Origin of the sequence: Pseudophaeobacter sp. 1A09344 (genome assembly GCF_041008745.1) — a bacterium.
Classification (GTDB): Bacteria; Pseudomonadota; Alphaproteobacteria; order Rhodobacterales; family Rhodobacteraceae; genus Phycobacter; species Phycobacter gallaeciensis_A.
The window spans coordinates 1-54,504 of record NZ_JAXGFS010000012.1; the positions used below are offsets into that span (position 1 = coordinate 1).

Sequence of the window (54,504 nt, forward strand, 5' to 3'; positions counted from 1 at the left end):
GCTCTTCCGCATCGTTTGTCTCCTCGTTTGGAGAACAGGCTAACTTCAAACCGCGGACTTTTCAGGGGAGCAGGTCAAAGGCTTTGAACAAAAAAGGCCTGAATCTGGTTCACGACAACGATGTCCCGTTCGGTGTAGATTGGACGCTAGACATCGCGGCTTTAAGGGAGACTGAAAGGACGCAATTTGTCGCCCTTGATGTAGGGGCTAATACTGGTCAGACACTTCAAGCCTTAGCCAACCGGTTTCACAACAGACAGATATTCTGCTTCGAGCCTGTGAAGAATACCTTTGCCGCATTGCAGACCAAAGCGGCAGGTTATGAGGGCGTCGAGGTCTTTCACACGGCAATGAGTGATAAGGTCGGCACTATTGAAATGCTAGCCGAGGGAACAAGCGGGCTGAACAGGGTCTTGGAGGCGGATGTACCTGGCGGCTCCCAACAGCAAATCGAAACGGTGCATGCCACCACTGTAGATCAGTTCTTGGCGGAGCGGCAGTTGTCCAGGATCGGTTTGCTAAAGATTGACGTAGAGGGTTATGAGATGAACGTTCTCCGCGGTGCGCAGCGTGCTATTGCCAGCCGCAGCATTGATTTCATCCTGTGTGAATGCGAATTTCAGGACCGACCCGGCGAACCGCACGGCGACTTCTTTGAAATATTTTCTCACCTTACCCAGCAAGGCTTGCGATTGGTCTCAGTATACACGGGCGGAGTGGATCAAAATGGCTGGCGCTTCGGCGACGTTCTATTCAGGCTTGAACAATCTGAAAATGGAGCATTCATGAATGCTCCGCGCAGCATTTTGGCCAAACGCTGATGTCGCATTTTGTTCTCTGAGCAGTTGATAACGACCTTCAACGCTCCGCGTCGGCGTATCCGATGACAAATTGATTTGGACAGCCGCAAAAATTCAAAGAAAAATCGGTTTAAGTTTCCAGATAGGTACAGCCGTCTTGCCAACGGCAGAATATATGGCGCTCGAGGGTCATCTGATCACGACTTGAACAGCCGCAAAGTCCGCATCCCTGCCGTTCGAAGGTGGTCGGCGGCTGCGCCTGCGGCGAAGGTCAGCTCTTCCTTGCGCGCCTGCGCCATGGATCGCTCGCCATGTCGCCAGATCCGCCGACTTTGCAAAGGTCGCTATCTGCGCAAACCAGTCAAAGCCACATGCGCCCGCCCCAAAGGGGACGAGATCACCACATCACCGCCTCAGAATAACCCGACCCGCGTTTCGAAGTTGGAGATGATCAACTCGGCTGCGTCCGTCGCAGCGCCCGATGATACGGTGTATTTCAGCGCCACCTCTTCAAACCGGAAGGCTGCGAAGATCTCGCGGATCTCCGGCCGATCGTTGATCGACAGAATGCAATTGCCGCGGATCCCGGCCATCTGGTCGGCCATCGCCTGGAAGTGATCGCGCTCAAACATGCCCTTGCCGCCTCAATCAAGCTTGACTCAGGTGGCCTGTATTGCACTGTTGTGTACAAGCTTATGTTGTTGATAGGTTAGAAACATGGCTAAAGACCCGAAGGAACTATACGATATCCCAGTCGAACTTTCCTGCCCGCACTGCAGCGATGGCATCAAGCAACCATTGCGACGGGTACAAGACGGAACTTTTGAGTGCGCGTGCCCGTCCTGCCGACGCGACATCCAGTTTCATGACGAACAAATCATCCGAGCGCTCCTCGAACATGGCAATAAACTTGATGCGCTGCGCTGAACGTTGGGAAAGTGGTAGAGTAAGTTACCTTCCGCAGGATGTATCAGTAACGCACACAATCAAATAGCATTTTACGTAACCACAAATCGCCGACCTGTCGGCCAACTACTTCATCTTCCAAAACACCTAACTGCGGCGCGCGTCTGCGACAGACACCGGAGGTCTGGTAAACGCCGTTCCATAAACAGAATAAGGCCCCGCCAGATGGCGGGCCTTGTCTTTTCGTGATCGCCCTACTTTACGCCGAGTTCCGCCAGCTTACCGACCACCAACCGGCGCAACACCGCCTCACTGGGCCGCAGCCGCGCGATCGCGTCAGGCACGGACTCGCGGGCATAGGTGACGGCCTGCTCGACCAGCACATCCTTTCCGGCGCCGGGGCCGTCCTCGATCGCGGCGCGGGCGCCGCTCATCAGGGCGCTGTGCAGGGCCTCGCGGTGGCGGGCCTCAATCTCAAGGCCGAAGCGTTGTTTGGCCACCTGTGCGACGCCACCGATCAGCACTGTAAGAAGCAAGCTCAGGCCACTGATCAGCGCGGGCTGAAGCTGTTGCAGAATGTCATTCCAGTTCATGGGTTAGTCCTCTGTTTGGGATTGGGGAAAGCGGTCGGCGGATTAGTTCGCCAGCCAGGGCAAGAACTGCGCAAGGAAGGCGCGGATCCCGGTGGTTTCGATTGTGGGTTTGGGCTTCGGGGACTTGACCGGAGGCAGGTCCAGCAGGGCCGAGTGCAGGGCGGCATGCGATTTCGGGCCGGGCAGACCGTCCACCTTGAGACCGGCAGCGCGCTGAAAGGCGCTCAGATCCGTTGCGCCATATCCCAAAAGCACCAGCTGGGCGCGTAGGGTCCAGCGCTTGCGCTCGGACAGATGATTGTACCCGCCGTTGATCCGGCGCGTGACGGCCCGGATATCACCCCGGTCGGCCAGCGGGTTCAGGCCGCGTTCGGACCAGTACCAGAGCGGCCCCAGCCCCTCCCAGGGATCGAGGTTCACCGCATCCGGGTCAGCCTCAAAATCCGGCGCAGTGGGATCGAGGCGGCGCACCCAGGCGGTGAAGGCGCGGTAATTGGCGCGCCCGGTGATCTGCATGCCGGTGCGGCCCCGGAACCTGTAGCCATCGCCATCCCGTTCCGGCGTGTTGCCGAGATCTGTGCGGATGTCATAGCGCGCCTGCGCCGGTGTCGGACCCCAGATTTCCCGGTCATAGCGGAAGGCGCCATTTTCCAGCAGCACCTGCCCCAGCAGGAAGGCCAGCCGGTGCGGTTGGCTCAGGCCCAGATCGTATCCGTAACGGTTCAGGGCCAGCAGGAAGGACTGCGCATTGCGCGCCTGGTTGCTGCCCGGCGCGATCGGGCCGGTGATCTTCTGCAGGGTTTCAAAGGTGAGAATGTCAGGCATGGAAAGCCTCCAATGCAAAAGCCCCGCGCAAGGGCATCCTTGACGGGGCGGTTTCAGGGTTCGGGGGATCAGGTCAGGGTTTGGCGCGGGTCAGCCATTTGGCCAGCAACACCTCGGCGCCACGCGGGCCGATGTAAGCCGCCAGCGCCACAATGCCGGTGCTGACCGTGGCACTGGCGCCAAGGTAGCTGGCGATCGCTTCCCCGATGATGGCCATGCCAAAGGCCACCGGGATTTCCCAGAGAAGCTCCGGGCCGAAGAAGCGGCGCTGCCCTTTGCGCACCTCGCCGGAATGCCACATCAGGCGACCGATCGCGGCGCCCACCAGCGTTGTTGCCGCGCCGCCGATCAGATTGGACAGCCAGTCCACCAGGCCAGGTTCCGTCATCTCACCAACCATTCTTCTACATCCGCGCTCACATCGCGCATCTTGATCCAGCGCGCGCCGGTGGGCTGCCCCTTGAGGAGCCGCAGTTTTCCCATGAGCCCCACCGTGTCCCATTCCGGTCGGTCAGCGCGCGGCGTGTAGTCCTGTGAAGGGTCATAATCCGGGTTCAGCTTGCGGCGCTGCTGCGTGACGCGCTCAGCATCGGCCGGAACCGTGACGCCATCCGGCACCTCGTCAGCTGCGTAGCTGTGCTCGACGTCCCGGGTGGTCTGGCGCTGCACCTCTGCCATGCGCTGCTCCCGGTGGACCGCCTGAACCTCGATTTTGTTCTGCGACCCATCCGCCAAGGTCTCGGACGTCGCGACCATAATCGGCTGGCCTGCTTCGTCCACCAGCGGGAACTCATCGAAGAGCGGCACCTGTACGGTTTCAGTCACGGTTCTTTTGACCGCAACGCCATCGACCACCTCGATCACCTCGCGGGTGCGCTCCTGCGTTTCGCTCGCCTGTTCCTGAACCGTCTCGGTTTCAGTGACAACCTCGGTCCAACTCAGTGCCTCGTAATCTTCCCAGACGTAGGCCCCGAAGGCGTCCTTGAGATACTTGCCCTTCCAGCGATCAATATCTCCGTCACCGATCACGGATGGGTTGGCAGAGATGACACCGATCGGATCTTCACCGGGCAGTGCCAGCCGGATCTTGTCACCATCCAGAACAACAGAGAGACCCCGCCGATCCTCATGGCCCGGGTTGCCATCTGCCCATTCAAAGTATTCCGCATAGTCGGCACCGCCGCCTGTGAACGAGCCGTCTGCGAAGCCATTTCCGTCTCCCCTAAAGAGGAACTCCAAGTCAGAAATCCCACCAGACAACATGCGCATGAAGTCGTAAGAAGATGACGCTACCCGGTCGGCGCGCAGATCACAGACCCTGGAACTGAAGCTGGCGTTTGTGTTTACAAATCGCGAGCTAACCTGATTGGCGCCGTCTTCTACGTCTAGCCGGTATACAGGTACAACTCCGACACCAACGTTTCCACTTGCGTCAAGCGTAATACTGTCAATACCACCTGCCCGGCCTGTCATTGTATCGACGCCGTGGTGGTATACCCACCCGCCCGCGTCTCCGTCAGATGTGTCGGAAAACAGCAGTTTACAGATTGACGTGTCGTTCCCGGCGACTGTGATGCCCGAGCCAGAACCGCTGGCGTCACCTCCGGGGTGCGTCAAGATGGTCGTAATGGAGTCCCTTGGGTAGACGCCTGCACGACTGCCGCCAAGCCTTGCAACAACCAGCGGGTCGTCTGGGGAGGTATCGCCAATCCCCACTGCACCGACGCCCGTCATCGTAACGCCGACCGTCGCCCCACTAGAATTATAAAAGGACTTGGTCCCGTTCGTGGACAGGAGGATACTCCTGATCCCCGCCACCCTCAAATCAACCGGGTGGTTCGAGGTGGTCCCGATATTCAGATCTGATGCGCTTGCCCCCAGCACCGCCAAGACCCCGGAGACGGCGTTTATCAGATCCAGCTGCGGCGCCTCCAGCGCGGTAAACTTCCCCGCTGCAGGGGTATCCAGCCCCACGGTTGTGGCGTTCAGCGCACCGCCAATGATGGTGCTGTTTGTCTTCAAAAAATCGATCAGCGCGATCAGCTCCGCCCGGTGGGTGGTGGCAAAGTGCTGGAACAGCGCTGACATCTTGGTGTCAAAGTCCGCCTCCGCCGCCGATCGCTGCGGGATCGGCGGGAAGTCGGAGAACTCCGGATAGCTCATGGCCTCTTTGTCCTATTTCAGTGTTTTCATGATCAGGGGGAATGTGCTTTCGCCCGCCACATCCAGCGGCTGGCCGTGGTCATCGAGGAACCCCAGCCCCTCGATCCCGTAAGTTGGCCCTGTGCCCGAGGCGTAGAAGGCCGTCGCAAGACCATCGATCTCGGCCATGATGTCCATCACGCGCGGCGCCTGGATCGTCGGCACCAACAAGGCCACCTCGATCTTGCGGGTGGAGCCGCGCTTCACCAGGATCTCATCGCCAAAATCGTCATAGCCCTTGCGGCTGTGACTGACGAAGGAGATGCGCGGCAGGTTCATCACCTGCCCCAGCAGATGGTTCCGGCCGAGAACGATATGGCCAACCTTGGCCGTAGCCCCAACCGCCGCGATGGTGATGTCGATGCGGTGGCCGATGTAGCCGGGAAAGCCGTTCAAAACCTTCTGGCGGGTGTAGACAATGCCGCCGAAGAACCAGGTATAGACGCTGACCACATGGCCGGTGTCGACCATCATGAAGGTCTCATCATAGATCCGGACTGCTCCGTCCCGGACCTCGATCCGCACCGACCCGGCGGTGAGACCAAAGAGCGCGATGGCATCGCAATCCTGCGTCGGGGTGATCGAGTAGGTGATCTGGTCTGGATGCGACGCCGTGTTGGAGCGCCGCTGATCGAAGGCAGACCAGCGGTTGGTGGCCCGCAGGTCGAACCACCAGCTGCCATCATCCGTCAGGGGATCATTGCCCAGGTTGCCATCCTGCATGCTCTGGTAGATCCGGTGCGAGGTGAGCGAGATCACCAGATCATTTTTGGCGTAGGTGGTGCCCGCCGCCCATTCCGGATGATCATCCTCGGGGATATTGGAGGCTGTCAGCTCGGCATCGGTGACGGCCATCGGCGCGATGATGTTGAAGTCCATCAGACCCGCACCTCCGGCTGCCCGGCTTCATCCCAGTCCTCCAGGAACTGCGCGATCTTGCGCACGAACAGCTCCATGCTCTGCCCCTGCACCCCGACCTGTTTGGCCAGGGCGTTGACGCTCTGCACCACGAAGCGGTTATCCAGCATCGCCACGGACTCCGCATGGCTGTGAATGCGGGAAGCGCCGGTGCGCTCGATCTCCCAGCCGCGCTCCCCGACGATGCGCAGACCGCCTGCATGGGCGCCGCCTGCAGCGAACTGCGGAATGCCGCCCAGCCCCCGGATCTGCGCCCGCAGGCGCTCCAGCCGGTCGTTCCTGCCGCTGATCCGCTCATTGTAGTCCCCGATCTTTGCTTCCAGACCATCGGCGCCCCGGAAGGCCGCATTGAAGGCCGCAAGCCCCGCGCCGCCGCTGGTGTAATCCGCGCGATAAGCAATCGTGCCATCCTCCCGCTGACGCAGGATGGCGTCCTCGCCCTCCCCGCGCAGCAGCTTGATCCCGGTGGAGGCCTGCAGATCCTCGATCTGGCCGATCAGCTCGGCGCCCCCTGCCCGCTTATCCTCTGTGCGGTCTGCCAGCCCGGCGCCACGTATCTGCAGGGAGGCAACCTTGGACTGTGCCTGCCGCTCTGCCGTGTCCAGCCGCACCGCCGCGCGCAGATCCCCCAGCATGGCGCGCAGGTTTTCCATCGGCTGCAGCAGATCCCCAGTGGCCGAGGTGAGATCGCTGAAGACGGTATCCGCCGTCAGGCGGACCGCGCCGCCAAAGCTGAGGCGCCCGGCCTGCCCCCGCGCCCCGATCAGATCCTGCAGGCGCGTCAGCCGCTCCACGGTATCGCCGCCCTCCCGGGTCAGCGCCACGTTCACCCGGCGCGACAGGTTGGCGCTGCGGGTCAGCACCATGGCGCGGGTGTCCGGATCAAGATCCCGGCCCAGCTGCAGCATCAGCTTGCGGCGCAGTTCCTCGGTATTGGTCAGAACCAGCTTGCGGGTCTGCCGGTCCAGATCCTCGCGCAGCACCAGGTCAAGGCTGGCCACATGCTGCGACAGGGCATGGGTGGCAATCCAGCGGTCCGCCGCCGTCAGATCATCGCGGCGGATGATGAAGTCCAGCGTGGTGCGGATCCCGCTGTCTGCCTGCTCCACCATCCGGCGCAGCCAGCGCGGCGCATCATCCGCCAGCGTGACCGCCACATCCAGCGCGCCGACCAGGTCGTCATAGCTGAAGGCCTCGGCCTGGCTGATGGCATCCTCCAGCGCCCCGAGGGAAGTTTCAAATGCGCTGACGGTGCCATCCCAATCCGCGGCCAGATCCTGCACGCCCTGGCTCAGATCCGCGATCTGATCGCCGGTCAGCCCTTCAAGCTGCAGGAAGCTGCCAAGCGAGGCCAGAACCTCGATCTGCTGCTCGTAAAGACCTGCCAGAACCTCATCATTGCCGCTTTCCAGATCCGCCACCCCAGCCGCAAACCGCAGCTGACCCTGCACCTCTGCCGCAATCCGCCGGTATTCCAGCGCAGATCCCGCACCGGCCCGGGCCGATTGCAGATAGGACCGCGCCAGCTCCGGCAGGCTTTCCGCTGCCGAGAGATCCCCGCTGCGCACAGCTGCCAGCGCACCGTCCAGCCGCGCCCGCTGCGCCGCCTCGGCCTGCGCCGCGCTGGCGCCGGTCAGATCGCCAGTGATCAGACCATCAACCAGATCGCGGAGCCCACTGCCCGCACGCCGCCAGCTTTCCGCCGTGGCGCGTTCTTCCGATACCCGGGCGCGGGCCGCATCGATCTGCGCGCCAAGCTCGCCGCCGATCTCCCCCACCATGCCCGCCAGCTCGGCGGAATAGGCGCTGACCTGCGGCAACACTTCGGCCATGACACCGGACATCTGCAGAAGGCCAGCGTAAAGCTCGCGCCCGTGTTCCGTGGTGGTATCGATCCCCTCGACCAGTTCGCGGAAGCCGTCCCGGCTTGCAGGCATGGCCACACCGAGATCCCCGAACTCTTCGCGCAGGCGCCGCAGGATCACCTCCGTGCGCTCGCCCTCGGAGTAGAAGGCCCCGAAGTAGGCCGAGACAGATCCCGCCATGGCCTCGACGCCGCCAAAGAGATCAACCAGGTGCGAGGCCGCATCGCCGCCCTTCAGAGAGGCATCAAAAAGACCATGGCCGAGGAGATCCGCCGCATCGTTGACTGCAGTGAGGCTGCCCGACAGCCGCCCCAGCGTATCAAGCGCGGTTTCTCCGGCGCGGCTGAAGTCATCCGTGCCCAGCACCAGCTCGGCCATTTCCGCGCCGGTCTCTTCAATGCGCGCCCGCAGTTCCTCCTGGATCTTCTCCTGGCTCTTGCCATTGGTCCAGAGCGTGAAGCCTTCGCTGGTAAAGCCCTCCAGCGCCTTGGTGCCAAGGTTCAGCGAAGCCGCCATATCCTTCACACCGTCGGTGAGCCCGGTGACGCTCTGATCCAGCGCCGCCTCGAAGTCTGCCTCCAGCGGCTTGTAGTCGGTGCGGTTCGAGCGCAGGAAGCCGCCCTTGTAGAAGTCGATCGAGGAGCCTTCAAAGCCATCGGCGCCAAAGCGCCCCCGGATCCCCGAGCCTGCGTATTTGCGGCTGAGACCCTTGGCGAGGAGCGCAATGCCACCCAGCACGAGACCCGCCGCAGGTAGCGCCGCCCCAAGCGCGCCCCAGCCACTGGAGGCGCCGCTGACCAGCCCGCCGAGGTTGGCAAAGCTGGAGCCAAGGCCGCCGCCAGTCAGAACACCGCCAAGGCCGGAGCCGATCCCGGCGGCAATACCGCCCCCGCCAACAAGACTGCCGACATTGCTCAAGATCCCCAGCGGGTTCACACCACCGCCGCCACCGCCCAGCACGGCAGTTCCTGCGCTGGCCGCGCTGCCGGATCCCGTGACCGACAGCCCCAGTGCAATCTTCAGCGTGTTCTGCGCAAAGGAGGACGCCAGATCCGCCAGCCCGCGTTTTGCGGCCTGTTTGATCCCATCCCAGAGGCCCTCAAAATCCCGCAGGCCATTCGCCACCCAGTCCCCGAAGGAGCGCGCCACGCCATCCACCGCAGAGGACAGCGGACCGTTCAGTTCATCGGACAGGTCCTTTGCCTTTTTCCTGGTCTTATCCAGCTTGTCCTTGGTGCCACCGCCGGATCCATCATCCAGCGTATCGTTCAGATCCTCGAGGCTGTCCTTCAACGCATCGGCGCTGTCATCGCCCGCATCCAGTTCCGCATTGGCGCTGTCCATCTGCAGCGTCAGGGTCTTGAGCGCAGCCGTTGCCTTACCCCAGCCCTCGCGCACCAGCCCCTTGGCCTCTTTCTTCAGCGCCGCGCTGCTGTTTGCAGCCCGCACCGCCAGCGCATCGTACCTCGCAACGCCTTCAAAGGCCCGGCCAGAGGCTTCATTCAGCGCATCAAAGGCCCCCGACATGCCCGGGATGTTCTTCACCCGGACCGCAAGCCCCGACAGGAAGGCGGACCAGTTTTCCGAGATCGTGCCCATCATGCGCAGAAAGCCTGCCTTGACGGTCTCCCAGACAGCACCAAGCGCCGGGCCGATCGATCTGGCACTGGTCTTGATCCCCAGCCAGACGCCCGAAGCCAGATCGCCAAGCGCCTGCAGCGCCATGCCCCAGCCACCGGTCGCTGTGACCAGCTGGTGGAACTTCATGGCCAGATACCCCGCGCCCACAACCAGCGCGCCGATCCCGGTGGTGATCACCGCACCGCGCAAGAGCACCAGCCCCCGCGACAGGCCTTTGATCGCAACACTGCCAAGCGCCGCGCGCGTCGTGGTGGCCCCGAGCGCCATCTCCAGCGCCACCGCGGACTTTGCAGCCGCGAGGAACCGCACCGGCGCCAGCGCCACGGTGGAGAGCATCCCCGCCATCGCCACCCCCAGCGGCGCGGTCAGCTTCAGAGTGAGGCCCAGCCCCACCGCCAGCGGTCCCAGCGCCGCCGCTCCCGCCGCGCCAAGCGCAATCACCCGCTTGGTGCCCTCGCCCAGCCCGTTGAACCATTCCGCAACCGAGGCCGCGCCATCGCTCACCGTCTGCATCGCAGGCACCAGCGCGATGGTCAGCTGATTGGCCAGACCCCGTCCGGCCAGGCCCATTCGCGACATCGCATCATTGGCCGTCTCCAGCCGGTCCGCATCCACTTCGGAGATCGCCACGCCAAAGCGGCCCACATCCTCAGCCGCAAGCTTCAGGGTGGCGCTGTCAATGCGGGTGAAGATCAGCCCGGCCCGGCTGCCGAAGAGATCCGAGGCCACCGCCGCGCGCTCTGCCTCCGGCACATACTCCGCCAGCGCGCCCTGGATCCGGGCCAGACGCTCATCGAGCGGCAGGCGCTGCAGATCGGAGGCGTTCAGATGCAACCGCTTCAGCGCCTTGGCCGCAGCGCCCGATCCGCCCGCCGCCTGGCTCAGCCGCTTGGTCAGCTGGATCGTTGCCTGCTGCACTTCTCCGATCGACACGCCGGACAGATCCGCCGCCCGATCCAGCACCTGCATGGATTTGACCGTGGTGCCGAGGGATTGCGCCATCTTGGCCTGCGCATCCACCATCTGCAGGCTGGATTTGACCGCCACCGCAGCGGCGCCCGCCAGTGGCAGGGTCAGGCCCAGCGACATACGCCGCCCGGCCTTCTCCATATTGGCGCCCATCCGCAGCATGCGCCGCTCGGTCTTGCCCATAGTCGACTGGGCCCGCTTGGCGCCGCTTTCAAAGGCAGCCGAATCCATGGACAGAACGCCCCGAAGAGCGCCGATAATTGCGGCCATCTCATGCCCCTCTCTGATTGTGGAAGTGCAGGCTCATCAGCGAGGCGCGCAGCTGCTCCACAGCCTGCGCATCGCTTTTCTTGTCCCGCGTGTTTTTGCTGGATGTCTCATTCCCCGCCTTGGTGAAGTCGGGGATGGTCTTCGGGCTGTGGAATGCATGGCTGATCAGAACCGCCAGCTCCTGCTGCAGCACCCGCCGCGCCTGGACCTGGTCGTTCTTGCCATCGATCACCGCCCGGGTGATCTGATCGTATTCCCGCAGGGTGACGGCGCCAAAGTCATCGTGGTGCAGACCGAGCCTGCACCACGACCGGTAAAGCGCCTGCCAGTCTACGCCCCTGCGGCCTGCCCGTTTCCCTCGCTGTTTCCCTCTGCGTCCTCATCGGGATCAGCGTCCGGATCTGCCTCGGCAGGGAAAGCAACCGCGATGGCCTCGCCAAGAGAGGTCAGCACCTTGCGCACGCCGCCAGCCCCATCGACCAGGGCAACAGCCTCGTCCCGCTCGCCGCCCGCGCCATCGTTCATCACGGCGGCCAGCACCGAGACCACAAAAGACGCGCCGCCCTTGCCGCTGATCAGATGATCCACCAGCGCATCAAAGGGCTTGCCGTCATTTTCCGCTTCCATCCGCATCAGAGCGGCGGTCGAGAACTTCAGCTTGTGGGTGGTCTTGCCCACTTTCATCTTCGCGTGATTGATCATACCGCTGCCGTCCCTTCTACCCAGTCAACCGCGCCGGTGGTGCGCAGCTTGAGATCCGTCATCAGATCGCCATCCTGGTCGGTGGTGGGGATCGTCGGAACCACATAGGCCTTGTAGGCAAAAAGATCGCCCGTGCTCTGCCCCTCGCCCGCAGGCAGCTTTGCCCGGAAGAACACCGGTTTGCCTGCTGCGTTATAGGCCGCCGCCTGCTTGTAAAGCTCGGTCGAGTAAAAGCAGTTGAGGGTGATCTCACCGCCATCCTTGAGGCCAAGGCCCCATTCCTTGAACCGGCCCGGACTGTCCAGCGACGTCCGGTCCCGGTATTCCTGGTCAACCTCCGGGATCCCGATCGTCTTGCAGCCCTTGATCACCGCAAAGTTCGCGTCCACCCCGTCGACGGACCATTCCATGTCAACGAGATCGCCCGGAATGACATTCTCTGCCATTGGCTTCTTCCTTCCATCATTTGTTGATTGAGCCGGTCACCCGGCCAGCGGTCAGGCGCGGTAGCGCACCTGAATGTCCAGCATCTGAAGCCGGATCACATCGCCGCCGGAGGGGTTCGTCCCATCCCGGCGGGATATCTCTTTGCAGCGGATCACAGACCCGCCGCGATAGTCAGTCAGGGTCTGCGAGACCTGCCGACCAAGCGCGAAGACCTGATCCGCATCACCCGAGTAGACATTCACCTGAATGCGCGCGGTCTCGACATCGGCGCGGCTCTTCAGCGAATAAGCCGTGGCATTGCTGATCCGCTGGATGGTGATGCGCGGGAACGCCTCACCGGCGTCAAAATCATCGAACCCGCCCCAGAGCGTCGGATGGCCAAGCGGCTCCAGCGCCGCATAGATATCGGCTTCCATCATGTGCCCGCCCGCGCGGCCTTGCGCCGCGCGCGCTCCACGGTCTTTTCGATCTCGGCCCAGGTCTCACGCTTCAGAGTCTCCAGCATTTGGGCCTTGTTGGCATCCCAGGCGGGCCGCATGAAGGGCCGCGCGGGCATCGCACCGACAAATCTGCCGGTCGAAGCCTGCACCCGTGGCCCGGTGCCGAACTCGTAAAGGTGGCCGTGTGGTGCATCGCTGCCATCCGGCTGCACCGGCCCCACATAAAGCACCACCTTGCTGCGCCCCCGGTCCCCGCGCGCCTCCCGGGCCTGCCGGGCCGTCAGCTTGCTGGTGACCTTCACCGTGAAGGGCGACAACGCATCGGCCATCGCTGCCACCGGCTGCAGCGCCTTCTTCATCGCCCGCCGCTGCACGCCCTTGGCCGTGCCCCGCGCAAGCTGACCCAGCGCCCGCTCGATGTCACCGGCGCCTTCGATCTTCATCTTGACTGACATGTCAGAGATCCTTGCCTCGTCGAAAAATTCTCAAAAACCTCAAACCGTTAATCTCTCCGCAACTGGCACATTGTTAGGAGATCGATAGTCCCAAGGCCGCTGCAGTCCGCGACGTCATCCCCTCACTTCACCCGTCGCGGGCTGCACGACATTGGCCATGCCCCGCGTCAGCTGCCCCGGCACCCATTCGATGAGATGTCAGGGATCCTTGTCTCATCAAAAAAACTGCTCAAACGCTCATTCCGTTAATCTATGAGTAATCCGAACAGTGTTAGATTAGGATCGGACCGAGAAGTTGCAGCCCGCGGCGCTCTTTCTATCTCGACACAAACGTCGCGGGCAGCACGCTTTGGAACCCACCCCCCTGAAGCTACCGGATCTTCCAGGCGGTGATTTCGATCCACCGCCGCCGCCCGATTTCCTTGCTCCCGGTGATTTCCCAATCCGCGCCCTCAAAGCGCAGCCGGTTCGCCCCGAGGATCGCCGCAGCCCGCGCGGAATAGCGCACCGTAAAACGCGCCTCCGCCTTCTGCTCGACCGCTCCGGCCCGCCAGCGCTCCCCGTCCGACAACGCCTGATAGCTGGCGGCAACCGGGAACAGCTCATTCCATCCGTCCTTGGTCTTGTTGCCCGTCGGGGATTTGGCGGTGACCGCCTCAAGGAAGGTCACCGTTCGATCCAGCCGCCGCCCCATCAGGCCACCTCGCAGGGGCGCTGATAACGGGCCTGTTTCATCAGAAGACGCACTCCAAAAGACAGGCGCGGTGCCTCATCCCCCTCGATCGAGATCCCGGCCTCAAACCATTCTTTCGCCAAAAGGAAGATCGCCTGCCGCGCCCGGTTCAAGACATTGGCATCGGCGCCGCCAACCCGGGCCTGCACCCGCAGCAACTCGCCTGATACGCCATGCCCGGCCCAGCTGGCCCCAAGCACCAGCTGCGGTTCATCATGGGCCTGCTGAACCCATGCGCCATCCAGCGGCTGATCGATCCAGCCGCCCGCGCCATCATCCACCGCAAGCGCCAGCAGCTCCTGCACCGGCAAAACCGGGAACCACCAGCGCCGCCAGGCCCCGCGCACCACGACAAATTCAACAGCGCGCGGTGTCAGCGGGCGACCGGTGGCCGTGGCGACAACGGCTTCCGCCGATTGCAGCGCCAGCTGCAGCGCACCGTCATCGTCCAAATCCTCCGCAGCAATGTGAACCGACCGCTTGAAGTCGGCCAGATCCACACCTGCCGGGATATCCCCGGCCTCGATCACCCGCATCAGACCGGCCCCTTACGACTTGGCGCCCTGTTTCGGCGGCGCGCCGGCGGTCTTTTCCGCCTCGCCACCAGCTACCGGATCTGCGGGTTGCGCAGGGGCGGTAATGGCCTCGGCTTCGCGTTCCATCAACGCGGCTTCGCGCGCCGCCAGCTCATCCTCGCGGGCCTGCAGTTCAGCGGCGCGCACCGCCAGATCCTGCGCGTCGGCCTCCAGGTCAGCCGCTTCACGCTCAGCGGGCTTGGGGCGATCCGGGTCATAGGGCATGCAGGTGCCCTTCGGCCAGTTGGCGATCACCGCCGGTTCGAACCCGGCAACGTCGCCCTTCACGTAACGGCCATGGGTCTTGAGGAATTCCACGATTTCTTTTGCCATGTCAGCAATCCTTGATGTCTGGAGAAAGAGAAAAGCCCCGGCGATCACCGCCAGGGCCGAAGCTGCATCCGCTTTGGAGCGGCCTTAGAGGGTCCAGCCTGCGCCGTTCAGACCCGCGATCGCCGCGTCATGGGCGGGCGCCATGTCGTGCTCTGCAATGGCGCGCATCAGGGTCAGATCGTTCTGATAGGCCGAGACTGTATCGCCCGCCTGGTTGACGTAGGAGGCTTCGGTGCTGGAGGCCAAGGTGATCTGCTGAGAGTCACCGATCATGATTTCGCTGAAGTCGGCAAAATAGATTTCGGTCTCATCACCGCCAACGCCAAGGTTATCGGGAACCTGCGAGGTGGTGCGGATAGGCGCGCCGTGCAGGGTGCCATTGTCATCGATCGACGGGAAGACTTTGAAGCCATTGGCCCAGCGAAGGCTTGCGAGGAAGTTCTTGGCGCTGGCCCGCATGATCCAGCCCGGATTGATAAGGCCGACATCGGCATCCTCCACCTTGCTGACGATCGCGCGGATCGCAGCCTCTACCGTCGCCGCATCCTTCACCGCGATGGTGGCCCAGTTGGCAACCGGCGCCCACTGGCGCAGGCCCTTCGGCAGATTACCGGTGCCGTCAAAGCGCAGGAAGGCCAGGTCGTTCTTCAGGCCCATTTCCTTGATGATATCATCCCGCACCATCAGCGCGATCGAGGCGCTGGTATGACGCAGGAGGGAATTGCCGATCGGCACCAGCGAGGTCAGCTTGCGGAACTTCTCCTCGACCTTGTCAAAGGTCGGCTCGCTTTCCACGATGGCCGCGTTTTCCCCGGCATAGGCCGCGCTGGAGGGTGTCGCCTGCCGCGCATTGCGCAGCTCGCCTGCGGGCATGTCATGCACCCGGGCGCCCGATGCGCGCACCGTCACCTTCGGGCGCAGCAGCTCGATCACCGCCTGCCCCTGCGGACGCGGCAGCGTCACGCCACCGGCGCTTTCGCTGGCCCCCGACAGGGCCGCAGAGATGGCGCTGTGCCCGTCCTGCTCCAGCCGCTCCACCGCCTTGTCACGGTCACCCTTGGCGTTGATCAGGGCATGGGCCATGAACCCGACCTCAATCCCCTCCTGCCCCGCGGCCTTGGCCTGTGCGGGCGCAGGCGCGCCGGTCCCCGCGCCCGGATTGCTGCCGCCGGTGCTGAGCTCCGAGGTCGCGGTATGGGCCTTTGCCTGCTCCACGGCTTCAGCGCGCTGAACGCGGGTCTGCAGCCCTTTGAACTCCGCTTCGGCAGCGTCAAATTCGGCCTGTGCCGCCTCGATCGCGCTGGCCTCTGCATCACCCGCAGCTTCCAGATCCTCGATCGCCTGGGCGGTGGTTTCCATCTTTCCCGCTGCCGCTTTCAGCATGCGGCGCAGATCATTGATATCCATGGTGCTTGTCTCCTTTGTCACATGGAACAGGCTGCAATCGCGCAGCCCAAAGACCCCGCCGCCTGCGCTGCGAGGTGATCACCGGCAAACCTGCCAATGAGAATTCAGAGTGAGGCTTGCGCCCGTGCGGCTCGGGCCTTGGCCAGGTAGGCGCCTGACCGGCGCCGGGTCTGTGATTGCGGCTGCGGCGCGTAAGCTTCCGCGATGCGGGTCAGGAACTCCGCAAGGGTTTCCTGACCATCGGCCAGACCGCGATCAATCGCGTCCTGCCCCCAGAACACATCGCCCCCATCCGCATCGCTGTCCGTCCGGCTCATCCGCCCCGGCACATCGCCCGCAGCAATGCCGCGCCCCTCGGCAACATCCGCCAGGAACTCCGCTTCCATTTGGTCCAGCCGGATCTGCGACAGGCGCTGCCCCTCTTCGCTGGACAGATCCGGTCGCTTGGCACCGGCATGGGCCGAGGTCTGGATAAAGACCTGATCGCCGCCCGATCCGGGCTGCATCGGCTGCGCGCCGGTCAGCATCGTGCCCACCGAACCGACCCAGCCCCCGGGCGTCAGGGTGATATCGCTGCATTGGCTGGCCAGCCAATAGCCCGCCGAAGCCGCCAGCGGGTTCACCAACGCATGCATCGGTTTCACCAGCACCGCCGCGCGGATCGCCTCGACCGCCGCCTGGACGCCGACCACAGAGCCGCCGGGCGTATCAAACAGCAAGGCTGCCGCCTGCACCTCATCGCTGGTCGTGATCGCAGCCATTGTTTCCGCAAGCCCGTGATAGGTGGACCAACCGAAAAAGCGTTCCAGAACCGCAGAATTGGGCGTCAGAATGCCGCTGACCGGAACATAGGCAATGCCGCGGTGAATGGCGAAGCGCTGGCCCCGTTCAAACGTGATCCCCTCACCCGCCGCCTGGATCGACGGCAGCGCCGCAACCTCCTGCCCCGGCAGATCAAGGCCCAGCATCGGCAGGCCGATTTCGGAAATCGCCAGCGGCGCAGCGCCCATCAGGGCGGCAACGGTTGTGCAGCTCATGTGTCTTTCCCTTTCGTGTCCTTGCTATCGTCCCGCGTCATGTTCGGCGCCGGGTTCATCTTGTCCCCGCCCTTGGTCGGAGGCAGGCCAAGCTTCGCGCGCCCCTCGTCTGGCGTGTAGACCGGCCCGCCAACCGCCTTTGTGACGGCCTCAATCTGATCCTTGATCGTCGGTTGCAGCAGCGCGCCGAAGTCATGGCGCAGGAACAGCCCACGCTCCCGCTCGCCCCGCGTCAGGATCGACAGCGCCAGCGTCTGCTCCGCCAGGCCAGACCAGTGCAGAAGGCAATCCGTCAGATAGTCGATCGCCTGCTGTTCCCCGTTCGCCTTCACGCCATATTCCAGCATCTGAAGCTTTGACGGCGGCATGCGGTAGATCGCGGCCAGCTGTTCCCGATCGAACTTGCGGCTGGCCAGCAGCTCCTGGTCCGCAGCCGTCAGGTCCAGGCTCTTGATGTCATCATCCGGCCCCAGGACCGGGATCCCATCGGACTGCGGATTGGTCAGATGCTCCTTCAAGCGCCGCGCATTGCGGCTGCGCGCCTCGTCATCCTCATAGTGATCGCCCAGCTTCATGAAGGCCTTTGCATGGGCGCCCGAGACCGACCGCGCCGCCGATTCCTGCCCGGCGAAGGCAAGGCCAACCGACTCCGCCGCAACCTGCAGCGGGGACCGGCCTGCCCAGCCATCCAGCGCCAGGTAGCGCAGATGCACCATCGACCGGCTGGCTGCGCGCCGCTGCACACCGGCCCCATCGGTGAAGTCATAGAACCGCGACCGGCCAGCCCGCAGCGGGGTGCAGGCGGTCTGGTCGATCAGCTCGATCATCTCCAGCTCCCCGCCCCCATCGCGCGGCCCATAGGCAAAGCTGTTGCCCCGCAAAGCCCAGGCATAGACCAGGGCAAAGCGCATGATTTTCGCAGGCACACCGTCCGAAGCCTCGACATTCAGCAGATAGGCCGCCGGGTGATCGCGCACCCGAACCTCCTGCCCGTCGCCTTTGCGTTCCCAGATCTTCAGCGGCACCTTGGAGAGATCCCCGGCGATATTGTTGCAGCAGGCAAAGACCGTGCCGTGCTGCTCGCCCCGCTGCGGCGTCACGCGCGGCAGCCGCTTGTTCACCGGGCCGCCCCCACTGCCCCAGCCGATTTCCGTCAACCAGGGCTGTGGGCTGGCCGTGCTAGAGGTCTCCGCCGCCGCAGCCATGACAGGCGGTTCAACGCGCTGCACAACGGTCTCATCCGAACCGCGCGCAATATCCCATCCAAAGAACCTCATACGACCTCGACTTCCCGCGCCTTGCGTTTCTCTTCCCCCACCTCGGCGCGCCCCAGCGCCATGATGGCGGCAACCGCCGCATCAATGCGGCCCGTTGATTTCTTCTTGTTCGGCTTCACGTTCTCGGCGGCGTCCTCGTCCCGGTGGACGTTGCCGACCTGCCAGCCCAGCACTGGATTGCCCCCGTGCCGGATCTTGTTCTGGGCGACCTTCTCTTCAAACCGCTTCATCGGGTTCGACATCGAGGCATAGCCCTGCCGATGCTCGACCATCGGGAACCGCCGCTTGTCCAGCTTGTCCGCCAGGTACTTCATGCCCCAGGGATCATAAGCGACCTCCTGCAGATCAAACGCCTTGCGGATCCACTCCAGCCGGTTGACCAGCTGGTCCTCATCGATCGTCCCGCCCTTGTGAACCTCCAGCCAGCCCTGATCGCGCCAGCCGACATATTCGCGCTTTTCCGTCTGCGCCCGCTGGATGAACCCCTTCGGCCCCTCCGGAATGAAGGTGTAGGTGATCAGGTAGATCAGCCCATCCACCGGCACCGCCACCACGATGGCCGTGGTGTCCACCTTGTTCGACAGATCCAGCCCCACCCAGGCCTTGCGCCCATAGAGCATGGCCGGATCAAACGGCGCGCAGGCCATGCCCTGGTCCCAGACATCCCGGGCGATCCATGTCTCCGCGCCCTCGGTCCAGAGGTTCAGGTGGAACCGCTTGAAGTTTGGCATCCGACCCGCAATGGCCAGCGCCTTTTTCAGCGTGTCCTGCATCGCCTCGACCTTCTTGCTCACCCCAAGGTTCGGATTGCCCATGGCCCAGAACTTCGGATCTGCCGGATCACAATCGGCCGGCGGTTCCGCGATGAACCCGAAAAAGCTGTCATCCTCGACCGCGCCGCGCAGAACGCTTTCGCCATAATCGCGCAGCTCGCCGCACAAGGACGCCCGGTCCTGCCCGGCGGTGGTGATCACCCAATCGATCGGCTGATCCCGCGCGATCATCGATTCCACGATCGTGTCCGCCAGTTCCCGATCGGTCCAGCGGTGCATTTCGTCCCGCGCCAGAAAGCTCGGATTGATCCCGTCCGACGAATTGCCATCCCGGCTGAGACAGGCAATCAGCCCATCCGTGCGCGGCGTCTCGATCGAGGTCCGCCACACCTTCATCACCTGCCCGAGAAACGGCGATCGCTTGATCATCCGTTTCATTTCCTTGAACAGCAGCCCCGCCTGATCCTTCGTCGTGGCCGCGCAATAGCCCTGCGGCGCGGCCTCGCCATCAAACAGCTGCGTGTAGAGCATCGGCACGCCCGTGTCGGTCGTCTTGCCGTTCTTCTTGCCCACCTGGTGATAGGTGGACCGGAACCGGCGCAGGCCGGTTTCCGCATGTTTCCAGCCAAAGACCGACCCGTGCCGGAACTCCTGCCAGGGTTCCAGCTTCAGCGGCCTACCCGCCATCGGCCCCGTGGTGTGCTGCAGCATCCCGCCCCAGCGGATGATCCGGCTGGCCGCCTCGCAGTCAAAGACCAGCCCGCGATCGGCGCCCGTCTCCAGATCCATCAGGTGCCGCTCGCAAGCCATCCGCACCAGGTCACCGGCGACGATATCGCCCTCGACCACGCCAACGGCATAGCGGGAAACCGGGTGATCAATCGGTTCCATTCAGTTGCGCCATAACCTGATCAAACAGATCCCCCTGACCACCGGCGCCGAGGCGCGCCTCATCGACCGGCGACAGACCGAACAACGCCGCGTCCCGGCGCATGCCCGCCATAGCCTCTTGCTGGATCCCCCAGGCCGCCCGCTTCTTCTGCTGGATCCCGTTGCGGGTCTTGGTCTCGTAATAGAGTCCCTCGACCGCCAAGCAGGCAGAAGCCGCAATGAAGTTCGCAACGCAAACGCAATAGCTCGCGAACTGGTATTCATAGAGCGGCTCCAGCCTGTCTTTCTTCACCAGCTCCGGCGCCAGCTCGTCCCAGACCTTGCGGGCCTCATCCTCCAAAAACTCCGGCGCCTCCGGCACATGCTTCTGAATGTCGCCTTTCATGGGAACCACGTTCTGCAGGTTCGGTTTCTTCCCCTTCATCCCGTTTTCTCCATCATCAAAGGGTGGGCTTTTTTCTCCAAATTCGCGCTTGTGAAAACAAAGGTTCCCCCGCCGGTTTAGGGCAGATTGGCCTTAGTTTTCAGATACCCCCCGGGGGGTGTGAAAGACTTCGCGCGCCGTCTTTCGGCTGTGGCAGCGATGGCAAAGCGCCTGCCAGTTCGACCGATCCCAGAACACTCTGCGATCGCCCTTGTGCGGCTGGATGTGATCCACATCCGTTGCCGGTTCGATCGCGCCCAGCTCAGCGCAATCCCTGCAAAGCGGATGCCTGCGCAGGAAAGCCTTTGCCGCAGCTTTCCACTTGGCCGAGGCGTAGAGCCTGCGCCCCGCAATGGCCGCCTCAGAGGTCTGCGCCTTGGCCCGCCGCTCCTTCAGCTTGGCCTGCCGCACCGCCTCGTGTTCCTCACAATGCGGCAGTCCGGGCACAGCGAACTCTTCGCAGCCCGACGCCGCGCAGATCTTCAGCCGCGCCACAACATCACCTCACATTTCGGGAAGCACCAACGCAAAAGCGCCCGCCGGTTTCCCGTGGGCGCATTTCGTGATGATGCATATCTACTGGCATGCAGTTGAGGTAACGGTCAAGCCCCTTTGTGCAGCGTGTGGATCCTGCCGGTTCGAACCGGGCCAGCCATCCGATCCAAAACACCAGCCAGAGCAGCACGTACCGCCTTCACTGTCTCGCCATAAACAGACCAACCATGCGCCTCCAGAACCTCGCGCAAGCTCCTGTCTTCAATGCAGACCATATCGACCAGCCGCCGGTTTGTGATCGAGACCCTAGAGCCGCGCTTTGACGGACGCACCCGCCGGACCTCAATCGCAGACCCGGTCCCGATGCGCCGCCGCAGCAGATCAATTTTATCGCGATCCCGCAGAACTGCGTCGATAAACTCACCGCCCTGGCCGTTGCCACCTGTCCGCAGCGCCTCCACAGATGAACACCGCACCCCGGCAGTCGCATGACGCTCTACAAGATCGCGATAGTGGCGCCCCATTGCGATTTGCCCAAGCGTGAAGGGCGCCGGCTTCTTCTTTCGCGCCGCCGCTGCCGCCATCACATCGAACACATCCGCATTGCGAAGGGCCGAGCGGCCCCGATATCCGACCGGCTGCGCCTCATAATCATCCGCGCCAACCGGGCAAAGCCGCATAGGTTCAAACACCTGAAAGGCCCCGCGCGCAGGCGCCTCTGGGATCGCGTCACCACATTGGCGCGGAACAGCGCCCCGCGCCTTGATCGCCGCGATCCGCTCGGCCTCCCTTTGGAGACGGGCGACACCGGACGGCGAGACAATCACAACCTGTTCCGTCACTGCACCCCCTCCGAGACCAGACGAACAATCTGCCGACATTTCTCTGCAGCTCGGGCGCGACCCGCGCGGAGCCTCTCATCCTCATCGCTCGGGCTGCGCCCCCTGCCCTCGTTCTCTTCGATCATCGCGATCCGGCGCCGGGCATCCGCTGCCCGCTCCCGGATAAACCGCATATCGTGACCTTTGGGCCAGGCACGGCTTCGACGCACATGCACCAGGAGTTCCGGCCCAAAGTCCTCTGCCATGGCTGCCCGACCCAGCTCACCGGCGAACACAGCCCGCAAGAGAGGCGATGCGTCATCGGTGGGAGGCTGGATGTCCGCCGCCCATTTCAGGATCTTGGCCGCGATCGGGAACCGATCCTTGTTCTTCCCGCCTGCCAGGTTGCCGACATGCTCAGCCAGGGCCTGCAGGTTCAGCTCTGTCATATAGGCCAGCTTTCCCCGCACTTCTTCCAGCATCACATCAAACTGCGCCACCGTCATGCCCGAAGGCTTGACCAGCCCCAAACGAACCAGCCGATCAATCAGATGCACCTGCACCCGCTTTTCGCCCGCCGCCTGCTCCTTCATGTCCATCTCTAAACCTCATTTCTCAGCAATTCCGAGTTATCCACAGCCACCGGCCTCAGACCGTCCGGCGACTGGCCTTCTGTTTTGTTATGTCTCTGTCTCTATCCCTGTCGTGCAGGACAGTCTGAGACTGTCCGAGACTGTCTTGAACTGTCCGCCGGACAGTCTCGGACAGTGTTGAGACAGTTATCGGAGGGAGCCGTTGCGCGCCTGACCGAGGTCGAACATATGCGTCGACCAGGACCGCATCGCGCGTTCAATCCAGCTGGCATTGCGGTATTCGCAGCCCTCCTGGACCAGCCATTCGTCCATCCAGCGAATGGCCGCATCGTTCTTTGCAAGCTCGGCATGGTAGCCCGCCACGGTGATCCTGAGCCGCTGCAACCGCTTGGCCGCGTTCGCGGCCTCGTGCTTGGCGCGGTTGTCTTCCTTTCGAGACAGCGCCTCGGTCAGCGTGCGCAACACCATGGGGTGCATCAACCGCACCTCACCACCCTCGCAGATACAGGGCGTCCACTTGTGCAGCGGGCCATAGTCCAGCTTACACAGCGCCCGGAAGTGACCCGGATCGACCATCAGCAACTTGGCCAGCGTTTCCAGATCCTGCGGAACCGTGCCCACCGGCGTCTGGTCATAGGCGATGTTGATCAGGTCAAAATAGAGCGCGCGGCACTCGGGCGTGCCCTTCAAGCGCATGTCGGAGTTCAGCCAGCGCCGCCGCTCCCATGCCATGAAGTAATGGCTATCAAGCCGGTCCTCGGCCCCCAGAGGGTACTCAGGAAGCTCATCGGCTTCGACCATGCGGAATGCACGCTCCTGGTTCATTCCATTACACTCCCGATAAAAAGCCCCACAGGAGTTACGCAGACAGCAGCCATCATCTTGACTCCCGTTGTGCGTCGCTATTTGACTCACCCATACGTTGAGTGATTTTAGCCAGTGGAGAGTTTGATGCCTGAACGACAGATTGCACAGCTGAAACAGCGCCTTGAATATCTCCAAGCACAGAATGACGAGTTTGAAACGGCCTTAAACGTTGTACGGCCCCTCCTTGCCGGAAGGGTATCTCACGCAGAGCGCCAGCTACTTCGGCGGGCAATGGCAAAGAAAAAATCACCGCTTCGAACGCAGATCTGGCGCTTTCTTCTGGGGGAGGAAGAGACGCTGAAGCAGGATCGTTTGGATCTGGGCAGATAGCTGCCAAAAGATGCGCCCCAACACCTTGCGCGGCGTCATACTCGTCATGGAACCGGACGCAGATTTCGGCAATCCATTCAAAAAATGGCTCCAATCCTGCAGGCCGAGGGGAAGAGTTTCTGGTCATGCCGCCTCCCCGCTCAATACGCTCAGCTCATCATCAAAAGCACCGATCATCTGCGGGCCATTGTCCACTGCATGGCTGCACGCCATCTTCCGGTACCGCCCGCTCCAGCCGCGATACCGGCAGACCTGAGAGCAGGAATGGACTGAGGCCCCGGTGAACGTGGCCATGTCCCGCAGGGTGCATTCCCCCGCAGTGTCCTCGATCAACCACCAAATCTGATAGGCGATCCGCGCAATGCGAGGCGAAGGGATCTGGGCCATCACGCCGCCCTCCTCATTTCATCCTGGAAAAACCCCGGCGCGCCGGGATCCGTCAGCATCACCAGCAAAGCGATATGGCTGGTCGGCGCAGTAACCGCGCCCCACCAGTTCAGCGCCGTCTGGAAGCTGACATCACAAAACAGCGCCACCTCCCGCGGGCTGTTGAACCGCTCGCGGAAATAGGCAGACCACAGGTCCGCCGCAGTGGATTTCAGCGCGTAGGGGTCAAACCGATTTGACCAAGACGCTGTATCGCCGGACGTGCCACGCTGCTCGCATGGCACATCATTGCTCACAATCAAGGTTAGACGCGGGCGGCTCATGCAGCGGCCTCGGTCTTTGTCGGAACCACCTTCAGGAACGAGAACAGCGAGCGTGGCGGTTCGGCCACCTCCTGTTCCCGCGCCATCTGGCACAACGCATCATACCAAGCAGAAGGCATTACCCCCTCCTGCATGTGCGTATGCACGGTGGTTGGTCGCTTGTTCAGGCGGAGCGCAACAGCGCGATAGCCACCCAAGGATCGGATAAGGTCACGTGTGGTCATGCCACAAGCGATAGTGCGATTATTTCGTATTATCAAGCATGCAACACAATGATGATGCGATTTTATCGTATTTCAGCGATAGCAGTTACATGGACTACCTAGAAATCGAACGCATCTGCCGTCGCGGGGACACTTCCCCTGAAGCCATCCACAAACGGCTTGTAGCAGCCCGCCAGATGACAGGGCTAACCCAGAAAGAACTCGCAGCAAACGCGGGCATCAAATACACGACCTTCCGCTCGCAGGAACAATCTGGCGCACCATCTGTACGACTAATGTCTTATTATCTCGCTGCATTCCAGGTTGACTTTAACTTCATCCTGGGCGGCGATCCTGCACGGCTGCCAGCCGACGTTCTTCAAGAGATAAAGAAGCACCTCGACTGACCCGCCACCAAAGAATTGGGGCAAACACCCAATTCAGGTTCACCCGCATTGGAACAAGGATGGCGGCTATAGCCCGTGGCAGCATACGATTCCCTCACAATGTTCACGTTTTAGTCCTGCAAAAGGATGGATTTCAACCCAAAGATATGCGTTTGAATTACGGCTTTTTCGTACTTTTTAATTGACCGGCACGATTTTTTCGTATCTCAATGACCCATCAACCGATGGAGGATTGAATGCAAGATTTTAAGAACACCGTGCTGCGGGACGCCCGCCGGATCGTGGGATCCCCGGCAGACTACATTGACGACCCTGACCAGTTCGCCGCGGCCTGGGCGGCCATGAAAGCCGGGCGCGGCCAAGGATTCGATCCCGCTCGCCTGCACCCCCAGCACCTTGTGGACCGGCCCGGCCCCGCGCCGGAACCGACAGAGCAGATCCTGGCCCGCGCGGGCCAGAAAGCCCGCGCTGTGATCGAGGCCAATAGCCTGCCGATCCGCCGCCGCCATGTGGCCTGACCCGGCCCGGTCTGTCGCTCCTCCTGCTGTCACTCACGGCAAACATCGAACGACACAGGCAACTCAGCGCGGCCCACCCGTGCCCCCCCACTGACACAACCAAATAAGCGGCGCGGGCTGGAGGATTGCCTGCGCCGCTGATCAACAGAGTTTCCGCGCCCGGTCCCCGAAGGCGCGGATCAGCGCGGGCGGCGCAATCCTCCAAATCTAGTCACCCGCGCATCAACGACGAGGCCCCAATGCAAAACGCCGCATCTCCACACCAACAACAGATCTATTCAGACATGCAGGAGCTGGCGAATACGCCCCTCTTCAGACGCGCCGCCCTGTTCAGGAAGGCAGGCGGCACCCTGACCCCGCCACATGAGGACTGCCGCTGGGATTACGATGCAAGCCACTGGTGGGCCTCTTTGCACGGCATGACGGCACATGGCGCCAGCCGGACCGATGCTATCCGCGGATGGCTACGCGCGGCCCGGCAAGGTTTTCGGGCCGACCCGTCCCGCCGCGCAACAGATGACCGCCCGGACTGCCCCTACAATGGGCAGGCTGCGCTTTGAACAGAACTACAGAAGCAGAAAGCTGTACACCACTTGCCGCTGTACAGCCGAAAAGCACAAGGCCAACCTCGGGAACACAGCCCTTTGGCCTACGGGCGTTGTGGCTGCATTTCGCCAATGATCTGGAAGTCAGGCGACTGGCAAAACTCCACCTGCGGATCCAGCGCAAACAGGATGCCCTGAACCAGCTCGTCAATGAACGACAAAAAATCATGAACCGATGCATCCGCCGTATGCGCCGCGCCAATGGCAAGAACTAATGCATGCCGGATCCGCACGAACCACACGCAAAAGAATGACCCGGAGGAAAACAGATGGCTAACCTCACACCCTTAGCTGTCGGGGAAAAGTCAGCTGCAAAACTTCTGGACATGAAGGTGCCCGAGTTCCTCTCGCTCGTGGCGGATGGCGTGTTGCCCGGCCCTCGTAAGGTTGGACCTTTTCAACGATGGGACACGGAAGAGCTCCGAGCCGTGATGCGCGGCGACCTCGTTGACGGTTTTGAGGATGTGAAATGGTGAGGAAGAAGTTCACTGCGACCAAAACGGTCAAAGGTCGGAAATATCAATATTTCCGCAAGGATGGGCAGTATGTGCGCCTGCCAGACGATCCGAACAGCGAAGAATATGATCGGGAATATTGGCGCCTGATGCGCGGCGGCGGCAGCCTGTCCCAGAAGTTCACCTTCGAAAAGCTGATCCTGAGCTACAAGCAATCGCCCAAATGGGATCGCCTGGCCCCGCGCACCAGGGCGGATTACTCCAAGGTGCTTGAATATTTATCAGACACCGTGGGGAGCAAGAACCCGACCAAGATGCGCCGATCGACCATTATCGAGGCGCAGATGGCAAACCGGCACCGGGCGCGCTTCGCAAACTACATTCCCCATATGCTGTCCATCCTGTTCGAGCATGCCATTGACCTGGACTGGCAACGGGACAATCCCGCAAAGGGCATTGCCAAGATCCAAACTGGCGAAGGGCACAAGCCCTGGCCTGCCTCGGCAATTGCGCTCTACCGCGAACATGCAGACGGCCTTGCGCTGCTGATCTTTGAATTGGCGCTGGGAACAGGGCAGCGCGCCTCGGACCTAACCCGCATGGAATGGAGCCATATTGAGGATGACGGGATCTGGTTGACCCAGGGCAAGACCAAAGCCCGGCTTTGGATCCCCTTTACTGCGCGCCTCGCAGCCGCTCTGGCAGCGACCCAGCGCAACAGCGCGCGCCATATCCTTGCCAGCGATACCGGGCAGCCGCTGAAGTATGACCAGCTGCAAAAGAAGGTGATGGCCGTTCGGAAATCTGCCGGGTTGACCGCATATTCGCTGCACGGTTTGCGTTACAGCGCTGCCGGTGAACTTGCAGAAGCAGGCTGCACGGACCAGCAAATCGCCGCGATCACAGGCCACAAAAGCCTGTCGATGGTGCAAAAGTATTCGAAAGGCGCGAGTCAGAAACGCCTGGCGAAAGAGGCACAAAGCCTCCGGGAACAGAGCAAAAACAGATCGTGAACGTGGGAAACTTTTTGGGAAACCCTGAAATTCAGCCTGCGGAGCAGGCTAGTCAGATGGCAGCTAACTATTTGATTTAGTGGCGGGGAGACAGGGATTCGAACCCTGGGAACGCTCTCACGTTCAACGGTTTTCAAGACCGCCGCATTCGACCACTCTGCCACCTCCCCGGTCCGCTGGCGGTTTAGGCCGCGCCAGCACATCGTGCAAGGGAAAATCGTGCCATCTTTTTCGAACAAGGAGCTGCGCCCAATGTAAACGCACGCGAAATAATGCCAATTGCCATGCTTTTGTGCCGCCCGCTTGGGGACAGGGTTTTCATGCAAGAAGACGCAGGCTATCATTTGAAAAATCAAACGATGACCGGGAACCCGGCAAGCAGCGCATCGCCGCTTTGAGCACAGGCAAGGGAAGAACCATGACACAGGCCAGAACTCGGGCCACGCCAATCGGAAAAACCGGCGCGCGGATCTGCGCGTCTGCTTTATGTCTGCTGATGCTGACCGCCTGTGAAGACGGCGCCGGGCTGCCGTTCCTGCAGCCCAAAGCCTCTGCGACCGACACAGCGCCGACATCCGCCAGCAGCACCAAACTGGTGGAGCGCGACGTGGAATCGCCGGATGTGTTTCAGGTGACCGAGGCCGGGCTTTGGGACGGGCGTCCCTCCCTTGGTGGTGTCTGGGTGGCCCACCCCGATGCGCAGGATCCGGAACGGGTCATCATCCGCAACAGCGCCAATGGAAAATTCGTAATCGGCGCCCTGTTCCGCCGCGAGCGTGAAATTCCCGGACCGCGCATTCAGGCCTCCTCGGATGCGGCAGCGGCTCTGGGCATGCTGGCAGGCGCCCCGGTCGAACTGAACGTTACCGCCCTGCGCCGCGAGACAGCACCGGAAGAGGTCGCTGCAGAACCGGCGGAGGATGCCGCAGATACCACGGCACAGAGCGAGGCACTGACGCCCGATGCGGTAGCAGAGGCACCGCTGGACCCGATCGCCGGGGCTGCCGCTGCCATTGATGCGTCGGCTCCAGACGCGAGCACGGCGGCTGCACCTGCAAAACCACAGCCCACGCCCGCGACGCCAAAAACACGCGTTTCGCCGCTTGAAAAACCTTACATCCAGATCGGCATCTTCAGCGTCGAGGCAAACGCCAATCGCACCGCAGGCCAGATGCGCAATGCAGGCATGATCCCGATTGTTTATGAGCAATCTTCCAACGGCAAACCCTTCTGGCGCGTTGTCGTCGGACCGGCACAGACCAAGAGCGAGCGCAGCCAACTGCTGAAAAGCGTCAAACAGACTGGCTTCTCGGATGCCTACGCGGTGACCAATTGACCTGCATGACGCTCCCAGCCCCGCGTCGCCTGCACACAGACCAACAAGGATGACACACCGGTGATCGATCTTGTCAAATCCGCACTGAAACTGACCGCCTGCGCCGGGCTTATGCTGAGCATTGCCTCTGTTCCGGCCTCGGCCTTTGATACAAAGGCCCGCGCCGCCTTCGTGCTAGATCAAAGCACCGATACGGTTCTGCTTTCGAAGAATGCCGAGGTGCCTTTGCCCCCGGCCTCCATGTCCAAGCTGATGACGCTTTATGTGGCCTTTGAAGCCCTGCGCGAGGGGCGGCTGACGCTGGATGAACAGCTGCCGGTCAGCGAACACGCGATGAGCTATGGCGGCTCCACCATGTTCCTGGACACAACCGACCGTGTCCGGGTCGAGGATCTTCTGCGCGGCATCATCGTGCTGTCGGGCAACGACGCCTGCGCGGTGATCGCCGAGGCCCTGAGCCCGGACGGAACCGAGGCCGGTTTCGCCCGTTACATGACCAAGCGTGCGCGCGAACTGGGCATGGCCAATGCCACCTTTGCCAATTCCAACGGTTGGCCCGCCGCCGGGCATCGCATGTCGATGCAGGATCTGGGCATTCTTGCCCAGCATCTGATCGAAGATTTTCCGCAGTATTACCCGCTGTTTTCGGAAAAGACCTTTGAATTTGATGGACGCGCGCCGTCGAACACCCGCAACCGCAATCCGCTGCTGACGCTGGGCATTGGCGCCGACGGTCTGAAAACCGGCCACACCAGCGAGGCGGGCTATGGCCTTGTTGGATCGGCCAAACAGGGCGACCGGCGGGTGATCTTCGTGATCACCGGCCTGGCCAGCACCAAGGCGCGTGCAGAGGAGGCAGAGGCCCTCGTTAACTGGTCGTTTCGCCAATTTACCAAGAAAACCATCGCCAAAGCTGACACCCCTGTCGCCGAAGCCGAAGTATGGCGCGGCGCTGCACGATCGGTAGGCCTGGTGCCGGCCGAAGATCTGGAAATCCTGGTGCCCGCCCTGACCGGCAGTGAGATCAACGCCGAGGTGGTCTACACCGGCCCCATCGACGCGCCGGTCCGCAAGGGCGACAAACTGGCCGAGCTGGTCTTCCAGCCCGATGAGTTGCCCGAGGTGCGCTTGCCGCTGGTGGCGGCGAATGACGTGCCCGCAGGTGGCTTTCCGGTGCGGGTCAAGACCGCCGCGCAGGTTCTGATCAAACGCTTTCTGAACGGCCCCGAGGACGCGCTGTGACACCCGGTCCCGAACGCGGATTGTTCATCACCTTCGAAGGCATCGACGGGTCCGGCAAATCCACCCAGTGTCGGCTGCTGGCCGAGACGCTTCAGGCGGCAGGGCGCGAGGTGGTGCTAACTCGCGAGCCCGGCGGCTCCCCCGGGGCCGAAGAGATCCGGCGGCTGGTGCTGGAGGGCGATCCCGACAAATGGTCGGCGGAGACCGAAATCCTGTTGTTCACAGCCGCGCGCCGGGATCATCTGGAGCGCACCATCGAACCGGCGCTCGCCGCTGGCACGGTGGTGATCTGCGATCGGTTTGCCGACAGCACCCGCATGTATCAGGGCCTGTCGCGCGGCGATCTGCGCGCTACGGTGGACCAGCTGCATGACCTGATGATCGGCCGTGAACCGGATCTGACCATCCTGATCGACATGGACCCGGCCACCGGCCTCTCGCGCGCCAAGGGGCGTCAGGGCACTGAAGAACGGTTCGAGGATTTCGGCCTGTCCTTGCAGGAAAAGATGCGCGCCGGGTTTCTGGCACTGGCGCAGGAATTCCCCGACCGGTTCCGCGTTCTGGACGGCGACCGTGCTCTGGATACGGTCGCGCAGGACGTTCTGTCGCAGGCGCTGGCGGCCCTTTCCCCCGAAGGAAACCCGGTATGAGCGCGCAGGACGAGTTGCCGCGGGCAGATGAGGCCGCAGGCGCGCCACACCCGCGGGAAACCCCGCAGATATTCGGCCAGAACAAGGCAGAGCAGAATTTTCTTACCGCCTTCAACTCGGACCGGTTGCATCACGGCTGGCTGTTGACCGGGCCGCAGGGCATTGGCAAGGCGACGTTGGCCTGGCGCATCGCGCGGTTTCTTCTGGCGACGCCCCCGGCCGAGGACGGGCTGTTCGGCGCGCCGCCGCCTGCGACCACGCTCGACATCGACCCGGATCACCCGGTATCGCACCGGATCCACGCCCTGACCGAACCGGGGCTGGCCGCGATCACCCGCAGCTACAACGACAAGGGAAAACTGCGCGATCAGATCGTTGTCGATGATATCCGTGCACTGAACCGGTTCTTCGGCCTGTCTGCCACTGATGGCGGGCGCCGCGTGGTGATCGTGGATGCCGCCGACGACATGAACCCCAGCGCCGCCAACGCCCTCTTGAAAATGCTGGAAGAGCCGCCCGCGCGGACCACCATGTTCCTGATTTCGCATCAGCCCTCGCGCCTGTTGCCGACGATCCGCTCGCGCTGCCGCACGCTGCGCCTTGGCCCTCTGTCAGCAGAGGATATGCAGGCCGCCCTCAGCCAATCCGGGGCCGAACTACCGGAGAACACCGATCACCTTGCGGCGCTGGCTGCCGGATCGGTTGGCGCGGCACTGCGTCTTCTGAATCTTGGCGGGCTGAAGACATACGCTGAACTGGTGCAGATCCTCGATTCGCTGCCCCGTCTGGATCGCCAGCGCGCCATGGCGCTGGCCGAAACCGCTGCCCAGCGCGGCGGCGCGGAGAAATTCGAACTCCTGCTGACCCTGACCGAGGTCGCCATGGCCCGCCTTGCCCGCACCGGCGCCACCGGCCAGCCGCCCCAACCAGAGGCCGCCCCCGGTGAAACCGCCATGTTGCAGCGCCTCGCCCCCGATCCGCACAAAGGCCGGGCATGGGCCGACCTTTCTGCCGAAGCAACGGCGCGCGCCCGCCACGGTCAGGCCGTGAACCTTGACCCCGCCGCGCTAGTCCTAGATACGGTTTTCAAGATGCAGGAAACCGCGTCGCGCTGATCCCGACTCGTCCGGGCTGGTCTGGGCAGGTCCGGGGCTGCGGCGCACAAGACGACGAAAGACAGGCATGAGCAGCACATCCCTTCCCCAGATCACCGACAGCCACTGCCATCTGGATTTCCCGGATTTCGCTGGCGAGCTGGATCAGGTGATCGCCCGTGCCACCGAAGCCGGGGTCACCCGGATGGTCACCATCTGCACCAAGATGAAGAATGAACCCTCGGTGCGCGCCATCGCCGAAACCCACGCGCCGGTGTTTTACGCCGCAGGCACCCACCCGATGAGCGCGGCTGATGAGCCGCTGGTCAGCGTGGATGAACTAGTGGCGCTGGCCAAACACCCCAAATTCGTCGGCATTGGCGAAACCGGGCTGGACTATCACTACACCGCCGACAGCGCCGAGATTCAGCAGGTCTCGCTGCGCAATCACATTGCCGCCGCCCGTGAAACCGGCTTGCCGCTGATCATCCACGCCCGCGCCGCGGATGACGACATGGCCCGCATCCTGTCCGAAGAAATGAAAAACGGCAGCTATTCCTGCGTGATGCATTGCTTCTCCTCCTCGGCGGAACTTGGCCGGGCGGCGCTGGATCTCGGGTTTTACCTGTCGATGTCCGGGATTGCCGCCTTCCCCAAAAGCCAGGCGCTGCGCGACATCTTTGCCGCCGCGCCCATTGATCGCATTCTGGTGGAAACCGACGCGCCCTATCTGGCACCGCCGCCGCACCGGGGCAAACGCAATGAACCGGCCTATTCTGCCCTGACCGCCAAAGTCGGCGCTGAGGCTTTTGGCATGGACTACGCCGATTTCGCGGCCCAGACGCAGGAAAATTTCGACCGGCTGTTCTGGAAAGCAGCGCAATATCAGGCGGCCGCCTGATGGCTGAACTGCGCTTTACCATCCTCGGCAGCGGCTCTTCGGGCGGGGTGCCGCGCCTTGGCGGCCACTGGGGCGATTGCGACCCTGAGAACCCGCGCAACAGACGGCGGCGCTGCTCCATGCTGGTTGAGCGCGACGGCCCGGACGGCACCACCACGGTGCTGATCGATACTTCTCCGGATATGCGCAGCCAGCTGCTGGATGCAGAGGTCGGACGTCTGGACGCGGTCGTCTATACTCATTCCCACGCGGACCACGTGCATGGCATCGACGATCTGCGCATGATCGTCTTCAACATGCGCAAGCGGATACCGGTCTACGCCGATGGCGATACCCAGAACGCCCTGCTATCGCGCTTTGGCTATGCCTTTGTGCAGCCCGAAGGATCGCCCTATCCGCCGATCCTGGATCTGCAAAGCATCAATGGCCCCTTTGTTATCGATGGCCCTGGCGGCGAAATCCCCTTCCGCCCCTTCGAGGTCGGGCATGGGTCGATCGACGCGCTGGGGTTCCGGATGGGGGGGCTGGTCTATCTTCCCGACGTGGTCGACATCCCCGACAGTGCCCTGCCCGAGCTGCAGGATATGGATTGCTGGGTTCTGGACGCCCTGCGCCGCACCCCACATCCCACGCATTTCAACATGACGCAGGCGCTGGAGTGGATCGAGCGGATGCAGCCCCGGCGCGCGGTGCTGACCAACATGCATATCGATATGGATTATGCCACGGTCGAGGCAGAAACCCCCGATCATATCTCTGCCGCCTATGATGGCATGGTGATCCGCAGTCCGATCTAGGGCCGCCCAACCGGGCGAGCGCCCATTAGGACTACGACTATATGCTGCAAAGCCTGATCGACGTCATTCTGCCCGTTTTCCTGGTGGTCGCTGCGGGCTATGCCGCAACGATGAAGGGATATTTCACGCACAGCCATATCGAAGGGCTGATGAAATTCACCCAGAGCTTTGCCATCCCCTGCTTGTTGTTCCGGGCGATTGCCAATCTGGATCTCTCCAGCAGTTTTGACCCGACATTGCTCGTCAGCTTTTACACCGGGGCGGGGATCTGTTTTCTGATCGGCCTCTTCGGTGCGCGGCTGATCTTCAAACGCGACTGGGAAGACTGCGTGGCCATCGGCTTCTGCTGCCTGTTCTCCAATTCGGTCTTGCTGGGCCTGCCGATCACCGAACGCGCCTTTGGCCCCGACAATCTGACCGGCAACTATGCGATCATCGCGTTCCATTCGCCCTTTTGCTATGGCATCGGCATCACCGTGATGGAGATCGTCAAGAACCGCGGCAGCGGCAGCATGAAGATGGCACGCTCGGTGCTGACTGCGATGTTCCGCAACGTGCTGATCCTCGGGATTGCACTGGGATTTGCCGCCAACCTGATCGGCCTCACCATCCCCGGTGCAATTGACGATGCCCTGCAGCTTCTGATCCGCGCCGCGCTCCCGGCGGCGCTGTTCGCCCTTGGCGGCGTACTGGTGCAATACCGCCCCGAGGGCGATCTGCGCACTATCGCATTTGTCTGCGTGACCGCCCTGATGGTGCACCCGGCCATCGTCTGGTCCCTTGGCAGCACTCTTGGCCTGAAACAGGATCTGTTCCGCTCCGGTGTTCTCAATGCTGCGATGGCGCCGGGCTTTAACGCCTATATCTTTGCCAATATGTATGGCCGCGCCCGGCGCGTCGCCGCTTCCTCGGTATTGATTGCAACCGGGGCCTCTGTACTGACGGTGTGGTTCTGGCTCGTGGTCCTCACCTGAGGCACCTCCCCTGCCCGCCTGGGCCTCGCGCAGGTTCAGCCGGGCAGTCGCACCGCCCAGAGCAGCGGCTCATCAAAGTTGTACATGACCAGTTGCCCGTCCTCGGCCAGTTCCATCCGGTTGACCAGACCCAGCTGCTGCAGGAACTCGCGCTCTGCGATCATCGTCTGTTCATCACAGAGCCCGCCGCCAATATCAAACGGCGTGAACATGAGGTTCTGCAGGTCCGGCCCGTAGGTGGTGGTGAAGCTGCGGCAGGGGCTGGAGCCGTAGAGCGTGCCCTCGGCAAAATCGAACCGCATTTCGTCAAAGCCCGCAATATCGATGTCCTTTACCCGCTGCACGATCCAGGCGCCATCGAAACTCTCTGCCGTGGGTGAAACCATGGGGACCCCTCCACTGGGTGCATTGGCGTGCTCCGAGGCATAAGAAAATCCCGCCAAACTCCAACCGCAAACCCCGGCACTGACTGCCAGGATCACGGCCAGAAAGGGACCTGAAATCCTCATGTGTCAGAGCCGGTTATCGGGAAAATCGGCATAATCTCACCTTGGTGCATATGCCCCCAGAGTCTGCGCAGTCTGTACGGTTTCACAAGAAAAAAATTCTTGCCGAAACGTTAACCGCGTGCGACCCTGAAAGAGGCAAGTGTGTAGTGTGCTATTTTTAAACAGTTTTTCAGTCCAGGAGCTGCCCAATGCCTCTTGATGGATCTGCCGCGAAAGAAATCAAACAACAGATGGCAATCGCCCGCAAACGCGAGCTGGCCTTTGGTTTGTGTTTTGGCAAGAAGATCGAAGACTCGGTCTTTCTCACCCACAAGACCAAAGCCGCCAAGGTGCTTGGCAAGCAGGCGAAATCCGATGGGGAGACGCCGCAGTTCACCTTTGGACGGCTGAAACTGGACGGCAAGGAACTGACCCTCATTGTCGAAGGAAAGATCCCGCCGGGCATGGCCCGCAAGACCAAGAAAATGTTCATGGTCGTCGGGCTGAAATACAGCATCATCATTCAGGACCCAGACGGAAAGGTCGTCGAAGCGGAGAAAGATGAGGACGAAGAAGGCCCGGCTGCGAAAGAGGCCGCAAGCGGCGAGACGGCGACGGATACGGCAGAACCGGACGGCCCCGCGGCGCCCTCGGGCACGCCAGATCCGGCAGAGGAAAAATGGGCTGCAGCCGCGAAAAAGGTCGAAGCCAACCTCGTAAAGCTGCGTCAGATCGCCGGGATTGATCTTTCCCGGGTCGAGACGCTTTGGAAGGCGTTGAAGGCCAAGGCGGACACCGGCGCCTTTGCCACGGCGCTAGAGCATGTGGCCAAGCTGTCGGCCGAGATGAAGACTGCGGCCCAGGACGCCGCTGCGCGGGCCAAGCGGCAAACCCTGCTTGAGGCAAAGTGGCAGCAGGCAGAAGCCAAGCTGAAGCCGCTGATCGACGAGGTTCTCTCCTTCAAGACAACCCAATCCGAGAAAATTCAGGCGGTCTGGGCTCAGATCACCGCGAGGGTGGAAGCCACGCCGCCTGATTTCGAAGGCGCGCTTAAGGCGGTCGGTCCGCTGGCACAGGCCATTTCCAAGGCCCGTCAGGCCGCGGCCGAGGCACCTCAGGAAGAACCGGCCCCGCCAAGCGGAGGGGCCGAGGCGGCCGAAGGCGGCGACACGACAACGATCCCCCGCCCGGACGCACCGGAAAAAGCGCCCGAACAATCCGCTCCGCCCTCAGGCGAAGCCGGTGGCGACACGGATGATACAGACCTTTCCGACCAGATTGCCCGTATCGAAGCCGCGTTGAAAGAGCTGCGCGACGGGCCGGTGAAGACCTATAACACCATCGTGCCCGAGGCGGTCAGCCAGACCCCGGACAAATGGAAAACCGCCCTGGAGAAAGTCGAAGCGCTGGCGAACGAAGCCAAGGCCAAACCCGAAAGCAGCAGCACGGCCAAGCTGGACGCTGGTGAAAAGGCGCTTGCCGGGCTGAAAAAGGCAGTTGCCACCGACACCGAAGCCAAGACCGGTTTTGGCAAGGCGCTGGCGATCTTTGACCTGCGGATGGTCCCTCTGACCAGCCATCCAAAGGCCGGGGCTCCGGAAATCGCGCCCGAAATCGCCAAGATCAACGACATCCGCACGGACGCCATCGCAAAGGCAAAGGCTCACGATCTGAAAACCGCGACTGAGGCGCTCACGGCTGCTGAGGCCGAGATCACCAAGGCCGAGGTGCTGGCCGATGACTTCGCCCATTTCATGGCGCTGGACCCCGACCGCAAGGAGCTGGCCGACGCTGCGCGTGGGGTGACGGTCGGCGATCCAGCGATCGATGATGCCGCCCGCGAGATGGAACGCCTTTACGATGCCGCGCAGCAGGACAAAGCCGCGAAGAAATTCAAGGATGGCATCAAGAAGCTGGATGAGATCGCCGCAGTTTACGCCAAAACTGCCCGGGTGCGGACGCTGCGGGAAAGCTATGAAGACGCCCGGCCCAAGGCCAAGACTTGGGTCGATTACTGGGCCACGCTTCCCGGCGCTGTCAAAAACCTGCTGACGGTCAAGCTGGCCGAGGCGAATGGCTATTACAACGATTCCGATGTCGCCACGAGCAAGGACTACGCTGACTCTCTCAAGACCCTTGGCAAGTTCTGGCACCTGCGCGCGTTTCTGGAAACCGAAATTCCGGTGGTGCAGCAATACGCGCCCAAGCTGACCGCCTTTGAGGCCAAGCTGAAAGAGTTCAAGGACCACGATGGCGCCTCGGGCATTCAGGTGATCATCCTGAAAATGGAAAGCGATCTCGCCTCGGCCAAGGCGGAAGCGGCGCTTCACAAGTACTCAACGGCCATATCCCTGCTGGATGCCACGGCCGGGGATTGGGCAGCGACCACTGCGCAGGCGGACGCCTGTAAGGCCTACAAGGAAAAGCGCCAGGTCGTTCAGGGCAAGATCGCACCGCTGAAGAACGTACCGCAAGCCGCAGGCATGCTGGCCGATGCCAAGGCGCTGCTGGCCGAAGCCGTGGCCCATGCGCTCAAGCTCGACTTCACCACGGCCAACACCTGTCTGGCGGATGCGGAAAAACGCATCGACAGCGCTAAGGCTGCGGCTGAGGCCTCGGTTGAACTCGACGGGCTGACCGATACCGCCGCGCTGGATAACCTGAAAAAAAAATGGGATCCGGCCTTCAAGGTCTTCACCGATATCCGGGACAAGGTGGTCGCGGCGGATACCGGCAATGATTTCACCGTGCTGATCGCCAAGGCCCAGGTGCCCGCTGCCGAAGCTGAAAAAGCCAAGAAGGTCAAGAAATATGACGATGCGCGCGCGCATCTGGACAGCGCCATCGCCAATTTGAAACTCGCCATGGTGCTGGTCCATCAGCATCACGCCTATGAGGAACTGAAAACCTCGCTGGGAACGCGGGTGGCTGGGCTGGCGGCGCTGAACGATGCCAATTGCCTGCAGCCGCATCTGGATGACATCACCCGTCTGACCAGCGAAGCAGACGATCTGATCAAGCCCGAAGCCTATGACTACGACGGCGCCGAGGCCAAGCTTGCCGCCGCACGCGCTATGGTCGACCAGGCCCGCGCGGAAGGTGAGCTCTACAAGACGATCAAGGCGGACCGAGCCAAGGCAACCGCAGTGATCGCCAAGATCACCACCGAGGGAGGCGATGTAGAAACACAGCTGGAGCATCGCAAGACCGAGATTCAGGCGCTGATCGACGAGAGTATCCGGCTGCAAACCGCGCGGGATTTCAAAGGCGCCGCGGAGAAGGCCAAGGATGCAGCCGGTTGGGAAAAGGCCACCGACGCGGATCTGACGACACTCAAAACCGTGCTAGGCTGGGAAGGTCCCTATTTCAAGGTGCCCCGTGCCACGCTGATCGGACCGGGCAAGGAAGCCGGGGTACATCAGATCGCCCGCGCGGATGCGGATTTTGCCAAATATGAGGCGATGAAGGCCGCGCATACCTACACGGCCGCGCGCGGGATGTTCGAAAAGGCCTATCAAAAGATCGAGGCCTGCAAGGTTCTTCTCGCAGCGGCGGCCCCCTACCCTCAGGCGGTTACCGATGCGCAGGCAGCTGTCGATGCACTGGCCGCCGAAAGCAACGATGCCACCAAGGACCGGATCAAGGAGATGACAGACCGGCTGGCGGCAGCCAAGCTCGATACCACCCGGACCGACCTGACGGAAAACGATTATTCACAAGCTGTGAAGGAGTTGAAGGCTCTCACCGAGACCGCCAAGGCGTTGCTGACCACGATCACCGGATCCTCGGCGTATGAGACCGCCCGGGCAGAGGCAAAGGCCAAGCTGGACGAGGCACAGGCGCACAAACATGCCGACGCCATTGCGGCCCATCTGACCCGTCTGACAGCCAAATACGACGCGCTGGTCAAACTGGCACCGAGTGACTACGCGACGGCAAAAACCATGGCAGAGGAAGTGGCGGGTTCGGCCGAAGAGGCCCTCTCGACCGCCAAGACGCATGGCATCCTTGAAGTGGTGAATTCTGCCATTGGCGGCGACGAGGACAGCGCCCCGTGGTGGCCGCAGGTGCAGGCGGCGAAACTGTCGATCAAAGTTGTCGGCAGCCGTGAAAACGCCGATGTCGCAGCGGTACACCTGAAGACCGCGACGGCGGAAATCGAAAACTGCCAGAAAGACGGATTGGCGCCCAAGGTCGCCAAAGCGCATCTTCTTGCCGCGCTGGAGGCCTGCAACACGGCGGACGAGGTGATTTCGCAATATGCCTTCATCACACAGGAAATCGCCCGCACCCGCACGGCCCTGACCCCGGTCGAGGACCACGAAGAGGCCGCCTATGTCGCCGCCGAGGTCGCCGAAGTTGAAAAGCTGCTGACCGGGGCACAGACCGCTGCCAGAGGTGGCCAGAATTATGCATCGGTCAGCGCCGATATTGAAAAGGCTATCGTCCTGACCAAAACCGCGTTGGAGCTGGCCAAGCAGCATAAGACGTACAAAGAGCTGCGCGCCGAGCCGGAAGTGGAGCCCCGTCTGGCAGTGCTCGAAGGACACGAACACCGCTACGTCATCAAACCCAGCATCGACACCATGCGCAAGAAACTGGCGGATGCCGCGGCGCAGGACGCAGGTAAACAGCCTGCAGACGCTATCAAGCTGCTGGAAGAGGCACGCGCCATTGGCACCAGCGCCTATGTCATGGCGCAGATGCGGGCCAATACGCCGCCAGACCCGGCAGACATCGAGAAAATCCTGGCACGCCCGGGTGGCACCGCCGAGCTGGATGCGATGATCGACAATCTGGAGCCGGAAGCCCAGCGCGCGGTGGTCAAGGTCGCCTTTAAGGCGCGCTTTGGCTGCGATATCAAGAACTTCAGCAACAAGAACTTGGCGCCAGCCACCGAAATCGCCGATGGCGATCTGAAAGGCCCCAATATCGTGGCCTTCTACAAGGCAATGCAAGACCTGCCGCTGGACCACACGCTCAACAATGACTCGCTGAAGAAATTCGCCATCAACGAAGCCGACAAAGGCGGATCCATGTACCAGGGCAACGAAAAGCGGATCGTGATGCACGAAGGTGATGCGGGCCTATCGCCCAACTATGCCTTCGGCAGTGATGACGCGGTCGGCAGCCTGGATGATGCGGCCACCCCGGAAGAGCGCGCCGAGCTGGAAAAATGCAAACCCGCGAACGAAGAACCGGTGACCTATTTCAACTGGAACACCCTGCACGAGGTTGGCCATGCGGTGGATGACAAACACGGTTTCATGAACAGCAACGGCAGCAAAAAGGATTTCGGTGGCTGGACCGAATACGGCATGGCGATTTCGGACATCGCCGAGAAATTTGCCAAGAAGTTCAAATACGACAAAGACTATATCACCGAATACATGGCCCATAACACAAGCGCCCACGCCCCGGACAAACCCGCGGACGAGACCTGCACGGACGAAGAATGGGAAACCCGGCGCGTTCAGGTTCAGGCGCATATCGATAGCGCCTCGGAGCCCGCAAAACCATGGTCCAGCATGACCTCTGCCAAGAAGCTCGCGATTGACGGTGTTGTATATCAGGAGAGTTATACCAACAGCTGGACCTCCTATTTGCTTGGCGCACGCGCCAAGGGCATGACCGGCTACCAGTTCCGGGCGCCGGGTGAATGGTTTTCCGAACTTTATGCCGCCTATCACTCGGGCAAGCTGAAACCGAACCATCCGGCGATTGACTGGTTGTCCAAACTCTGACTGATCGAAAGGCTGCCGACCGATGTCCCTGTTTCATCCCGTCAATCTGCTCTGCCCGCAATGCGAGGCGCCCGTGTCCATGTCCGCCGTCGGCAGTGTCAACGCCGACCGTCGTCCCGACCTACGGGACGACATCCTGGAGGACCGGTTTCAGGACGCGGCCTGCCCCGCCTGCGGCGAGAGTTTTCGCCTGCAACCGCAGTTCAATTACCTCGACGCCGGGCGCGGGCAATGGATCGCTGCGATGCCTGCCAACCGGTTGCGCGATCATCTGGAGCTGGAGGATGAGGCCAATGATCTGTTTTCCACCAGCTATGGGTCGCAGGCCCCCGCTGCCGCGCAGGAGGTCGGCAAAGGGCTAACCGTGCGACTGACCTTTGGCTGGCCAGCGGTGCGGGAAAAATTGCTGCTGCGGCAACTGGAGCTGGACGATGTGATCGTCGAGATGATGAAGCTGCATATCCTGCGCAGCGTCGAAACCGCCCCCTTGGCTGAAGGCATTGAGCTGCGGCTTGTCGATGTGGACGAAGAGACCGGCAGCTATGTCTTTGCCTGGCTGGAAACCGCATCGGAAAAATACATTGAATACCTGAACGTGCCATCAGAGCTGTATCAGGTGATCCACGACAACCCGGAGGGATGGGCCGCGATCCGCGGTCGGCTGGAGACAGGACCTTTCGTCGATATGCAGAAACTCTACATGGGTGAAGGCCGCCATACGGGCGATAAACGCCAGGCAGGTTAACACCGCGCAGCCGACACTCAGCGCAAACCGCGGCGGCGGAGGGGCAAAAACGTTCCTCTTGTCGGGCAGACATCAGGCGATCTGCCCTGCCACTAGGTGCGGTTAAACCCATCCGTGCTCTGCCCATCGCGGCTGGAAAAGCAGGGATGGAAGGCGCTCTTCACCGTAGAATGCATCAAAATTTGGCTCAAAACCGACAACTTGTAACATGTTTCCGGCACTACTGTTGCGTGGCAGCTACGGCTGTGTATGCTCCCAGACACATCCGAAATGACAGAAAGGTAAGTGGGCTTCATGCAGGATCTGACCCCGGCGACACTCGACAACAATGCAATCGAAAGCGCGGAGGATCTGTCGTCCATCGCTTTCAGTTTCATGGCATCAAAGGCGCTGTTCACCGGTCTGCATGTCGGTATCTTTTCACTGCTCGCGGACGGCCCCAAGACGGCCAAAGAACTGTCAGAGGCCGCAGATGTGCCGCTCAACCGCATCGTCACGCTGACAACCGCGCTGGCCAGCGTCGGGTTGCTGAGCAACACGGACGATGACAAGATCAAGAATTCCCCCGCCGCGCAGAATTTCCTTTCGAAAACATCGAAATACGATTTCGGCGATTATCTTCGCTATCAGATCGACCAGCAGATGTACCCCTTCCTGCTGCAGTTGAATGCGGTGATGAAAGGCGAACTCTCCGAGGATGCAATCGCTTCTTACCGACACTGGATGGCGGATGAGGAACAGGCTTCGGTCTATTCCGAAAGCCAGCACGCCGGCTCGCTCGGCCCGGGGCGCACACTGGCCCGCACTGTGGACCTGTCTCATGCCAAGACGCTTTTGGACGTTGGCGGCGGTACCGGCGCGATGACAATCAGCCTGTGCAACGAATATGAGAACCTTGAGGCCACCATCATCGACTTCCCCAACGTGGCAGAAATCGGCTGGGGCTTTGTCTCCGAGGCCGGTCTGATCGACCGGGTGCGCTATATTCCAGGCAACGCCATCGAAATCCAGTGGCCAGGCAACCAGGACGCCATCCTGATGTCCTATCTGATGAGCGGCGTTCCCGGCGACGACGTCGAAGGCCTGCTGACGAAAGGCTTTGAGGCGCTGGCTCCCGGTGGCAAGCTGATGGTGCATGACTTCATGGTGGAAGAGAACCGCCGCGGACCCGCGCTGGCCGCACTCTGGCAGTTGCAGCACATGGCCTTTACCCCCGACGCCCGTTCGCTATCGGTGGGCTGGCTGACGGAAATGGGCAAAAAGATCGGTTTCGAGGTAGAGACCGTCGACAACCTGATCCCCGCGATGACCAAACTGGTCGTCTTTTCCAAACCTGCCTGAGCCGGGGGAGCGGAGATGTCGACATTTCGCGTACACGAAGAGCCGCTTCAGCAGGAGTGGCTGGATGCCTATGGCCACCTGAACGAAGCCTACTATCTGGTCCCGTTCAGCAATGCGACATGGAAACTGCAAGACCGTTTCGGGATCGGTACCGCATATTTCGAGGAAACGGGCTGTGCGCTATATACGCTTGAAACGCACCTGCGGTACGTGGGGGAAGTGCGCGCTCCGGCAACCCTGTCAATCGAGGCCGCGATCCTGGGCGTGGACAGCAAACGTTTGCAGATCGGGCACACAATGTGGTCGGCCGATCAGGAATGCGCGACGTTTGAATGCATGCTGCTGCACTACGATACGCGCCAGCAACGTGCCACGGCCTTCCCCGAGGCGATCTATAACAGCCTTTTGGATGCGGTTCTGTCCCCGGCCCCGGAATGGGTCGGACGCGCAGTTCGCCAATTGCGCGGAACTACTCCCGGTTGACGCCACCCCGACCAGCTGGTCTGCCTTCACCTGCAAGGTCCGTGGCTGCACTTGGCCTCGCGATTGCGAGGCCAAGCCAATCTGTGACTGAAACCGGAGGCGATTTCGGTCACAGTACAGCCTCAAAGGCATCAAGGTGCGCATAAGAGCCCTGAAGCAGGTTTTCATAGATATCCGCCAGGGCGGTGTCCTGCACGGCTTCGGCCGCTGCCGCGATATCGACGATGTCTTTCTCCTCGATCGCCACACCGACCTCCAGCGCGTCTTCTAGCGAGGTCAGCCCCTGCTCCAGAAGCGTGTCGTACATCTCCTGCAACTCGGGATTGGAGAATTCGCCAGCGGTGTCGAAAACGAAGGAATCGACATCGACGCCGATCTTCTCTGCATAGTCGACAAGCGCGTCAAAGTGCTGGTCTTCGGAGACCTCGATATTGGCGAAGATCTCCTCTCCATAAACATCGTAAAAGGCCTCGTAGAGATCGCCCGCAAGCTTCTCCTCTTCGATCATGAACTTCAGCTCTGCGATGGCCTCAGCGCTCAGCGTCACAGCAACATAGGTATCATCGGTTGATACCGTTTCAACCTGCTGTGTCTCAGCTTCGTTGCGGTGCCATTTGCCACCGCCAATACCTGTATCAAGGCCGGTTTCGGCGGACAGTTTAACACCGTCGGTGCCTTCGAAACTCACTGTGTACTCGCGGTAGGAAACACTGTTCATGCTCATGTCTTTCTCCTGTGCCGGTTGCTGATCTCAAGGTGAACGAGGCCCGGCGCGCCCATTACATTCAGAAAAATACATATGTAAATTGGCTCGCGAATTGAAACTGGCCTGCCAGCAGACCGGCGTTGCGCCGCTGATTTGGCAGCGAAATTTTGCCGTGCACCCTCTGCAACGACTGCACTCGTGACGTCGTGCCGCAAGCCTTGGAAGCCGATTGGCAACCTCTGCATGCTGCCAGACATGCCAGCGCATGCGTTCTGACAACAGCCATTAGAATGCTCAGAGCACATTTCAAGATCGCATTGGAGAGATCGGAGCCAAGCCTCACTGCTGAGAGGCCCACTCACGTCGAGTACCTAGGCGATCGGGATCTTTGCGACCTCGGATTTGAACCATTCGCCAAAGGCAATGAGCCGCGGATCGGGGAAATCCGTATCCGGATAGACCAGCCACATCCCCCGTCCGGTGGTCAGGCGGGTCTCATTGAGGCGCACAAGATGCCCGGCAGCCACGTCGGCAGCGGTCAGGCTGACATCGGCCAGCGCAGCACCATGCCCGGCAAAGGCAAGGTCCACGACCCGCGCCCGGCTATCATAGGCAACCATGTCCTGTGGTGGCGACCCCGCATAACCCAAAAGGTTCAGCCAGGCCTGCCAATCGTCCTTGCGGCCCTCGATATAGGCCAGGGTCAGCTTGGCAATCTCATCGGCGGACAGTGGCAGACGCCGCCCCGAGACAACCGAGGGCGCCGCCACCGGCACCAGTTCATCACGGTGCAGTTCGACTGCGGTCAGCCCGGGCCACTCCCCGGTGCCATAGCGCATGCCACCATCAAGATCCGATTTACGAAAATCGGTATCCGTGGCGCTCATCTCCGGTTCGACCGTGATCTCCGGATACATGGCATGAAACCGCGACAGGCGCGGCAATACGATGCGATTGCCGTAAAAGGGCGTGACCGCCAGCCGCAATGTCCCGCTCATCGGGTTGCCCTGCAGTTCAATCGCAGCGGCCTCGATCGTGTCGAAGGCCTTGCCGATCCGGTCGGCAAACCGTTTGGCGGCGTCCGTCGGCTGAACGGCACGCCCACGCCGCCGGAACAGGCTCATGCCAAAGGCTTCTTCAAGCGATTTGACCTGATGGCTGATGGCGGCATTGGTCACGTTCAGCTCGGCCGCAGCCTCCTTGAAGCTTTCATGCCGCGCGGCAGCTTCGAAGGATCTGAGGGCATTGAGAACAGGAAGACGTCGAGGCATGGCACTATGGTCAAATTTTTCTCATCCATAGTGCTAGAATGTTTCATTTTTATCAACCGCGGGATTTTGATAGCCATGGTGCCGCAAAACTTTAAAGGCGCCCGCCCATCGGCCAAAGCCGATCAGCAGCCCCCTTGCCCCGCCGCCGCCAAGACAGCGCAGCGCGGCCTGTCATGGCAAGGGCGGCCCGGCGCGCGCAAAATGCGGCCCCGCCCTTATGGCGACCGCTATGGAACCGATTGAGGACCAAGAACTATGTGTGGATTTGTTTGTTTCTGGAATATCAGCGATGCCGGGCTGGCCGAGGAGATGATCGCGAAGATCGCCCATCGCGGCCCCGACGAGGTGCATGTCCTCCGGCATGCAGATACCCCCACCATCGAGCCCCCTGCAACTGAGACCGCCTTCACTATGGCCCATTGCCGGTTGTCTATCATCGGCCCCGAGGACGGCGCCCAGCCCATCCACCAGACAGGTGACATGCTGGTTGCCAACGGCGAGATCTACAACCACGCCGATCTGCGGGCTATCTTAGGCGATGCGGCGTTTGAGACGGCTTCTGACAGTGAAACGATCCTGCACCTGTTCCGCTCCGGGCGCTCCCGCTGGGTCACCCAGCTGGATGGCATGTTCGCCTTTGTTCTGATTACCAAAGACCGCATCATTGCCGCGCGCGATCCACTGGGTATCAAACCGCTATACATGGCGCGGCTGGGCAATGGGCTGGTCTTCGCTTCCGAGCTGAAGGCCTTTGACGGCGTCCCGGTCGAGCAGGTCGAAGCGGTCCCGCCCGGACATCTGTTCGACAGCCGCACCGGCTGGCGGCAATGGTACCGCACGCCTCAGGGCGCTGCCGCAGCGGGCCCGGATCTCGATATTGACGGCACTGCGCAGGAACTGCGTCTGGTACTGGAGGGAGCCGTTGCCAAATGGATGGTTGCGGATGTGGAGGTGGGCAGCTTCCTCTCCGGCGGATTGGACAGCTCGATCATCGCGGCGCTGGCGCAGAAGGCGCGCAAGGCGCAGGGACTGGGTCCGCTCAAAACCTTTGCCGTCGGCACCAAGGGCAGCCCCGATCTGATCGCCGCGCGCGCCGTGGCCGAACATATCGGGTCCGACCATTACGAGACGGTCTTTACCGCGCAGGACGTGGCCGAAGCCCTGCCGCATGTCCTTTATCATCTGGAATCCGCTGACGTGGATCTGGTGCGCTCGGCCCTCCCTACCCTGTTCGCAGCACGGCTGGCCCGGGCCAGGCTCAAGGCGGTACTGACCGGCGAAGGCGCCGACGAATTGTTCGCCGGCTATACCTATCACCACGATTATGTCGACGATCCCCGGGCGCTGGCAGATGAGCTGACCCGGTCCCTTGGGACCATGCACAACATCAATCTGCAACGGGTCGACCGCGTCACCATGTCCGAGAGCCTCGAGGCCCGAACTCCGTTCCTGGATCGGGAGCTGATCGATTTTGCCCAGTCCATCCCCGCAGATCTGAAGATGCGCCGCACCGATCCTGCGGCTCCGGATGCAACCGGCGCTACAACGGAAAAGTGGATCCTGCGCAAAGCCTGCGAAGACCTGCTGCCGCCGGATCTGGTCTGGCGCAAGAAGGCGCAATTCGACGAAGGCTCCGGCACCGTCGATGCACTGGAAGCGGCTCTTGCAGCGCTGATCGGCGGTCCCGTCACGCGGCAGTCAGAAGGCGCGCTGTATGAACACCTGCTGCGCGATGCCTATCGCAACCCCGAGCGGATCCTGGAGGCAGCCGGGTCCTGGGAGGCAAACCGGGTGGTCGCCTGAGGCACCGCCTGCCGGGATTCCGGCCCCGATTACGCGCGCCTTGCTGCATCATCAGCCTCAAGGCGCGCGCCATTGCATATCGGTCTGGGCCGTCTCAGGAACCGCCCGGCACCACGGTCAGGCCCAGCATGTTCCAACTCTGCATGCCACCGCGATAGTAGTAGATTTTCTCGGCAGGGAAGCCCGCCTCGATCATGCGGCGCGCGGCCGTCGGGGACTGACCGCACCATGGCCCGTTGCAGAACAGGACCACCGACGGCACCTCGCCCTCGCAGATCCAGCCATCGAAATCCACCTCGCAGCCGAATTCCCCCAGCCGGTCGGCAGCCTCGGTATAAGGCACCGACATGGCACCCGGAATTGTGCCCTGCTCGTACTGCGGGCGAACGCGCCCATCGACAAGCAACGCCTCCCCGGATTTCAGGAACTCCAGCACCTCCAGCTCGCCAATGGTCGTCACCCCGGGTGCCGGTGTCATCGGCTGGATGCAGAAATTGGGACAGGGGCGCGAGGTCTTTGTCCAAGGTTCACCCAGACGCGCGTCGGGATCCTGATTGCGCTTGATCTCAACCGCGCCGCCAGGCGTTGTCACGGTCACGCTCATCATGTCCTTGGTGATGCCGACCTTATCCGCCAGTGCAGGCGCCGCGATGGCGGCTATACAAAGGCCCAATAGCATTCCACGCATGTCTGAATCCTCCCTCATCTCGTGTGCTTATCACATTCTAAAATTCGAATAACACACAGTCGAGGCATTTTTGATGCGTTCAGATCTCTCTCACTGCCTATGCCCGACGATCCTTGCAACGGCTATGATCCTTGCAGCGGCTATATGGAAGCTCCCCCAAGCGGCCCGCAAGCTTATGAAATCAATAATTTTTGCGCGCGGCGTATTCTTATGAATCGATTTCGCCACGGGTAAATCGCATATCGAGTTCGGACTGCGCGCCGGACGCTTTGCGCTGCGATGACGTCCCGTCGCCCCCGCGCACCAGCCAGATCAGCCCGGCGACCACCAGACCCAGGTCGGTCATCCAAAGCACGGGGCCAAAGATCATTCCGACCCCGTGACTATGGTCCCAACCCACCATATGCTCGTATTCTCGCGCCCTACCTGTCGCGGGCACGCCAAGCAGAACCGACAAATAGACCGGCGGGACCACGGGCCCCACCGGTTGTTTCAGTATCGGCCGATCCTGAAGGCGCCGCTTACATCTTGCCGCCGTAGACCGGGAAGAAACTATGTTCGCCGTAGTCCTTGATCTTCTCGATGGACTTAAGTGCATCCATATCTGTGTCGGAGATTTCGAAATCCACCGCCGCGTTGTTGGCCATGTGATCCGGGTTTCCGGTCTTCGGCAAAGGCAGCAGGCCCAGCTGCAGACAATAGCGAATGCCAAGCTGCGGGATGCTGACGCCGTATTTCTCGGCCATTGCGCCGACCTCGGTATTCTTGAACAGCTCACCATGACCGACAGGCGAATAGGCCTCGACAAGGATCCCATTGCTCTTGGTATAGTCGATCAGGTCAAAGGGCGTGTTGCTGATATGGGCCAGGATCTGGTTCAGCATCGGTTTGACGGTGGCGTTCTCGATCAGGTTGTCGAGATCTTCCTTCTGGAAATTGGACACACCGATCGCGCGCAGTTTGCCTGCTTCAAGCGCCTCTTCCAGCGCTTTCCACGCGGCAAGATTGCCTTCGAAGTACCGGTCGTCGCCTGCAAAATTTTCCCACGGCTGCGGGCTGTGGATGATCATCAGATCGATATAGTCCAACCCCATCGTGGCAAGAGAGCCGTCGATGGCTGCCTTGGCCTCGTCATAGGTCTTGATGCCGGCGTCCAGCTTGGTGGTCACGAAAATCTCGTCGCGGGCCACGCCGCAGTCACGGACTCCTTCGCCAACACCGCGTTCGTTGGCATAGGCCTGCGCGGTGTCGATGTGGCGATAGCCAAGGTTCACAGCCGCCTTGACCGCATCCGCAACTACCGCGTCGTCGATCATCCAGGTGCCAAGACCAAGTTTCGGAATCTCGACGCCATTGGAAAGAGTGTCAGTTTCTTGAAGGATCATTGGGTTTTCCTTTGTCATAGTGTATCGCCAATGGCTCCCCTGCCGTCGATCGAGCGGCAGAAGTTCCAGTGCGTATCTGATGGGGTGGAACTTATGGCAGGCAGGCTCCTGCGATAATCCATGCAGAATTGAACCCACTGATGAGTTCAGATCATTAATGGCGGAACGCCAAGGCGGCGCGCACTGTGCCATGCGTCCTTGATGCCCGCGGCAACTATCGCCGATGCAGGGCGTTGGGCTGCGAGCAGGTCTAACCTGCCTGCGCGCCCCAAAGATCAGCCGTTGTAGTCTTCGTCGCTGACCTTCTCCATCCAGTCAACGGCGACCCCATCGATGCTTTCCTGGATGGCGTGGTGGCTCATGGCGGTGTCAGGCGATGCGCCGTGCCAGTGTTTTTCACCAGCCGGGAACCAGACTACATCGCCTGCGCTAACCTCTTCGACGGGGCCGCCTTCGCGCTGCACACGTCCGCGGCCAAATGTGATGATGATGGTTTGCCCTGCCGGATGAGTGTGCCACGCGGTGCGGGCGCCGGGTTCGAATGTCACATGGGCACCGCTGACCCGCCCGGGGTCTTCGGCCTGAAACACCGGGTCGATCCGGACCGAGCCGGTGAACCAGTCTTCGGGGCCCGGTCTGGACGGCGCGCTGCCGGAACGGATGATTTTCATGGTTGATCTCCTTTCATGCGCGGTCAGCCGCGCAGTTTTTCAAATCGATAGGTCAGCGCCGGACCGCCGGGCTGCACATAGGCCAGCTCGACCGTCGCCATGGCAAAGGGTTCGACAAAACGCCCATTGCGCAGCCCCCCGGTTTCAAGCGGCTCAAACCCGATGTCCCGGATCAGCGTCCCCGCGATCTCCTTTGCCTCCGCATCATCACCATAGGTAAAGACCTGCGGCGCGGGCGTTTGTCCCTTGCGGTCAAACACAGGCCGGAAACTCTCGGACGGGATGGTGTTGAAACACGACACCCAGCGGGCTTTGGGCCGGGCCTTGGCCAGCTCTTCGGCGCCCGAGGACGTTGTGCCCACCACCAGCTCTGTGTTGCTGTCATTCAGCGGCACGCAGCAATTGAGCACGACCTTTCCCGCCAGATCTCCGGCCTGCTGCAGGACATCGTCGATGCGTGACCAATGCACCGCAAGAAGCAGCACATCCGCTCCTGCGACCGCGTCGGCAACCGTGCCCGATGTTCCGCCGCAATCGCCTGCGAGACGCGCGAGCTTGGCAGTGCTGCGAGAATAGGAGAAACACACGTCATGACCACAGGCAGCCCAGAGTGCGCCAAGCTTGGCGCCCATAAGGCCGGAGCCGAGAATTCCAATCTTCATGCATCTCTCCTTCTGACTTTTGCTGCCTTTCCCGAATCTTCATACGGTCTTATTGCCCGCGATTTTCAAACACCTCTTTGGCAATGGGCATGGCCGAGAATACCTTTGGCCAGCCCGCGTAGAAGGCAAGGTGCGACAGCATGGCCCCAGCTTCCTCCTGCGAGAGACCATTGTCCATGGCGCGGTTCAGGTGAAAGGTCATCTGCTCGGGCTGACCTGCGGCGATCAAGGCGGCGACGGTCACAAGGCTGCGGTCGCGGGGGGCAAGATCCGGGCGCAGCCAGAGGTCCAGAAACAGCACCTCGCGGGTGTTGTCGACAACACCGATACTGACGTCGCTATAAAGGCCACTGACAAGCTTTTCACGGGCGGCTTCGGCCTCTTTATTGAGCGGCAACAGATCCGGGGACACGGGCGGCAAGGCATCGATCGACACGCCGCGAGCGGCAAACACAGGCGCTGCGGCCTCGGACGCTGCGGTTGCATTGCCAAAACCAGTGTAGAAGGCCAGGTGGGTGATCGTCTCGGACAACTCTGCCGGGGTCACGCCCGCGTCCAGTGCCAGCGCGACATAGCTGCCAAGATTTTCCGTTTCGTGACGTGTCACAAGCGCCGCGAATGTCAGCAGTGCACGGTCACGCATCGACAGCGCCTCATTGGTCCATTCCGAGCCGAAGATCGTATCCGTGGCATAGGCTTCCAGCGCCGGGGAGACTTGCCCCACTGCATCGGGCAGCGTGGTTTTCACATCCTGGGCAAAGGCCGGGCTGGTCATCAGCGCAAAGGCAGAGGCGGCAATAGAGGTCTTCATCGGGATCTCCTGTTGGGTTGCTTCTGCCTGATGATGTGGCCCCTTTTCCCGAAAGCTTAATGCCCGTCCTGATCACCCCACTCATGATGCCATTTCATGAATGCCTAGCCTCATACCCTTCCTTTGGTCTCAGCCGCGTTCACGCAGAGCCTCCAGCACCACGCTGAACGCCGAGGACGGGCGTTGGCGGCTGGGGTAATAAAGGTGGAAGCCCGGAAAATAGGGAGAATAATCGCCAAGGCACATCTGCAGCGCGCCACTGTCGAGCCGCGACTGGGCAAGGCGTTCCGGGATGAGGGCAAGACCATGCCCATCCGTGGCCGCCTGCATCACTGGATTGACCGTGTTGAAACAGGCCTGACCTTTGACTTTGACGTTGATCTCGTTGCCGTCCTTGTCCTCAAACTCCCAGGCATAAAGCGCGCCGTGGGTGGAAAGACGCAGGTTGATACAGCGGTGATCGGACAGGTCCTGTGGCACCTGCGGTGTGCCCATTTCCTTGAAATACTCAGGGGCACCGACACAGACCATCCGCTCATCCGGGCCGATCCGCATAGCGATCATCCCCTCGCTGACCTGATCACCATAGCGCACCCCTGCATCGCATTGTGACGCCGCCAGATCGGTATAGCCGTAGTCCATGACAAACTCGATATTCACCGAAGGATACTTCTTGAGCACCGGCGACAGCTTGGGCCACAGAATGCTTTCGATGGCGTATTCCACTGCCACGATCCGCACCGTTCCCGTTGGCTGATCCTGCGCGTCATTCAGCGCCTGCAGCCGATTTTCGATCTTCTCGAAACAGGGGTTGAGCGTGGCAAGCAGGTCCTCTCCCTCGATGGTCGGGGCAACACTGCGTGTGGTGCGCGTCAGAAGGCGCAAGCCCAGCCGCTGCTCCAGCCCCTTGATTGTATGGCTCAGCGCGGATTGCGACACGTTCAGCCGTGCCGCAGCCCGCGTGAAACTGCGCTCTTCCGCAACAGCGGCAAAGGCAATCAGGTCGTTGATGTTCTCGCGTATCATGAAAGGGGCCGGGATTTGTGTGTTGTTGCTCATGGTCGTTCTTCCACAATCTATGTCCGGCCTTCATGAAATCGATGGTTAAGTTGCGCTTCAGTCGAGGTATTCCTCCTCCGTGACCTTCTCACCCCAACTGACGGCCGAGCCATCGACCACCGCCTGAATGGCGTAATGTGTCACCGATGTGCTGTCGCTTGCGCCGTGCCAGTGTTCAACACCGGGCGGGCACCAGACCACATCACCGGCCTTGATGACCTGCTTGTCCTGACCGCGCTCCTGGGTCCAGCCGGTGCCATGGGTAACGACCAGCATCTGCCCTACCGGATGCGTATGCCAAGCAGAGCGGGCGCCGGGAAGAAACGTCACCTCGCCAGCGCTGACATTATTCATCTGGGGGCCGAATACAGGGGAGATATAGGCCGTACCGGTAAAGACCGTGCCGCTTCCAATTTGGCCGGGCCGGTCTTCGTGCCGGCTGATCTCCACGGATTGGGCAAAGGCGGTTGAGGCGGTGAGCATGAGCGCGGGGGCCGTGAGCATGAGTTTCATGGCATTTGTCCTTTTTGGTTGATCGCGTTGGATAGGACAAAAGGTAGAGAGCTCCGCCAGCCGGATCATGGGCCTGTTCTGCACAGCATTCATGACGGCTTCTCATGAATGCTGTGCAGCAGGCCGGGATTATCCAATGCGGAGAATGGAGTATCTTGGTCCTGTACCTCGTAGCCAACCGTCCAAGGAGATCCCCATGTGTGAAGCCTGCAACCAAAAGGCCGAAATCCTGACCCGCGAGGGCGAAAGCCGCCGGTCCTTCCTTGGCGGCACCGCGGCCATGGCAACCGCCCCGCTCGCCGCTGCGGCCCTGTCCAGCGAGGCCAAGGCGCAGGAGGCCGCAAGCCCGCTTGGCGCCAGCAATGTACAAAGCTGGGCCGCCTTCGACACCAGCGGATCCTTTGCACCGCACACCATCCCTCGCCGTGCAGCCGGTCCAAAGGATGTGGTGGTCGAAATCCTGTACAGCTCGATCTGCCACTCGGACATCCACACCTACAAAGGCGACTGGGGGATGCCGACCTTTCCGCTGGTCCCTGGCCATGAAATGGTGGGCCGCGTCACCGGCGTCGGCGCCGAGGTGACCAAGTTCCGCGAAGGCGACATCGCAGGTGTAGGCACCATGGTCGACAGCTGCGGCGAATGTGCGAACTGTCTCGCTGATCGGGAACAAAATTGCCTGAATGGCACCACCTTCACCTACAACTCCCCAGACAAGATCTCGGGCGGGGTCACATATGGTGGTTACTCGAAGAAGATCGTCGTGAAAGAGGACTTTGCGCTTCGCATTCCGCCGGGGGTGGATCTCGCGGGTTTTGCGCCTCTGCTGTGCGCAGGTATCACGACTTTCTCGCCGATCAACCACTGGGATTTGCAGCCCGGGCAGCGCTATGGCGTGATCGGCATGGGTGGTCTTGGCCACCTTGCGGTAAAGCTCGCCGCTGCAAAAGGTGCCGAGGTTGTCGTCTTCACCACATCCAAGGATAAGCTGGAGGACGCGAAATCCTTTGGTGCGTCCGAGGCTTATCTCTGGTCCGATGAAGACGCCATGCGCCGCCAGATGGGCAGTTTTGATCTTATGCTCTCCACGGTGCCGGTGGCCTACCCGATGCAACCATTCCTCAATATGCTCAAGCTCGACAAGACCCTGGTCAATGTTGGCGCGCTGTTCCCCATCGAAGGGGCGCATGGCATGATGATGGGGTTCGGCCGTCAAAGCCTGGCAGGTTCGATGACCGGTGGCATCGCCGAAACGCAGCGGGTCATTGATTTTGCCGCCCATCACGGCATCGCAGCGACCTATGAAATGATCACTCCGGATCAGATCGGCGCGGCTTGTGAAAAGGTCGTCAGAAAACAGGCCCGCTATCGCTATGTCATCGACATGACCAAGGCCTGATCATCATGGCCAAGGCGGGACACTCAATTACGCCTTGGTCGCATTTCAGGAAATCTGAGGAGGACAATGAACGTGAACTGGCTCAAAACTCCGGCTTTGGCACTGATGAGTGCGCTCGCGCTGTCCGCTCCCGTCGTGGCAGAAACATCTGGTACAGCGACACAGAAAGAAGGCACCATGACCAAAATCGAGTTCATATTTGGCGAAGACCGCCTCTCAGCAACGCTGGACGATACTGCTG

61 protein-coding genes and 1 tRNA gene (1 of these 62 only partly in view) are annotated in these 54,504 nt (G+C 61.6%); 21 read left to right on the top strand and 41 right to left on the bottom strand.

Going from position 1 to position 54,504, the window contains the following annotated elements; genetic code table 11:
* Window positions 1-821, top strand: an 821-nt coding sequence (locus SM765_RS18225) for an FkbM family methyltransferase (RefSeq protein WP_368981661.1), incomplete at its 5' end; no start/stop codon positions are given.
* A 392-nt stretch (window positions 822-1,213) separates the two neighbouring features.
* On the opposite strand, the gene SM765_RS18230 is transcribed toward SM765_RS18225, so the two are convergent.
* Window positions 1,214-1,432 carry a DNA adenine methylase gene (locus SM765_RS18230; protein ID WP_274835823.1) on the bottom strand — a complete coding sequence of 73 codons (219 nt, stop codon included), beginning with the start codon at window positions 1,430-1,432 and terminating at the stop codon, window positions 1,214-1,216.
* A gap of 85 nt (window positions 1,433-1,517) precedes the next feature.
* On the opposite strand from SM765_RS18230, the gene SM765_RS18235 reads away from it, so the two are divergent.
* Complete coding sequence (locus SM765_RS18235; protein WP_274835822.1) at window positions 1,518-1,727, top strand: hypothetical protein; 210 nt, start codon at window positions 1,518-1,520, stop codon at window positions 1,725-1,727.
* Window positions 1,728-1,960: 233 nt separating this feature from the next.
* Here SM765_RS18235 and SM765_RS18240 read toward each other — a convergent pair whose 3' ends face one another.
* From SM765_RS18240 to SM765_RS18370, 27 genes are all read right to left on the bottom strand, one after another.
* On the bottom strand, window positions 1,961-2,299 hold the full coding sequence (locus SM765_RS18240) for a hypothetical protein (RefSeq protein ID WP_368981662.1): 339 nt from the start codon (window positions 2,297-2,299) through the stop codon (window positions 1,961-1,963).
* Window positions 2,300-2,341: 42 nt separating this feature from the next.
* The gene (locus SM765_RS18245; RefSeq protein ID WP_368981663.1) at window positions 2,342-3,124 is read right to left on the bottom strand and encodes a glycoside hydrolase family 19 protein; all 783 of its coding nucleotides are present in this window, start codon (window positions 3,122-3,124) and stop codon (window positions 2,342-2,344) included.
* A 73-nt stretch (window positions 3,125-3,197) separates the two neighbouring features.
* Window positions 3,198-3,512: a phage holin family protein gene (locus SM765_RS18250; protein WP_368981664.1), complete on the bottom strand. Its 315-nt coding sequence runs from the start codon at window positions 3,510-3,512 to the stop codon at window positions 3,198-3,200.
* On the bottom strand, window positions 3,509-5,287 hold the full coding sequence (locus tag SM765_RS18255; RefSeq protein WP_368981665.1) for a peptidase G2 autoproteolytic cleavage domain-containing protein: 1,779 nt from the start codon (window positions 5,285-5,287) through the stop codon (window positions 3,509-3,511). The genes SM765_RS18250 and SM765_RS18255 overlap by 4 nt, the downstream gene beginning before the upstream one ends.
* A gap of 12 nt (window positions 5,288-5,299) precedes the next feature.
* Window positions 5,300-6,205, bottom strand: coding sequence for a hypothetical protein (locus SM765_RS18260; RefSeq protein WP_368981666.1), 906 nt, complete (start codon window positions 6,203-6,205; stop codon window positions 5,300-5,302).
* Entirely contained in the window at window positions 6,205-10,989 is a 4,785-nt protein-coding gene (locus SM765_RS18265) for a hypothetical protein (RefSeq protein WP_368981667.1), read from the bottom strand. The genes SM765_RS18260 and SM765_RS18265 overlap by 1 nt, the downstream gene beginning before the upstream one ends.
* A 1-nt stretch (window position 10,990) precedes the next feature.
* On the bottom strand, window positions 10,991-11,221 hold the full coding sequence (locus SM765_RS18270) for a hypothetical protein (RefSeq protein ID WP_368981668.1): 231 nt from the start codon (window positions 11,219-11,221) through the stop codon (window positions 10,991-10,993).
* Window positions 11,222-11,319: 98 nt separating this feature from the next.
* A complete protein-coding gene (locus SM765_RS18275; protein WP_368981669.1) occupies window positions 11,320-11,691 on the bottom strand; it encodes a hypothetical protein in 372 nt (123 codons plus the stop codon).
* Window positions 11,688-12,137, bottom strand: a complete 450-nt coding sequence (locus SM765_RS18280) for a phage tail protein (protein ID WP_368981670.1) — start codon at window positions 12,135-12,137, stop codon at window positions 11,688-11,690. The genes SM765_RS18275 and SM765_RS18280 overlap by 4 nt, the downstream gene beginning before the upstream one ends.
* A gap of 51 nt (window positions 12,138-12,188) precedes the next feature.
* A complete protein-coding gene (gp17, locus tag SM765_RS18285; RefSeq protein WP_368981671.1) occupies window positions 12,189-12,557 on the bottom strand; it encodes a tail completion protein gp17 in 369 nt (122 codons plus the stop codon).
* The gene (locus SM765_RS18290) at window positions 12,554-13,033 is read right to left on the bottom strand and encodes an HK97-gp10 family putative phage morphogenesis protein (RefSeq protein WP_368981672.1); all 480 of its coding nucleotides are present in this window, start codon (window positions 13,031-13,033) and stop codon (window positions 12,554-12,556) included. Before SM765_RS18290 ends, gp17 begins: the two co-directional genes overlap by 4 nt.
* A gap of 370 nt (window positions 13,034-13,403) precedes the next feature.
* Window positions 13,404-13,727: a head-tail adaptor protein gene (locus tag SM765_RS18295; protein WP_368981673.1), complete on the bottom strand. Its 324-nt coding sequence runs from the start codon at window positions 13,725-13,727 to the stop codon at window positions 13,404-13,406.
* Complete coding sequence (locus SM765_RS18300) at window positions 13,727-14,302, bottom strand: head-tail connector protein (RefSeq protein ID WP_368981674.1); 576 nt, start codon at window positions 14,300-14,302, stop codon at window positions 13,727-13,729. Before SM765_RS18300 ends, SM765_RS18295 begins: the two co-directional genes overlap by 1 nt.
* A gap of 12 nt (window positions 14,303-14,314) precedes the next feature.
* On the bottom strand, window positions 14,315-14,674 hold the full coding sequence (locus SM765_RS18305; protein ID WP_368981675.1) for a hypothetical protein: 360 nt from the start codon (window positions 14,672-14,674) through the stop codon (window positions 14,315-14,317).
* A gap of 84 nt (window positions 14,675-14,758) precedes the next feature.
* Window positions 14,759-16,081 carry a phage major capsid protein gene (locus SM765_RS18310; RefSeq protein WP_368981676.1) on the bottom strand — a complete coding sequence of 441 codons (1,323 nt, stop codon included), beginning with the start codon at window positions 16,079-16,081 and terminating at the stop codon, window positions 14,759-14,761.
* Window positions 16,082-16,185: 104 nt separating this feature from the next.
* Complete coding sequence (locus SM765_RS18315) at window positions 16,186-17,118, bottom strand: S49 family peptidase (RefSeq protein WP_368981677.1); 933 nt, start codon at window positions 17,116-17,118, stop codon at window positions 16,186-16,188.
* Window positions 17,115-18,395 carry a phage portal protein gene (locus SM765_RS18320; RefSeq protein WP_368981678.1) on the bottom strand — a complete coding sequence of 427 codons (1,281 nt, stop codon included), beginning with the start codon at window positions 18,393-18,395 and terminating at the stop codon, window positions 17,115-17,117. The genes SM765_RS18315 and SM765_RS18320 overlap by 4 nt, the downstream gene beginning before the upstream one ends.
* A complete protein-coding gene (locus SM765_RS18325) occupies window positions 18,392-20,059 on the bottom strand; it encodes a terminase large subunit (RefSeq protein WP_368981679.1) in 1,668 nt (555 codons plus the stop codon). Before SM765_RS18325 ends, SM765_RS18320 begins: the two co-directional genes overlap by 4 nt.
* Window positions 20,046-20,483, bottom strand: a complete 438-nt coding sequence (locus SM765_RS18330) for a P27 family phage terminase small subunit (RefSeq protein ID WP_065271001.1) — start codon at window positions 20,481-20,483, stop codon at window positions 20,046-20,048. Before SM765_RS18330 ends, SM765_RS18325 begins: the two co-directional genes overlap by 14 nt.
* Window positions 20,484-20,576: 93 nt before the next feature.
* Window positions 20,577-20,978 carry an HNH endonuclease gene (locus SM765_RS18335; protein ID WP_368981680.1) on the bottom strand — a complete coding sequence of 134 codons (402 nt, stop codon included), beginning with the start codon at window positions 20,976-20,978 and terminating at the stop codon, window positions 20,577-20,579.
* Between the two features lie 107 nt (window positions 20,979-21,085).
* Entirely contained in the window at window positions 21,086-21,820 is a 735-nt protein-coding gene (locus tag SM765_RS18340) for a hypothetical protein (RefSeq protein WP_368981681.1), read from the bottom strand.
* A complete protein-coding gene (locus SM765_RS18345; RefSeq protein ID WP_368981682.1) occupies window positions 21,817-22,398 on the bottom strand; it encodes a hypothetical protein in 582 nt (193 codons plus the stop codon). Before SM765_RS18345 ends, SM765_RS18340 begins: the two co-directional genes overlap by 4 nt.
* Window positions 22,399-22,578: 180 nt before the next feature.
* Window positions 22,579-23,217: a hypothetical protein gene (locus tag SM765_RS18350; protein ID WP_237028422.1), complete on the bottom strand. Its 639-nt coding sequence runs from the start codon at window positions 23,215-23,217 to the stop codon at window positions 22,579-22,581.
* A 52-nt stretch (window positions 23,218-23,269) separates the two neighbouring features.
* Window positions 23,270-23,716, bottom strand: a complete 447-nt coding sequence (locus SM765_RS18355) for a hypothetical protein (protein WP_368981683.1) — start codon at window positions 23,714-23,716, stop codon at window positions 23,270-23,272.
* On the bottom strand, window positions 23,713-23,976 hold the full coding sequence (locus tag SM765_RS18360) for a hypothetical protein (protein WP_368981684.1): 264 nt from the start codon (window positions 23,974-23,976) through the stop codon (window positions 23,713-23,715). Before SM765_RS18360 ends, SM765_RS18355 begins: the two co-directional genes overlap by 4 nt.
* Entirely contained in the window at window positions 23,976-24,299 is a 324-nt protein-coding gene (locus SM765_RS18365; protein WP_274838521.1) for a hypothetical protein, read from the bottom strand. The genes SM765_RS18360 and SM765_RS18365 overlap by 1 nt, the downstream gene beginning before the upstream one ends.
* Window positions 24,296-24,418, bottom strand: a complete 123-nt coding sequence (locus SM765_RS18370) for a hypothetical protein (protein ID WP_347510135.1) — start codon at window positions 24,416-24,418, stop codon at window positions 24,296-24,298. Before SM765_RS18370 ends, SM765_RS18365 begins: the two co-directional genes overlap by 4 nt.
* Before the next feature lie 194 nt (window positions 24,419-24,612).
* Between SM765_RS18370 and SM765_RS18375 the strand changes: the two genes are divergently transcribed.
* Both SM765_RS18375 and SM765_RS18380 read left to right on the top strand, forming a co-directional pair.
* On the top strand, window positions 24,613-24,909 hold the full coding sequence (locus tag SM765_RS18375) for a helix-turn-helix domain-containing protein (RefSeq protein WP_368981685.1): 297 nt from the start codon (window positions 24,613-24,615) through the stop codon (window positions 24,907-24,909).
* Between the two features lie 236 nt (window positions 24,910-25,145).
* Entirely contained in the window at window positions 25,146-25,427 is a 282-nt protein-coding gene (locus SM765_RS18380) for a hypothetical protein (RefSeq protein ID WP_368981686.1), read from the top strand.
* Between the two features lie 649 nt (window positions 25,428-26,076).
* Here SM765_RS18380 and SM765_RS18385 read toward each other — a convergent pair.
* Window positions 26,077-26,274 (bottom strand): hypothetical protein, encoded by a 198-nt coding sequence (locus SM765_RS18385; RefSeq protein WP_368981687.1) that lies wholly within the window; start codon window positions 26,272-26,274, stop codon window positions 26,077-26,079.
* A 27-nt stretch (window positions 26,275-26,301) separates the two neighbouring features.
* Between SM765_RS18385 and SM765_RS18390 the strand changes: the two genes are divergently transcribed.
* Together SM765_RS18390 and SM765_RS18395 are read left to right on the top strand one after the other, a co-directional pair.
* Window positions 26,302-26,508, top strand: a complete 207-nt coding sequence (locus tag SM765_RS18390) for a hypothetical protein (RefSeq protein WP_065271011.1) — start codon at window positions 26,302-26,304, stop codon at window positions 26,506-26,508.
* On the top strand, window positions 26,502-27,500 hold the full coding sequence (locus SM765_RS18395) for a tyrosine-type recombinase/integrase (RefSeq protein ID WP_368981688.1): 999 nt from the start codon (window positions 26,502-26,504) through the stop codon (window positions 27,498-27,500). The genes SM765_RS18390 and SM765_RS18395 overlap by 7 nt, the downstream gene beginning before the upstream one ends.
* A gap of 80 nt (window positions 27,501-27,580) precedes the next feature.
* Here SM765_RS18395 and SM765_RS18400 read toward each other — a convergent pair.
* A tRNA-Ser gene (locus SM765_RS18400) sits at window positions 27,581-27,670 on the bottom strand.
* Window positions 27,671-27,918: 248 nt separating this feature from the next.
* Between SM765_RS18400 and SM765_RS18405 the strand changes: the two genes are divergently transcribed.
* From SM765_RS18405 to SM765_RS18435, 7 genes are all read left to right on the top strand, one after another.
* Window positions 27,919-28,836, top strand: coding sequence for an SPOR domain-containing protein (locus tag SM765_RS18405; RefSeq protein WP_274838349.1), 918 nt, complete (start codon window positions 27,919-27,921; stop codon window positions 28,834-28,836).
* Window positions 28,837-28,947: 111 nt separating this feature from the next.
* Entirely contained in the window at window positions 28,948-30,078 is a 1,131-nt protein-coding gene (locus tag SM765_RS18410) for a D-alanyl-D-alanine carboxypeptidase family protein (RefSeq protein WP_274838372.1), read from the top strand.
* Entirely contained in the window at window positions 30,075-30,728 is a 654-nt protein-coding gene (tmk, locus tag SM765_RS18415) for a dTMP kinase (protein WP_274838350.1), read from the top strand. The genes SM765_RS18410 and tmk overlap by 4 nt, the downstream gene beginning before the upstream one ends.
* Window positions 30,725-31,843 carry a DNA polymerase III subunit delta' gene (locus SM765_RS18420; RefSeq protein ID WP_274838351.1) on the top strand — a complete coding sequence of 373 codons (1,119 nt, stop codon included), beginning with the start codon at window positions 30,725-30,727 and terminating at the stop codon, window positions 31,841-31,843. Before tmk ends, SM765_RS18420 begins: the two co-directional genes overlap by 4 nt.
* A 67-nt stretch (window positions 31,844-31,910) precedes the next feature.
* A complete protein-coding gene (locus SM765_RS18425) occupies window positions 31,911-32,723 on the top strand; it encodes a TatD family hydrolase (RefSeq protein ID WP_274832360.1) in 813 nt (270 codons plus the stop codon).
* On the top strand, window positions 32,723-33,520 hold the full coding sequence (locus SM765_RS18430) for an MBL fold metallo-hydrolase (protein ID WP_065271017.1): 798 nt from the start codon (window positions 32,723-32,725) through the stop codon (window positions 33,518-33,520). The genes SM765_RS18425 and SM765_RS18430 overlap by 1 nt, the downstream gene beginning before the upstream one ends.
* A 41-nt stretch (window positions 33,521-33,561) precedes the next feature.
* Window positions 33,562-34,494: an AEC family transporter gene (locus SM765_RS18435; protein WP_274828195.1), complete on the top strand. Its 933-nt coding sequence runs from the start codon at window positions 33,562-33,564 to the stop codon at window positions 34,492-34,494.
* Between the two features lie 35 nt (window positions 34,495-34,529).
* Here SM765_RS18435 and SM765_RS18440 read toward each other — a convergent pair whose 3' ends face one another.
* Window positions 34,530-34,880 carry an META domain-containing protein gene (locus tag SM765_RS18440; protein ID WP_274835793.1) on the bottom strand — a complete coding sequence of 117 codons (351 nt, stop codon included), beginning with the start codon at window positions 34,878-34,880 and terminating at the stop codon, window positions 34,530-34,532.
* Between the two features lie 311 nt (window positions 34,881-35,191).
* Here SM765_RS18440 and SM765_RS18445 point away from each other — a divergent pair, with 311 nt between their 5' ends.
* From SM765_RS18445 to SM765_RS18460, 4 genes are all read left to right on the top strand, one after another.
* Window positions 35,192-40,726 carry a hypothetical protein gene (locus SM765_RS18445; protein WP_368981689.1) on the top strand — a complete coding sequence of 1,845 codons (5,535 nt, stop codon included), beginning with the start codon at window positions 35,192-35,194 and terminating at the stop codon, window positions 40,724-40,726.
* 22 nt (window positions 40,727-40,748) lie between these two features.
* Complete coding sequence (locus tag SM765_RS18450) at window positions 40,749-41,471, top strand: CpXC domain-containing protein (RefSeq protein ID WP_274835791.1); 723 nt, start codon at window positions 40,749-40,751, stop codon at window positions 41,469-41,471.
* A gap of 294 nt (window positions 41,472-41,765) precedes the next feature.
* Entirely contained in the window at window positions 41,766-42,812 is a 1,047-nt protein-coding gene (locus SM765_RS18455) for a methyltransferase (RefSeq protein WP_274828192.1), read from the top strand.
* A gap of 15 nt (window positions 42,813-42,827) precedes the next feature.
* On the top strand, window positions 42,828-43,295 hold the full coding sequence (locus SM765_RS18460; RefSeq protein WP_274838353.1) for a thioesterase family protein: 468 nt from the start codon (window positions 42,828-42,830) through the stop codon (window positions 43,293-43,295).
* Between the two features lie 109 nt (window positions 43,296-43,404).
* Here the strand turns inward: SM765_RS18460 and SM765_RS18465 are convergent, their stop codons facing one another.
* Window positions 43,405-44,019 carry a DUF2202 domain-containing protein gene (locus SM765_RS18465; protein WP_274838354.1) on the bottom strand — a complete coding sequence of 205 codons (615 nt, stop codon included), beginning with the start codon at window positions 44,017-44,019 and terminating at the stop codon, window positions 43,405-43,407.
* Between the two features lie 353 nt (window positions 44,020-44,372).
* Complete coding sequence (locus SM765_RS18470; protein ID WP_065271025.1) at window positions 44,373-45,272, bottom strand: LysR substrate-binding domain-containing protein; 900 nt, start codon at window positions 45,270-45,272, stop codon at window positions 44,373-44,375.
* 6 nt (window positions 45,273-45,278) lie between these two features.
* On the opposite strand from SM765_RS18470, the gene SM765_RS18475 reads away from it, so the two are divergent.
* Together SM765_RS18475 and asnB are read left to right on the top strand one after the other, a co-directional pair.
* Window positions 45,279-45,515: a hypothetical protein gene (locus tag SM765_RS18475; protein WP_274838356.1), complete on the top strand. Its 237-nt coding sequence runs from the start codon at window positions 45,279-45,281 to the stop codon at window positions 45,513-45,515.
* A gap of 12 nt (window positions 45,516-45,527) precedes the next feature.
* Window positions 45,528-47,075: an asparagine synthase (glutamine-hydrolyzing) gene (gene asnB / locus SM765_RS18480; RefSeq protein WP_274835787.1), complete on the top strand. Its 1,548-nt coding sequence runs from the start codon at window positions 45,528-45,530 to the stop codon at window positions 47,073-47,075.
* A 94-nt stretch (window positions 47,076-47,169) separates the two neighbouring features.
* On the opposite strand, the gene SM765_RS18485 is transcribed toward asnB, so the two are convergent.
* From SM765_RS18485 to SM765_RS18520, 8 genes are all read right to left on the bottom strand, one after another.
* Window positions 47,170-47,763, bottom strand: coding sequence for a rhodanese-like domain-containing protein (locus SM765_RS18485; protein WP_342455902.1), 594 nt, complete (start codon window positions 47,761-47,763; stop codon window positions 47,170-47,172).
* A 208-nt stretch (window positions 47,764-47,971) separates the two neighbouring features.
* Complete coding sequence (locus SM765_RS18490; RefSeq protein WP_274835467.1) at window positions 47,972-48,133, bottom strand: hypothetical protein; 162 nt, start codon at window positions 48,131-48,133, stop codon at window positions 47,972-47,974.
* 151 nt (window positions 48,134-48,284) lie between these two features.
* A complete protein-coding gene (locus tag SM765_RS18495) occupies window positions 48,285-49,148 on the bottom strand; it encodes an aldo/keto reductase (protein WP_274838358.1) in 864 nt (287 codons plus the stop codon).
* Between the two features lie 275 nt (window positions 49,149-49,423).
* Window positions 49,424-49,819: a (R)-mandelonitrile lyase gene (locus SM765_RS18500; RefSeq protein ID WP_065271027.1), complete on the bottom strand. Its 396-nt coding sequence runs from the start codon at window positions 49,817-49,819 to the stop codon at window positions 49,424-49,426.
* Between the two features lie 23 nt (window positions 49,820-49,842).
* Window positions 49,843-50,481 (bottom strand): NADPH-dependent F420 reductase, encoded by a 639-nt coding sequence (locus SM765_RS18505; RefSeq protein WP_274838359.1) that lies wholly within the window; start codon window positions 50,479-50,481, stop codon window positions 49,843-49,845.
* Between the two features lie 49 nt (window positions 50,482-50,530).
* The gene (locus SM765_RS18510; RefSeq protein WP_274832348.1) at window positions 50,531-51,292 is read right to left on the bottom strand and encodes a carboxymuconolactone decarboxylase family protein; all 762 of its coding nucleotides are present in this window, start codon (window positions 51,290-51,292) and stop codon (window positions 50,531-50,533) included.
* A gap of 129 nt (window positions 51,293-51,421) precedes the next feature.
* Window positions 51,422-52,351, bottom strand: coding sequence for a LysR family transcriptional regulator (locus tag SM765_RS18515; protein WP_274828183.1), 930 nt, complete (start codon window positions 52,349-52,351; stop codon window positions 51,422-51,424).
* A 57-nt stretch (window positions 52,352-52,408) separates the two neighbouring features.
* Window positions 52,409-52,864 (bottom strand): (R)-mandelonitrile lyase, encoded by a 456-nt coding sequence (locus SM765_RS18520; RefSeq protein ID WP_274838360.1) that lies wholly within the window; start codon window positions 52,862-52,864, stop codon window positions 52,409-52,411.
* A gap of 196 nt (window positions 52,865-53,060) precedes the next feature.
* On the opposite strand from SM765_RS18520, the gene SM765_RS18525 reads away from it, so the two are divergent.
* Window positions 53,061-54,263: an NAD(P)-dependent alcohol dehydrogenase gene (locus SM765_RS18525; protein WP_274838361.1), complete on the top strand. Its 1,203-nt coding sequence runs from the start codon at window positions 53,061-53,063 to the stop codon at window positions 54,261-54,263.
* 72 nt (window positions 54,264-54,335) lie between these two features.
* On the top strand, window positions 54,336-54,504 hold the start of the coding sequence (locus SM765_RS18530) for a cyclophilin-like fold protein (RefSeq protein ID WP_274838362.1). It continues 290 nt past the right edge of the window; only the first 169 of its 459 coding nucleotides appear in the window; the start codon lies at window positions 54,336-54,338; the stop codon falls past the right edge of the window.

What these genes read in the sequence shown, in the direction of transcription:
- SM765_RS18330 (WP_065271001.1), bottom strand. Translation starts at nt 20,483, where the DNA reads ATGAAGGGGAAGAAACCGAACCTGCAGAACGTGGTTCCCATGAAAGGC.
- SM765_RS18410 (WP_274838372.1), top strand. Translation starts at nt 28,948, where the DNA reads ATGCTGAGCATTGCCTCTGTTCCGGCCTCGGCCTTTGATACAAAGGCC.
- SM765_RS18460 (WP_274838353.1), top strand. Translation starts at nt 42,828, where the DNA reads ATGTCGACATTTCGCGTACACGAAGAGCCGCTTCAGCAGGAGTGGCTG.
- SM765_RS18365 (WP_274838521.1), bottom strand. Translation starts at nt 24,299, where the DNA reads ATGAGCCGCCCGCGTCTAACCTTGATTGTGAGCAATGATGTGCCATGC.
- gp17 (WP_368981671.1), bottom strand. Translation starts at nt 12,557, where the DNA reads ATGATGGAAGCCGATATCTATGCGGCGCTGGAGCCGCTTGGCCATCCG.
- SM765_RS18390 (WP_065271011.1), top strand. Translation starts at nt 26,302, where the DNA reads ATGGCTAACCTCACACCCTTAGCTGTCGGGGAAAAGTCAGCTGCAAAA.
- SM765_RS18310 (WP_368981676.1), bottom strand. Translation starts at nt 16,081, where the DNA reads ATGGATATCAATGATCTGCGCCGCATGCTGAAAGCGGCAGCGGGAAAG.
- SM765_RS18375 (WP_368981685.1), top strand. Translation starts at nt 24,613, where the DNA reads ATGGACTACCTAGAAATCGAACGCATCTGCCGTCGCGGGGACACTTCC.
- SM765_RS18525 (WP_274838361.1), top strand. Translation starts at nt 53,061, where the DNA reads ATGTGTGAAGCCTGCAACCAAAAGGCCGAAATCCTGACCCGCGAGGGC.
- SM765_RS18255 (WP_368981665.1), bottom strand. Translation starts at nt 5,287, where the DNA reads ATGAGCTATCCGGAGTTCTCCGACTTCCCGCCGATCCCGCAGCGATCG.
- SM765_RS18380 (WP_368981686.1), top strand. Translation starts at nt 25,146, where the DNA reads ATGCAAGATTTTAAGAACACCGTGCTGCGGGACGCCCGCCGGATCGTG.
- SM765_RS18405 (WP_274838349.1), top strand. Translation starts at nt 27,919, where the DNA reads ATGACACAGGCCAGAACTCGGGCCACGCCAATCGGAAAAACCGGCGCG.
- SM765_RS18245 (WP_368981663.1), bottom strand. Translation starts at nt 3,124, where the DNA reads ATGCCTGACATTCTCACCTTTGAAACCCTGCAGAAGATCACCGGCCCG.
- SM765_RS18470 (WP_065271025.1), bottom strand. Translation starts at nt 45,272, where the DNA reads ATGCCTCGACGTCTTCCTGTTCTCAATGCCCTCAGATCCTTCGAAGCT.
- SM765_RS18240 (WP_368981662.1), bottom strand. Translation starts at nt 2,299, where the DNA reads ATGAACTGGAATGACATTCTGCAACAGCTTCAGCCCGCGCTGATCAGT.
- SM765_RS18265 (WP_368981667.1), bottom strand. Translation starts at nt 10,989, where the DNA reads ATGGCCGCAATTATCGGCGCTCTTCGGGGCGTTCTGTCCATGGATTCG.
- SM765_RS18485 (WP_342455902.1), bottom strand. Translation starts at nt 47,763, where the DNA reads ATGCGTGGAATGCTATTGGGCCTTTGTATAGCCGCCATCGCGGCGCCT.
- SM765_RS18325 (WP_368981679.1), bottom strand. Translation starts at nt 20,059, where the DNA reads ATGGAACCGATTGATCACCCGGTTTCCCGCTATGCCGTTGGCGTGGTC.
- SM765_RS18425 (WP_274832360.1), top strand. Translation starts at nt 31,911, where the DNA reads ATGAGCAGCACATCCCTTCCCCAGATCACCGACAGCCACTGCCATCTG.
- SM765_RS18430 (WP_065271017.1), top strand. Translation starts at nt 32,723, where the DNA reads ATGGCTGAACTGCGCTTTACCATCCTCGGCAGCGGCTCTTCGGGCGGG.
- SM765_RS18235 (WP_274835822.1), top strand. Translation starts at nt 1,518, where the DNA reads ATGGCTAAAGACCCGAAGGAACTATACGATATCCCAGTCGAACTTTCC.
- SM765_RS18320 (WP_368981678.1), bottom strand. Translation starts at nt 18,395, where the DNA reads ATGAGGTTCTTTGGATGGGATATTGCGCGCGGTTCGGATGAGACCGTT.
- SM765_RS18510 (WP_274832348.1), bottom strand. Translation starts at nt 51,292, where the DNA reads ATGAAGACCTCTATTGCCGCCTCTGCCTTTGCGCTGATGACCAGCCCG.
- SM765_RS18465 (WP_274838354.1), bottom strand. Translation starts at nt 44,019, where the DNA reads ATGAGCATGAACAGTGTTTCCTACCGCGAGTACACAGTGAGTTTCGAA.
- SM765_RS18350 (WP_237028422.1), bottom strand. Translation starts at nt 23,217, where the DNA reads ATGAACCAGGAGCGTGCATTCCGCATGGTCGAAGCCGATGAGCTTCCT.
- SM765_RS18360 (WP_368981684.1), bottom strand. Translation starts at nt 23,976, where the DNA reads ATGGCCCAGATCCCTTCGCCTCGCATTGCGCGGATCGCCTATCAGATT.
- SM765_RS18275 (WP_368981669.1), bottom strand. Translation starts at nt 11,691, where the DNA reads ATGATCAATCACGCGAAGATGAAAGTGGGCAAGACCACCCACAAGCTG.
- SM765_RS18230 (WP_274835823.1), bottom strand. Translation starts at nt 1,432, where the DNA reads ATGTTTGAGCGCGATCACTTCCAGGCGATGGCCGACCAGATGGCCGGG.
- asnB (WP_274835787.1), top strand. Translation starts at nt 45,528, where the DNA reads ATGTGTGGATTTGTTTGTTTCTGGAATATCAGCGATGCCGGGCTGGCC.
- SM765_RS18515 (WP_274828183.1), bottom strand. Translation starts at nt 52,351, where the DNA reads ATGAGCAACAACACACAAATCCCGGCCCCTTTCATGATACGCGAGAAC.
- SM765_RS18260 (WP_368981666.1), bottom strand. Translation starts at nt 6,205, where the DNA reads ATGGACTTCAACATCATCGCGCCGATGGCCGTCACCGATGCCGAGCTG.
- SM765_RS18505 (WP_274838359.1), bottom strand. Translation starts at nt 50,481, where the DNA reads ATGAAGATTGGAATTCTCGGCTCCGGCCTTATGGGCGCCAAGCTTGGC.
- SM765_RS18420 (WP_274838351.1), top strand. Translation starts at nt 30,725, where the DNA reads ATGAGCGCGCAGGACGAGTTGCCGCGGGCAGATGAGGCCGCAGGCGCG.
- SM765_RS18455 (WP_274828192.1), top strand. Translation starts at nt 41,766, where the DNA reads ATGCAGGATCTGACCCCGGCGACACTCGACAACAATGCAATCGAAAGC.
- SM765_RS18500 (WP_065271027.1), bottom strand. Translation starts at nt 49,819, where the DNA reads ATGAAAATCATCCGTTCCGGCAGCGCGCCGTCCAGACCGGGCCCCGAA.
- SM765_RS18250 (WP_368981664.1), bottom strand. Translation starts at nt 3,512, where the DNA reads ATGACGGAACCTGGCCTGGTGGACTGGCTGTCCAATCTGATCGGCGGC.
- SM765_RS18495 (WP_274838358.1), bottom strand. Translation starts at nt 49,148, where the DNA reads ATGATCCTTCAAGAAACTGACACTCTTTCCAATGGCGTCGAGATTCCG.
- SM765_RS18280 (WP_368981670.1), bottom strand. Translation starts at nt 12,137, where the DNA reads ATGGCAGAGAATGTCATTCCGGGCGATCTCGTTGACATGGAATGGTCC.
- SM765_RS18300 (WP_368981674.1), bottom strand. Translation starts at nt 14,302, where the DNA reads ATGCGGGTGATCGAGGCCGGGGATATCCCGGCAGGTGTGGATCTGGCC.
- SM765_RS18475 (WP_274838356.1), top strand. Translation starts at nt 45,279, where the DNA reads ATGGTCAAATTTTTCTCATCCATAGTGCTAGAATGTTTCATTTTTATC.
- SM765_RS18355 (WP_368981683.1), bottom strand. Translation starts at nt 23,716, where the DNA reads ATGACCAGAAACTCTTCCCCTCGGCCTGCAGGATTGGAGCCATTTTTT.
- SM765_RS18435 (WP_274828195.1), top strand. Translation starts at nt 33,562, where the DNA reads ATGCTGCAAAGCCTGATCGACGTCATTCTGCCCGTTTTCCTGGTGGTC.
- SM765_RS18290 (WP_368981672.1), bottom strand. Translation starts at nt 13,033, where the DNA reads ATGTCAGTCAAGATGAAGATCGAAGGCGCCGGTGACATCGAGCGGGCG.
- SM765_RS18450 (WP_274835791.1), top strand. Translation starts at nt 40,749, where the DNA reads ATGTCCCTGTTTCATCCCGTCAATCTGCTCTGCCCGCAATGCGAGGCG.
- SM765_RS18315 (WP_368981677.1), bottom strand. Translation starts at nt 17,118, where the DNA reads ATGAGCTGCACAACCGTTGCCGCCCTGATGGGCGCTGCGCCGCTGGCG.
- SM765_RS18370 (WP_347510135.1), bottom strand. Translation starts at nt 24,418, where the DNA reads ATGCCTTCTGCTTGGTATGATGCGTTGTGCCAGATGGCGCGGGAACAG.
- SM765_RS18440 (WP_274835793.1), bottom strand. Translation starts at nt 34,880, where the DNA reads ATGGTTTCACCCACGGCAGAGAGTTTCGATGGCGCCTGGATCGTGCAG.
- SM765_RS18520 (WP_274838360.1), bottom strand. Translation starts at nt 52,864, where the DNA reads ATGAAACTCATGCTCACGGCCCCCGCGCTCATGCTCACCGCCTCAACC.
- SM765_RS18295 (WP_368981673.1), bottom strand. Translation starts at nt 13,727, where the DNA reads ATGGGGCGGCGGCTGGATCGAACGGTGACCTTCCTTGAGGCGGTCACC.
- SM765_RS18445 (WP_368981689.1), top strand. Translation starts at nt 35,192, where the DNA reads ATGCCTCTTGATGGATCTGCCGCGAAAGAAATCAAACAACAGATGGCA.
- SM765_RS18305 (WP_368981675.1), bottom strand. Translation starts at nt 14,674, where the DNA reads ATGGCAAAAGAAATCGTGGAATTCCTCAAGACCCATGGCCGTTACGTG.
- SM765_RS18490 (WP_274835467.1), bottom strand. Translation starts at nt 48,133, where the DNA reads ATGATCTTTGGCCCCGTGCTTTGGATGACCGACCTGGGTCTGGTGGTC.
- SM765_RS18395 (WP_368981688.1), top strand. Translation starts at nt 26,502, where the DNA reads ATGGTGAGGAAGAAGTTCACTGCGACCAAAACGGTCAAAGGTCGGAAA.
- SM765_RS18345 (WP_368981682.1), bottom strand. Translation starts at nt 22,398, where the DNA reads ATGGACATGAAGGAGCAGGCGGCGGGCGAAAAGCGGGTGCAGGTGCAT.